The organism is Streptomyces sp. bgisy100, from assembly GCF_057709105.1.
This window is the reverse complement of record NZ_JBYITE010000013.1, coordinates 112,561-162,171: the sequence shown is the minus strand read 5'-3', so window position 1 is coordinate 162,171 and position 49,611 is coordinate 112,561. Positions and strand designations below refer to the sequence as shown.

The following is a 49,611-nucleotide window of genomic DNA, read 5'->3' as shown; positions in this document are numbered from 1 at the left end:
CCCCCCCCCCCCCCCCCCCCCCCCCCCCCCCCCCCCCCCCCCACCCCCGAAACCCAAGACCACCCGCACCCACCCAACCGGCACCCGCGCACCCGGCACCGGCCCCGCACCCCGGCCCCCGCCCAGGCCGCCCCGCCCCGCAGCGGAACCCCGCCTATGTCCGCCACGGACAACGACACACGCCCAGCGCTACCGAACGGAGCATGCCCGACCCCGCCCCCCGGCCCTAGCCTGCGTGAGTAGGACCACGTTCCTCCGCAGACGTACACCCCCGACCACGAGCACAGGAGATCACCATGACCGCAACCGCCGGAGGCCCCTCGCTCCCGCAGGAGCGCCGCGTCGTCACCGCGATCCCCGGCCCGAAGTCGCAGGAGTTGCAGGCCCGCCGTACCGCCGCGGTCGCCGGCGGCGTCGGTTCCGTGCTGCCGGTCTTCGCCAAGCGCGCGGGCGGCGGCGTCCTCGAGGACGTGGACGGCAACTCGCTGATCGACTTCGGCTCGGGCATCGCCGTGACGTCGGTCGGCAACAGCGCGGAGGCCGTCGTGCGCCGTGCCTCGGCCCAGCTCGCCGACTTCACGCACACCTGTTTCATGGTGGCGCCGTACGAGGGCTACGTGGAGGTCTGCGAGCAGCTCGCCGAGCTGACCCCCGGCGACCACGCCAAGAAGTCGGCGCTGTTCAACTCCGGCGCCGAGGCGGTGGAGAACGCGGTGAAGATCGCCCGCGCGCACACCCGCCGCCAGGCGGTCGTCGTGTTCGACCACGGCTACCACGGCCGCACGAACCTCACGATGGCGCTGACCTCCAAGAACATGCCGTACAAGCACTCGTTCGGCCCGTTCGCGCCGGAGGTCTACCGGGTCCCGGTGGCCTACCCCTACCGCTGGCTGACCGGCCCGGAGAACTGCGCCGAGGAGGCCGCGGCCCAGGCCATCGACATGATCAACAAGCAGATCGGGGCAGAGAACGTCGCCGCGATCGTGATCGAGCCGGTCCTCGGCGAGGGCGGCTTCATCGAGCCGGCCAAGGGCTTCCTGCCGGCGATCGTGAAGTTCGCCAACGACAACGGGATCGTCTTCGTCGCGGACGAGATCCAGTCCGGCTTCTGCCGCACCGGCCAGTGGTTCGCCTGTGAGGACGAGGGCATCGTCCCGGACCTGATCACCACGGCGAAGGGCATCGCGGGCGGCCTGCCGCTCGCCGCCGTCACCGGCCGCGCCGAGATCATGGACGCCGCGCACAGCGGCGGCCTGGGCGGCACCTACGGCGGCAACCCGGTGGCCTGCGCCGCGGCGCTCGGTGCGATCGAGACCATGCGCGAGCTGGACCTCAACGGCAAGGCGCAGCGCATCGAGCAGATCATGAAGCCGCGGCTCACCGCGATGCAGGAGAAGTTCGACATCATCGGCGACGTCCGGGGCCGGGGCGCGATGATCGCGATCGAGCTGGTGAAGTCCGGCTCGAAGGACCCCAACCCGGAGGCCACGGCCGCGCTCGCCAAGGCGTGCCACGCCGAGGGTCTGCTCGTCCTCACCACCGGCACCTACGGCAACGTGCTGCGCTTCCTGCCGCCGCTGGTGATCGGCGAGGACCTGCTCAACGAGGGTCTGGAGATCATCGAGAACGCGTTCGCCGGGCTCTGATTCCGAGCGGGGCACGGAACAGCCGGGCTCTGATTCCGACCGGTACGCGGGGGCAGGTGAAGAATGTGTGCGGGGGCCATGGCGGACGGGTGATCCGGCTGTCGGGCCCGCTCCGCCTGGCGTACGGTTTCGGCAGATGAGAGAAACACCCCGCTCGCAGGGGACTGCGGGCGATGTCGAGTCGGCGCATCCCCAGCCTCGGCCCGGCCGTGCCCTCGCGCACACCACTGGAGCCTTCGGCTCCGGAACTCCTCACCGATCGGACGGCCGCCCGCCCCATACCCCCCGGGGCGCGCGGCACACCGGTCGCTACGACCGCCCCGGAACTCTCCCCCCTGTTCCGGGGCGGTCGGCGTTTTCCGCACCTCTGCTCCCGGCGGTGTGCGCGGTCCTGTTCGCGCTGGTCACCTGGCAGGTGGCGGCGGGCGGACCGCTGCTCGCGCTGGACGAGCGGCTGGGGCGGGCGGTGTTCCGCCCGCACACCCCGTCCGTGATCGCCGAGGCCGGCGCGGATCTGGGCGCCATGGTGCCCGCGCTGCCCGTCCTGGCTGCCGCGCTCTGCTGGTCCGGGTGGCTGGGCCGGGCGCGGGGGCGCGGCCGGCGGCGGGAGGGCGAGGGGGCCGGCGCCCGTCCGCGGTGGTGGCTGCCGCCGCTCGTGGCGGTGGCGGCCATGACGGCCGTTCCGGCGCTCGTCGTCCCGCTGAAGCTGTGGATCGCCCGACCGGGGCCGCTCGGACCGGCGGAGAACTACGGCTGGTACCCCTCGGGGCACGCGGCCACGGCCACGGTCGCCTATGGCGCGGCGCTCCTCCTGCTGCTCCCCCACCTCCGGCGCGCCCTCGTACGCCGCACCGCCGTCGTGTGCGTCGTGCTGCTGGACCTCTGGGTGGGAGCGGGGCTGGTGCGGCGCGGCTACCACTGGCCGCTAGATGTCGTCGGCAGCTGGTTCCTGTGCGGGCTGCTGCTGTGGGGGGTGGCGTGCGCCGTCCGCTGGAGCACCGCGTCCCGGGGCCGCCGGGGCACCGGAGAAGCCCCGGAGGCCGGAGCGGACCCGGACGCCGGAGCGGACCCGGACGCCGGGACGAACCCGGACGCCGGGGCACACCCTGAGGCCGGGGCACACCCTGAGGCCGGAGCGGGCCCGAACGCCGTCACGAACCCGGACGCCGCGGCGCACCCGGACGCCACAGCGCACCCGGACGCCAAGGAGAGCTGAGAACGGGCACCAGGGGCGTGCCCCCTCCCGCCCCGCACGCGGCTCACCTGCGACGCCCCCGAACGCCGACCACCGGCCATCCGTATCCGGCGGCCGTCGACCCTCAGCCGTCCACCCTCGGCCGTCGGCCCTCGGCCGTCCCCCTTCGGCCGTCCGCCATCGGCCCTCGGCCGGGAGAGCGGCCGCGCCCGGAGCCCCCCGGCTCCGGGCGCCCCGGGACCGGACCCCCGGGACGCGCGGAGCATGGGGATCCGGCCGCCGGCTCAGGAGTCGAAGCCCAGACCCACCCGGTCCATCGCCTTCAGCCAGAGGTTCCGGCGCCCCCCGTTGGCATCGGAACGGGCCAGCGCCCACTGGGTGATCCCGATGCCCGCCCAGCGCACCGGTTCCGGCGGGAACGGCAGCGGCTTCGTCCGGACCATCTCGGACTCGGTGCGCTCGGTGCGCTCCCCGGCCAGCAGGTCGAGCATCACGTCCGCGCCGAAGCGGGTCGCGCCCACCCCGAGGCCGGTGTAGCCGAGGGCGTAGGCGACCCGGCCGCCGTGGGCCGTGCCGAAGAACGGCGAGAAGCGGGAGCAGGTGTCGATGACCCCGCCCCAGGTGTGGCTGAACCGCACCCCCTCCAGCTGCGGGAAGCAGCGGAAGAAGTGCGCGGCGAGCTTGGCGAAGGTCTCCGGGCGCTGGTTGTAGTCCTCGGCGATCCGGCCGCCGTAGTGGTAGATGACGTCGTAGCCGCCCCAGAGGATGCGGTTGTCGTCCGTCAGCCGGAAGTAGTGGAAGTGGTTGGCGCTGTCGCTCAGCCCCTGCCGGTTCCGCCAGCCGATGGCGGCGAGCTGCTCCTCGGTGAGCGGTTCGGTCATCAGGGCGTAGTCGTAGACCGGCACGACGAAGGGGCGGATCCGGCGCACCAGGTTCGGGAAGGCGTTGGTGCCGAGCGCGACCTGCCGGGCGCGGACCCGGCCGTAGGGGGTGCGGACCACGACACCGGCGCCGTGGGGGGCGAGTTCGGTGGCCCGGGTCCGTTCGTGGATCCGTACGCCCAGGTCGAGGCAGGCCTGCTTGAGTCCCCAGGCCAGCCGGGCGGGGTTGAGCATGGCCACGCCGGTGCGGTCCCAGACGCCGGCCAGGAAGGTCGGCGAGTCGACCTCCTTCCGTACCTCATCGCGGTCCAGGAAGGGCAGCTCGATGCCCATCCGGGCGGCCTCCTCGGAGGCCTCCCGCAACTCGGCGACCTGGTGCGGCTCGGTGGCGACGTCGATCTCGCCGGTCCGTTCGAAGGCGCAGTCGATGCCGTAGCGGTCGACGGCGGACTCGATCGCGTCCAGGTTGCGGCTGCCCAGCTCCTCCAGCTTGGCGATCTCCCCGGGCCAGCGGGAGAGTCCGTTGGCGAAGCCGTGGGTGAGGGAGGCGGCGCAGAAGCCTCCGTTGCGCCCGGAGGCGGCCCAGCCGACCTCCTGGCCCTCGATGAGCACCACGTCCCGGCCGGGGTCGCGCTCCTTGGCCAGCAGCGCGGTCCACAGGCCGGAGTACCCGCCGCCGACGACGAGCAGGTCGCAGCGCTCGTCGCCGACGAGGGCGGGGCGGGCCCGGGGCCTGCCGGGGTCGTCGAGCCAGTACGGGGCCGGCTCGGCGTCGGCGAGGGACCGTACGGCCACGGGGTCCGTGGCGGTCGGGGCGGTGCGCGGCATGGCAGCTCGTGCCATGGTTCTCAGCTCCTCTTGCGGCGGTTTCCCAGCAGTTGGCCGGCGAGTACGCACAGGACGGCGACGGCGAACATCGCGGTGCCGATGACATTGATCTGGACGGGCGTGCCGCGCTGCGCCGAGCCCCAGACGAACATGGGGAAGGTGACGGTCGAGCCCGCGTTGAAGTTGGTGATGATGAAGTCGTCGAAGGAGAGCGCGAAGGAGAGCAGCGCGCCGGCGGCGATACCGGGCGCGGCGATCGGCAGGGTCACCCGCAGGAAGGTCTGCACGGGCGAGGCGTAGAGGTCCTGGGCGGCCTGTTCGAGACGGGGGTCCATGCTCATCACCCGGGCCTTGACCGCGGTGACCACGAAGCTCAGGCAGAACATGATGTGGGCGATGAGGATCGTCCAGAAGCCGAACTGGGCGCCCATGTTGAGGAAGAGGGTGCCGAGCGAGGCGCCCATGACCACCTCGGGCATCGCCATCGGCAGGAAGATCAGGGTGTTCACGGCGCCGCGGGCCCGGAACCGGTAGCGGGCGAGCGCGAAGGCGATCATCGTGCCGAGGACGGTGGCGCCGACGGTCGCCCAGAGGGCGATCTGCAGGCTCAGGGAGAGCGATCCGCAGAGGTCGGCGACGCCGCACGGGTCGGTCCAGGCGTCGGTGGAGAACCGCTGCCACTCGTAGTTGAACCGGCCGTTGGGCTTGTTGAAGGAGAAGATCATGACGATGACGTTCGGCACGATCAGATAGGCGAGCGTCAGGATGCCCGCGAGCACCACGAGGTTGCGTCGAAGCCACCGCATCAGACGAGGTCCTCCGTCCCGGACTTGCGGATGTAGACGGTGACCATGGCCAGGATCGCGGCCATGAGGATGAAGGACAGCGCGGCGGCCGTCGGGTAGTCGAGCACCCGGAGGAACTGCGACTGGATGACGTTGCCGACCATCTTCTGGTCGGTGGAGCCGAGCAGTTCCGCGTTGATGTAGTCACCGGTCGCGGGGATGAAGGTGAGCAGGGTTCCGGCGACCACGCCCGGCATGGACAGCGGGAAGGTGACCTTCCGGAAGGCCGTGAAGGGCCGGGCGTAGAGGTCGCCCGCCGCCTCGTGCAGCCGGACGTCGATCCGCTCCAGCGAGGAGTAGAGCGGCAGGATCATGAACGGCAGGAAGTTGTAGGTGAGTCCGCAGATCACCGCGAGCGGGGTGGCCAGCACCCGCTGCCCGTCGGTGACGCCGAGCCACGAGGTCACGTCCAGGACGTGCAGGGTGTTGAGCGCGCCGACCACCGGGCCGCCGTCGGCGAGGATCGTCTTCCAGGCCAGGGTGCGGATGAGGAAGCTGGTGAAGAACGGCGCGATGACCAGCACCAGGACCAGGTTCCGCCAGCGGCCGGCCCGGAAGGCGATGGTGTACGCCAGCGGGTAGCCGACCAGCAGGCAGAGCGCGGTGGCGGTGCCGGAGTAGAGCACCGAGCGCAGGAACTGCGGGTAGTACTCGCTCAGCGCGTCCCAGTAGGTGACGAAGTGCCAGGTGACCTTGAAGCCCTCTTCGAGGGAGCCGGTCTGCACCGAGGTGGAGGCCTGGTAGACCATCGGGGCGGCGAAGAACACCACCAGCCACACCAGGCCCGGCAGCAGCAGCCAGTACGGGACGAGGCGCTTGCGCCGGCCGGCCTTGCCCGTCGCGAGGGGCGGCGCCTCGGGGACGTCGGCCGCGGGCGCGGTGGAGACCTTCATGCGGCCTCCTCGTCGGTGCCGCCGACCGTTCCGTCGAGCACGGACTGGGAGGCGTCGAGGCCGAAGGTGTGGGCCGGGTTCCAGTGCAGGACGACCTCGGCGCCGGGCACCAGCCGGGAGTCGCGTTCGATGTTCTGCTCGTAGACCGAGAGCCGGCCGCCGGCCGGGCTGTCGATCAGGTACTGGGTGGAGACCCCGATGAAGCTGGCGTCCACGATGCGGCCGGTCAGCCGGTTGCGCCCGTCGTCGATGGACCCGGCCTCGTCGGCGTGGACCAGGGACACCTTCTCGGGGCGGACGCCGGCCAGCAGCTTCCCGCCGGTGCGGGTGGGGGCGGAACATCGGGCCGCGGGCAGCCGGAGCTTGCTGTCGGCGGCCTTCAGCAGCAGGTCGTCGCCGGAGGACTCGGCTATCTCGGCCTCGATGAGGTTGGAGGTGCCGAGGAAGTTGGCGACGAAGGTGGTGCGCGGGTTCTCGTAGAGGTCGGCGGGGGCGCCGAGCTGCTCGACCCGGCCGCCGTTCATCACCGCGACCGTGTCGGCCATGGTCATGGCCTCCTCCTGGTCGTGGGTGACGTGCACGAACGTGATCCCGACCTCGGTCTGGATGCGCTTGAGCTCCAGCTGCATCTGGCGGCGCAGCTTGAGGTCGAGGGCGCCCAGCGGCTCGTCGAGGAGCAGCACCTGGGGGTGGTTGATCAGCGCGCGGGCGACGGCGACGCGCTGCTGCTGGCCGCCGGAGAGCTGCTGCGGCTTGCGGCGGGCGAAGTCGCCGAGCTGGACCAGGTCGAGCATCTCGCCGACCTGCTTCTTCACCGACTTGATGCCGCGGCGGCGGAGGCCGAAGGCGACGTTCTCGTAGATGTCGAGGTGCGGGAAGAGCGCGTAGTTCTGGAAGACGGTGTTCACCGGGCGCTTGTACGGCGGGAGGCCGGTGACGTCGGTGCCGTCCAGCAGGACGCTGCCGGAGGTCGGCTCCTCCAGCCCCGCGATCATGCGCAGGGTGGTGGTCTTGCCGCAGCCGGAGGCGCCGAGCAGGGCGAAGAAGGAGCCCGCGGGCACGGAGAGGTCGAGCGGGTGCACGGCGGTGAAGGAGCCGTAGGTCTTGCTGATCCCGGTGAGGCGGACGTCTCCGCCGCTGCCGGCGGTCGAGGGGGTCTCAGTCATGGGTGCGGATCCCAGGTGTGTTCGTACGGGCGGGGGGGCCGGGGCGGTCAGGCGCCGATGAGCTTGGCGAACTTCTCCTCGAAATCCGTCTCTTCCTTGCCGGACAGCAGCCGGAAGGTGTGCGCCTTCTCGGTGAACTCGTCGTCCGGGATGATGAGCGGGTTCGCGGCGAGCTTCTTGTCGATCTTCGCCAGTTCCTCGCGCACACCGTCGACCGGGCACACGTAGTTGATGTAGGCGGCGATCTTCGCGGCGGTCTTCGGCTCGTAGACGTAGTCGATGAACCGCTCGGCGTTCCGCTTGTGCCGGGCCTTGTTGGGGATCAGCAGGTTGTCGGAGGACATCATGAAGCCGGCGTCCGGGAGGGCGAACTTGACGGCCGGGTTGTCGGCCTGGAGCTGCACCAGGTCGCCCGCCCAGGCGACGCAGGCGGCGAGGTCGCCCTTGTTGAGGTCGTCGATGTAGTCGTTGCCGGTGAAGCGGCGGATCTGCTTGCGGTCGACGCCCTTCTGGAGGCGGGCGACGGCGGCGTCGTAGTCGTCGGCGGTGAAGTCCTCGGGCTTCTTGCCCATGTCGAGGAGGGTCAGCCCGACGGTGTCGCGCATCTCGGTCAGCATGCCGACCCGGCCCTTGAGGCGGCTGTCCTCCAGCAGCTGGGAGATGGAGGTGACCTTGCGGCCGCCGGTGGCCTTCTCGTTGTACGCGATGACGGCGGGGATGCCGGTCCAGGCGTAGGAGTGGGCGCGCACCGGGTCCCAGTCGGGGGTGCGGAAGCCCTCGGCCAGGTTGGCGTAGGCGTGGGGCAGATTCGTCTGGTCGAGCTTCTGCATCCAGCCGAGCCGGATCATGCGGCCGGCGAGCCAGTCGGTGACACAGATCAGGTCGCGCCCGGTGTCCTGGCCGCCTGCCAGCTGCGGTTTGATCTTGCCGAAGAACTCGACGTTGTCGTTGATGTCCTCGGTGTACTTGACCGTGATGCCGGTCCGGCGCTTGAACGCGTCCAGGCTGGGGCGGCGCTTGTTGTCGTCGCTGACGTCGATGTACTCGGTCCAGTTGGAGAAGGTGAGCCGCTTCTCCTCGTCCGAGTGGTCGTCGGCCGAGCCGGTCTCCGCGGTCCGCCCGGCGGGCGGGATGCCGCACCCCGTGAGGGCGCCGAGCCCACCGAGGGCGAGGGCGCCGCCGCCGGTCGCGCGCAGCAGCGACCGGCGGCTCATGGCCATGCGGCCCTCGGTCATGCTGCGCCGCACGGCGGCCAACTGCGCCGCCGACAGGGTCTCTGGCTCGTACTGCTCCATGCGCTGTGCCCCTTCACGGGTGTCAGCCGGTGTGTCAGCCGGTCTCTCGGTATCAGCGGTCCCCGAAGACGGTGCGGTGCCAGTCCTTCCGGACCACCGCGGTGTTGTCGAACATCACATGCTTGACCTGCGTGTACTCCTCGAAGGAGTACGCCGACATGTCCTTGCCGAAACCGGAGGCCTTGTAGCCTCCGTGCGGCATCTCGCTGAGGATCGGGATGTGGTCGTTGACCCAGACGCAGCCGGCCTTGATCTCGCGGGTCGCCCGGCCGGTGCGGTAGACGTCGCGGCTCCAGGCGGAGGCGGCGAGGCCGTAGGGGGTGTCGTTGGCGAGGGCGATGCCCTCGTCGTCGCTGTCGAAGGGCAGCACCACGAGGACCGGGCCGAAGATCTCCGACTGGACGATCTCGCTGTCCTGCGTGGCGCCGGTGACCAGCGTGGGCCGGTAGTAGGCGCCCTTCGCCAGGTCGCCCTGCGGCGCCTCGCCGCCGGTGACCACGGTGGCGTAGGACCGGGCGCGCTCCACGAACCCGGCGACGCGGTCGCGCTGGGTGTGCGAGATGAGCGGGCCGAGGTCGGTGGCCGGGTCGAACGGGTCGCCGAGCCGGACGGTCGCCATCAGATCGGCGACCCCGGCCACGAAGGCGTCGTAGAGCGGGCGCTGGACGTAGGCGCGGGTGGCGGCGGTGCAGTCCTGGCCGGTGTTGATGAGGGCACCGGCGACCGCGCCGTGCACGGCGGCCTCCAGGTCGGCGTCGTCGAAGACCACGAACGGGGCCTTGCCGCCCAGTTCCAGGTGGAGGCGCTTGACGGTGCCGGTGGCGATCTCGGCGACCCGCTTGCCGACGCCGGTGGAACCGGTGAAGGAGGTCATGGCGACGTCCGGGTGGCCCACGAGGTGCTCGCCCGCGTCCCGGCCCGCGCCGCTGACGATGTTGACGACACCGTCGGGAATCCCCGCCTCGGTGGCCGCCTGGGCGAACATCAGCGAGGTGAACGGGGTGAGTTCGGCGGGCTTGAGGACGATGGTGTTGCCTGCCGCGATGGCCGGCAGCACCTTCCAGGCAGCCATCTGGAGCGGGTAGTTCCAGGGCGCGATCGAGCCGACGACACCGATGGGTTCACGCCGGATGTAGGAGGTGTGGTCGCCGCTGTACTCCCCCGCCGACTTCCCCTCCAAGTGGCGTGCGGCACCGGCGAAGAAGGACGCGTTGTCGACCGTGCCGGGCACGTCGAACTCGGCGGAGAGCTTGATGGGCTTGCCGCACTGGAGCGACTCGGCGTCCGCGAACGCATCGGCCTGCTCGGCGAGTACGGAGGCGAAGCGGTGCATCGCGTCGGAGCGCTCGCCCGGGGTGGCGCCGGCCCAGCCGGGGAAGGCCTGCGCGGCGGCCTCGACGGCGGCGTCCACATCGGCGGTTCCGGCCAGTTCGTAGGTGAACACCGGGTCTCCGGTGGCCGGGTCGACCACCGCGTGCTCCCGGCCCGAGGTTCCGGGCCGGAGCTGTCCGGCGATGTACTGCGCCCCGTCCGCGAAGCGGTTCTCTGCTTGGAAGGGATGGCTCATATCGCTCTCCTCCGCGTCCCCCGTGATGGCGGTCGGCGTAGCTCCAGCTCGATGTGAAGGCCGATCCTGACAGAGCACCCCCGCTTCAACAAGGGATTCCGTTGTTGCCTTTTGGTTACGCGACGGATTCGGTCATTGCGTCGGGTCGGGCGGGGGCTGGGCGGACGGACTGTCCAGTGCCTGGGGGTGTACGTGCCGGGCGGGGGAGCGGCTCGGGACCGCTCGGGTCGGCTCGGGGCCGGGCGTCGTGAGCGGGGGCGATGCGAGCGGGGACGCCGGCGCAGCGCGGACCCGGCGGGCCGGCCGCGTTGACGATCACGTCCTCGTCGCCGAACCGGGCAGGAACTCCCGGACCCACGAATCCGGCCGGGACCCGCGGCCACGCCCCCGCGGGGCCGCACGACGGATCAGTGGCCGGATCGACGGCCGACCGATCAACGGTCCGCGGTGACCGTCCGGACCACCGGTGCCGCCCGCGCGGTTCCCTCCTCCAAGGCACCGCGGCGCTCCGCGTCGTTCGCGGCGTCGGCTATCAGCAGGATCATGATCAGGGCGCTGCCGGCCAGCGCGACGACGCCCAGGACGACGCCGGCGAGCGCCTGCCCGCCGTTGGTGGCCTCGCCGCGCGCGGCCTTGCCCCGGCCCAGCGCCCCGAAGACGATCGCGAGGATGCCGAGCACGATCCCGACGAAGAAACCGGCGATGGAGGCGGTGAGGACCGTGCCGACGATGCCGATGACCAGCCCGGCGACTCCGAAGCCGTTGCTCGCCCCGTACCCGGCGGGCTGCCACCCCTGGCCGTAGGGTCCGCCCGGGCCGTAGCCGGACCCGCCGTAGGGACCGACGCCCGGCTGCCCCGGGAAACCACCGGGGCCGTAACCGGTGCCGTACGAGCCCGCACCGTTGGGAGCGGTGCCGTACGGTCCCGCTCCGTGGTCCGTCGCGTAGGGATCGGCGCCGTACGGGCCGTGGCCGAGGGGCGCGCCGGGGCCGGTGGGAGCGATCGGCGGCGGCGGGACGGGCGAGACCGGCGGCGGGCCACCCGACGCCCGGGGCGGCCCCGGGGCCTCGGCCGGAGGTGGGGCCGGCGGCGGGGGCGGCCCGCCCTGCCAGGACCCGGGCGGGGGTCCCTGCGGCCCCGCAGGCTCCGGCGGAGCCCAGGGATCACGCGGCTGCGGGCGCTCGGGCCCTTCGGCGCTCTCGGTCATGTCCCTCCCCCTTCATGTCCCTCCCCTTCGGACTTCCGCCATGCTACGGGCGGGGACCGACACGACCGGGACGGAAGCGGCTGTTCCCCCGGAAACCGGTCCCGCACAGAACCGAACCGGCCCCGCACAGAACGGGTATCGGTACGTCCGGGAGCACCCGGCCGACGCCCCGGCCGCCCGGGCGGCCCGGCGGGTGCAGGCACCCCGGCGCATGCGGTGCACCCCCTGATCAGGGCTCCCGCCGGATCAGGCGCCCCGCACCGTGCCGGACCGGCCGGGTCCGTGCCTACGATGATCCCTGCCCGGCACCCGAGCTGTCCTCAGGAGGACCGATGCCCGATCTGCACACCTTCATCGCCGGGCTGCCCAAGGCGGAGCTCCATGTGCACCACGTCGGCTCCGCCTCCCCGCGCATCGTCGCCGAGCTGGCCGCGCGCCACCCCGACTCCAAGGTCCCCACGGACCCGGAGGCGCTGGCCGACTACTTCACCTTCCGGGACTTCGCCCACTTCATCGAGGTCTATCTGTCGGTCGTGGACCTGATCCGCGACGCCGAGGACGTCCGGCTGCTGACCTACGAGGTCGCCCGCGACATGGCCCGGCAGAGCATCCGCTACGCGGAACTCACGGTCACCCCGTTCTCCTCGGTCAGCCGCGGCATTCCGGATGTGGCGTTCGTCGAGGCCATCGAGGACGCCCGCCGGGCCGCGGAGGCGGACCTGGGCGTGGTGCTGCGCTGGTGCTTCGACATCCCCGGCGAGGCGGGGCTGCAGTCCGCCGAGGAGACCGCGCGCATCGCGGTGGACCTGAAGCCGGAGGGCCTGGTCTCGTTCGGACTGGGCGGCCCCGAAGTCGGCGTCCCCCGGCCGCAGTTCAAACCGTACTTCGACCGCGCGATCGCGGCCGGGCTGCACAGCGTGCCGCACGCGGGCGAGACGACCGGCCCGGAGACGATCTGGGACGCGCTGCACCACCTGCGCGCGGAGCGCATCGGCCACGGGACCAGCGCGGTCAAGGACCCGCGGCTGCTGGAGCACCTCGCCGAGCACCGCATTCCGCTGGAGGTCTGCCCCACGTCCAACATCGCCACCCGCGCCGTGGAGGACCTGGAGCGGCACCCGGTCAAGGAGATGTCCCGGGCCGGCGTGCTGGTCACCATCAACAGCGACGACCCGCCGATGTTCGGCACCGACCTCAACACCGAGTACGAGGTGGCGGCCCGGCTGCTGGAGCTCGACGAGCGGGGTCTGGCCGGGCTGGCGAAGAACGCCGTCGAGGCGTCCTTCCTCGACGAGCCGGCCAAGGCCAAGCTCGCCGCCGAGATCGACGGGTACGCGGACGCATGGCTGCGGTAGCCGTCGCCCACCGCGGCGACCCGTACCGGGTCCGGGAGAACACCCTGCCCTCGCTGCGCTCCGCGGTGCACCGGGGCGCGGACGCGGTGGAGATGGACGTACGGCTCACCCGGGACGGCCGGCCCGTGCTGCTGCACGACGCGACGCTGGAGCGGCTGTGGGGTGACGAGCGCCCGCTGGCGGAGTTCACCGAGCGGGAGGTGCGGGAGCTGACCGGCGGCGGTGTCACCGGGCTGGGCGAGGGCCTGGCGGCGGTGCACGCCACCCCCGGTGTCCGGGCGCTGATCGACCTCCCGGACGCCTCGGCCGCACCGGCGGCCGTCGCCGAGGTCCGCGACCGCGGGGCCGGTGACCGGGTCTACTACTGCGGCGGTGCCACGGCGATGCGGGCGGTGCGCGACCGGGACCCCGACGCGGAGATCGCCCTCACCTGGACGACCCTCGCCCCGCCGCGGCCGACGCTGCTGGCTGAGCTGCGTCCGCGCTGGCTCAACTACCGGTTCGGGCTGCTCGACGCCGCGTCGGTGGACCGGCTCCACGCCGACGGGTTCCTCGTCTCGGCCTGGACCGCCGACACGCGGCGGACGATGCGGCGGCTGCTGCGGCTCGGCGTCGACTCGATCACCACCAACCGCATCGACTGCCTGCGGCGGGCGATCGACGCACCTCCGCGACGGGGCAGCCGGGAGAGGTGACCGCCGGGGCCCGGCGCCGGGCCCGTAAGCGGGCCCGGACGCGGGCCCGGACGCGGGCCCGGACGCGGAGGGCCCGGTTCAGTCGCGGGGGAAGTCCTCGGTGGAGAGCACCAGCCCGAGCGAGGTGCCGGTGAGGTCGACCGGCTCACCGAAGCTGACCGTCAGCTCGCTCCGGTACTCGCCGCCCTTGGGGTGCGTGAACAGGTGGCACTTGCGCTGGTAGGGGTCGGCGATCAGATAGACGGGCACCTCGGACTCTGCGTAGATCGCCTTCTTGCTGCCGTAGTCGCTGGCGCCGGTGCCCTTGGAGATGACCTCCAGCACGAATTCGAGGTCTCGCGGGGCGAACCGCCCCTTGTCGTCCGGCGTCGCGCCTTCGACGGCCTTGGCAAGGTCGGGGGCGAAGCCGTTGAGGCGTCCCGGAAAATCGATCCGCACATCGGAGTCGATCTCCGCATCGCCGCCGAAGTGGTCCTCCAGCTGCCGGAGGACCCTACGGATGATCTTCCAGTGCGTACGGCGTTGCGGCGACATGTGGACGGTCCCCTCGACAATCTCGACCTTGTAGCCCTCGGGGACAGGCATGTGCTCCAGCCGCTCGAACAGTTCGTCCAAGGTCAGCTCTTCACTGTCGGCCATCTCGATCCTGTCGGTCAGCTCGGCGGTCACCGTGCCGCTCCTCCCCGCTGCCCGCGTCGACACGTGCAGCCGCGTGGTTCAACGATACGCACCGCACTCGGTCACGTGTGCTGAAGCGGGGCCGCGGAGAGCCGGGCTCCCGGCCCTGCTCCCCCGCCGGGCTCACAGCCCGACGATCGCGTTCCACTCCCGGGCGAACTCCGGCCGCTCCTTCGAGGTGATGTCCCGGGCGATCGCCAGCCGCTTGCGCATGGCGGCGTCGGGGAAGATCAGCGGGTCCTCGGCCAGCCGGGCCGTCTCCTCGTCCTTCGCGTCGGCCAGCACCTCGCGGGCGGCCGGGACCGGGCAGACGTAGTTGACCCAGGCGGCCAGCTCGGCCGCCACCTCCGGCTCGTAGTAGTAGTCGATCAGCGCCTCGGCGTTCCGCTTGTGACCGGCGAGGTTGGGGATCATCAGGCTCTCCGACCAGAGCTCGGCGCCCTCCTCCGGCACCACGAACTCGATGTCCGGGTTGTCGTTGCGGAGTTGGACTACGTCGCCGGAGTACGCCTGGGCGGCGAGCACATCGCCGGAGGACAGGTCCTTGATGTAGTCGTTGCCGGTGAAGCGGCGGATGTGCCGGTCCGCGACGAGCCGCCGCACCCGGTCGGTCATGGCGTGGAAGTCGTCCGCCGTCCAGCGGGTGACGTCGACGCCGTCGCCCTGCATGAGCAGGGCGAACGCCTCGTCGAGGCCGGAGAGCAGGGTGACCCGGCCGCGCAGGTCGTCGTGCCACAGGTCGGCGGTGCGGCGCAGCTCCCGGCCCAGCATGCGCCGGTTGTACGCGATGCCGGTGATCCCGGACTGCCAGGGCACGGTGTGCCGGCGGCCCCGGTCGAAGGCGGGGCTGCGCAGCAGCGGATCGAGGTGCCGGGCGACGTTCGGCTGCCGCGAGCGGTCCATCTCCTGCACCCAGCCGAGCCGGACGAACCGGCCGCACATCCAGTCGCTGATGACGATCAGGTCCCGCCCGGTGTCCTGATGGTTCATCAGGGCCGGGCCGATCTTCCCGAAGAACTCGTCGTTGTCGTTGATCTCCTCGGTGTACGCGACGGAGATCCCGGTCCGCTTCTCGAAGGCGGCGAGCGTGGGCCGCCGTTGCTCGTCGCGCTCGTCGGTGTCGATGTAGAGCGGCCAGTTGGCGAAGGCGAGGCGCCGGTCGCGGGCGGAGCGGTCGCGCGCGGCGCGGTCCCCGGGGGCGACGTACGCGGCCGGCACCCCGCAGCCGGCGAGTGCGGCGGTTCCCCCGGCGGCCGTGAGGAGGCGCAGCAGGGAGCGGCGGTGGAGCGGGCGTTCCGCGGTGTTCTCCGGCACCCCGGAAGGATGCCGGTGCCTCCGCCCGCGGGGCAATGGACGCCGCGTCACGGCGCCGGCGGCGCACCCCGACAGGGTGTCGGGGTGCGCCGCCGGTGACGTGGCCGGTGCGGCCGTCCGTCGGACGGGGGATCAGCCGTCCAGGGACGTCATCACGTGCTTGATGCGCGTGTAGTCCTCGAAGCCGTATCCCGACAGGTCCTTGCCGTAGCCGGACTTCTTGAAGCCGCCGTGCGGCATCTCGGCGACGAGCGGGATGTGGGTGTTGATCCAGACGCAGCCGAAGTCGAGGTTCTTCGACATCCGCATGGCGCGCGCGTGGTTCTTGGTCCACACCGACGAGGCGAGGGCGTACTCGACGCCGTTCGCCCACTGCGTGGCCTGCTCCTCGTCGGTGAACTTCTGGACGGTGATGACCGGCCCGAAGACCTCCTTCTGGATGATCTCGTCGTCCTGCTTGAGGCCGGAGACGACGGTGGGGGCGAAGAAGTAGCCCTTCTCGCCCACCCGGTGGCCGCCCGCCTCGACCTTGGCGTGCGAGGGGAGCCGGTCGATGAAGCCGACGACCTGGGCCAGCTGGTTGGCGTTGTTCAGCGGGCCGTAGAGGACGTCCTCGTCGTCCGGCTGCCCGGTCCTGGTGTCCTCGGCGGCCTTGGTGAGGGCCGCGACGAACTCGTCGTGGATGGACTCGTGGACGAGCACCCGGGTCGCGGCCGTGCAGTCCTGGCCGGCGTTGAAGAAGCCCGCCACCGAGATGTCCTCGACGGCCTTGGGGATGTCGGTGTCCTCGAAGACGACGACCGGGGCCTTGCCGCCGAGCTCCAGGTGGACCCGCTTGAGGTCCTTGGAGGCGCTCTCGGCGACCTGCATGCCGGCCCGGACGGAGCCGGTGATGGAGGCCATGGCCGGGGTCCGGTGCTCGACCATCAGGCGGCCGGTGTCCCGGTCGCCGCAGACGACGTTGAAGACGCCCTTGGGGACGATGCCGCCGATGATCTCGGCGAGCAGGACCGTCGACGCCGGGGTGGTGTCGGACGGCTTGAGCACGACCGTGTTGCCCGCGGCGAGCGCCGGGGCGAACTTCCACACGGCCATCATCATCGGGTAGTTCCACGGCGCGACCTGGGCGCAGACGCCCACCGGCTCGCGCCGGACGATGGAGGTCAGGCCCTCCATGTACTCACCGGCCGAGCGGCCCTCCAGCAGCCGTGCCGCACCCGCGAAGAAGCGGATCTGGTCGACCATGGGCGGGATCTCCTCGGACCGGGTCAGTCCGATGGGCTTGCCGGTGTTCTCCGACTCGGCGGCGATCAGCTCCTCGGCCCGCCGCTCGATCTCGTCGGCGATCTTCAGCAGGGCCTTCTGCCGCTCCCCCGGTACGAGGTCCCGCCAGGCCGGGAAGGCGGCCTCGGCGGCGGCCATGGCGGCGTCGATGTCGGCGGCCGCGGAGAGCGGTGCCGTTGCGTATGCGTCGCCGGTGGCCGGATTGACCACCTCGGTGGTCCGCCCGTCGGCGGCATCCCGGAACTCCCCGTCGATGTAGTTGCGCAGACGACGCAGTTCGGTGGTCACGTGCCACCCCTCCTGTCAGAGATTGTCCAATGGGTGAGACAACCCCCACCCTAGTCACTGAGGCGACGCTTTCGACATACCCGCCACCCAGCATCTACGAAATCAGTGCCTTTCTGACTGGGCAACAACGAATTTCATCGGTCGAGGGTTGCCAGACAGTCGAGTCCTCATGCACAGTGTTGCCGTGGCCACTCGTACTCGCGACACCAAGGGCAGCAACGGCGGCACGCCGGTCGACGCCGTCTCCCTGGCGATCATCGAACAGCTCCAGGAGGACGGACGGCGGCCGTACGCGGCGATCGGCAAGGCCGTGGGCCTCTCCGAGGCCGCCGTGCGGCAGCGCGTACAGAAGCTGCTCGACCAGGGCGTGATGCAGATCGTCGCCGTCACCGACCCCCTCACCGTGGGTTTCCGGCGGCAGGCGATGGTGGGCATCAACGTCGAGGGAGACCTCGACCCCGTCGCCGACGCCCTGACCGAGATGGACGAGGTCGAGTACGTGGTGGTGACCGCGGGCTCGTTCGACCTCATCGTGGAAGTCGTCTGCGAGGACGACGACCACCTTCTGGAAATGATCAACAAGCGCATCCGCACCCTGCCCGGCGTGCGCTCCACCGAGAGCTTCGTCTACCTCAAGCTCAAGAAGCAGACCTACACCTGGGGAACCCGATAGCCATGAGCGCCGACCTCTCCAAGACGGCGTACGACCACCTGTGGATGCATTTCACCCGCATGTCGTCGTACGAGAACGCCCCCGTGCCGACCATCGTGCGCGGCGAGGGCACCTACATCTACGACGACAAGGGCAAGAGGTACCTCGACGGGCTCGCGGGCCTGTTCGTGGTGCAGGCCGGCCACGGCCGTCAGGAGCTGGCCGAGGTCGCCGCCAAGCAGGCCGCGGAGCTCGCCTTCTTCCCGGTGTGGTCCTACGCCCACCCGAAGGCCGTCGAGCTGGCCGAGCGGCTGGCGAACTACGCCCCGGGCGACCTCAACAAGGTCTTCTTCACCACCGGCGGCGGCGAGGCCGTCGAGACCGCGTGGAAGCTGGCGAAGCAGTACCACAAGCTCACCGGGAACCACACCAAGTACAAGGTGATATCCCGGGCGGTGGCCTACCACGGCACCCCGCAGGGCGCCCTGTCCATCACCGGTCTGCCGGCTCTGAAGGCCCCCTTCGAGCCGCTGGTGCCCGGCGCGCACAAGGTGCCGAACACCAACATCTACCGGGCGCCGATCCACGGCGACGACCCGGAGGCGTTCGGCCGCTGGGCCGCCGACCAGATCGAGCAGGAGATCCTCTTCGAGGGCCCGGAGACCGTCGCCGCGGTCTTCCTGGAGCCGGTGCAGAACGCCGGCGGCTGCTTCCCGCCGCCGCCCGGGTACTTCCAGCGGGTCCGCGAGATCTGCGACCGGTACGACGTGCTGCTCGTGTCCGACGAGGTCATCTGCGCCTTCGGCCGGCTCGGCACGATCTTCGCCTGTGACAAGTTCGGCTACGTACCGGACATCATCACCTGCGCCAAGGGCATGACCTCCGGCTACTCCCCGATCGGCGCCGCGATCGTCTCCGACCGGATCGCGGAGCCGTTCTACAAGGGCGACAACACCTTCCTGCACGGCTACACCTTCGGCGGCCACCCGGTGTCCTCCGCGGTGGCGCTGGCCAACCTCGACCTGTTCGAGCGCGAGGGCCTGCCGCAGCACGTGCTGGCCAACGAGTCGGCCTTCCTGTCGACCCTGCAGAAGCTGCACGACCTGCCGATCGTCGGCGACGTCCGCGGCAACGGCTTCTTCTACGGCATCGAGCTGGTGAAGGACAAGGCCACCAAGGAGTCCTTCACCGCCGAGGAGTCCGAGCGCGTCCTGTACGGCTTCGTGTCGAAGAAGCTCTTCGAGTACGGGCTGTACTGCCGGGCCGACGACCGCGGCGACCCGGTCATCCAGCTCTCGCCGCCGCTGATCGCGGACCAGTCGACCTTCGACGAGATCGAGCAGATCATCCGCCAGGTGCTCACGGAGGCCTGGACCAAGATCTGAGGCCGGGGCCCCCTTCGCGGACCCGCCCACGATCCGACGCGCCGCCCTGCGCGTCCCGCTCCGCCCCTTCTCCCGTGGCCCCATCCCTCCACGGGGGAAGGGGCGGAGCCCTGTGCGGGGCCGCACGCTCAGCCGCTGTCGCGCTCTCGGCCTGCGCCGGGCGGAGGCCGGTGATCATGCGGAGGCCGGTGATCACCTGCCCGTCCCGCCCGCTCCACCACTACGGGCGTTCCGTCACGGCCCGCCCCCCGGCGCCCGGTCTTCGTACCGGGCCCCGAACTCCCCACCGCACAGCGGTCCCGCACGGCACCATGAACGGCGAGACCGCTGCCGGACGGGCGGCGCCCCACAGGAAGGCTCACCCGATGGGCAGCGCGCAGCCGCGCCACGGCGGCGACCTCGTCGTCGAATCCCTCACCGCGCTCGGCGCGACCACCGTCTTCGGCCTCCCCGGGCAGCACGCCCTGGGGACCTTCGACGCCCTGCGCCGCTCCTCGCTCGACTACGTCGGGCTGCGGGTGGAGAACAACGCGGGATTCGCCGCCGACGCCTTCGCCCGGGTCACCTCCGGGGTGGCGCCGCTGCTGGTCTCGACCGGGCCGGGGGCGTTGATGACGCTCGCCGCCCTCCAGGAGTCGGCCGCGGCGTCCGCCCCGGTGCTGGGGATCAGCAGCCAGGTGCCGGTCGCGGGGCTGGGCGGCGGGCGCCGGGGCTTCCTCCACGAACTCGTCGACCAGAAGGCCTCGTTCCGCGATGTGGTGAAGTCCGTGCACACCGTGCGCACCGCCTCGCAGATCCCGTCGGCGCTCGCCGCCGCCTGGGAGTCCGCGCTGGCCGCGCCGTGCGGCCCGGTGTGGGTGGAGATCCCGCAGGACGTCCTGCTGGCGCCGGTCGAAGTGCCCCCGGTGGTCTCGCTGCGGGCCGTTCCGGCGCCGCTGGAGCCCCGGCCGGAGCTCGTCGCCGAGGCGGCGCGGCTGCTGGACGGGGCGGCCCGCCCGGTGATCCTGGCGGGCGGCGGAGTGGTGCGCGCCGGGGCGCAGGACGAACTCCGCGCCCTGGCGGAAGCACTGGACGCGCCGGTGGCCACCACCTTCGGCGGCAAGGGCGCCTTCCCCTGGGAGCATCCGCTGTCCCTGCAGTCCTGGCTGGAGGACCGGCACACCACCGAGCTCCTGGAGGACGCCGATGTCCTCCTCGTCGTCGGCTCGGGGCTCGGTGAACTCTCCTCGAACTACCACACGTTCCGGCCGCGCGGCCGGGTCGTGCAGATCGAGGCCGACCTCGGCAAGCTCGAGGCCAACCTCCCCGCCCTCGGTGTGCACGCCGACGCCCGGCTCGCGCTGGACGCCCTGGTGGCGCGGGTCGCCCCGCGGCCCGCGGGCGACGGGGCGCGGACCGCCGCCGCCCTGCTGGCCCGCGTCCGGGACCGGATCGACGCCCAGGAACTCGGCCTGGAACAGCGGGTGCTGGCCGCCGTCCGGGAGGCACTGCCGGAGGACTCCCCGTCGTTCTGGGACATGACCATCCTGGCGTACTGGGCCTGGTCCGCCTTCGACCCGCGCGCGGGCGCCCTGCACTCCGCCCAGGGGGCGGGCGGCCTCGGCTACGGCTTCCCGGCCGCGCTCGGCGCCGCCGCGGCCGACCGCGGGCGACCGGTCCTCGCCGTCTCCGGCGACGGCGGCGCGATGTACTCGATCGCCGAACTGGCCACCGCCCGGCAGTACGGGCTGCCGGTGACCTGGCTGATCGTCGACGACGGCGGCTACGGCATCCTCCGCGAGTACATGACCGGCGCCTTCGGCGAGACCACCGGCACCGAGCTGGCCCGGCCCGACTTCGTGGCGCTGGCCGAGTCCTTCGGCGTCCCGGCCGTCCGCACCGCGCCGGACCGGCTCGCCGAGGACCTGGCGGCCGCCCTGCGGGAGCCGGGCCCGTCGGTCGTGGTGCTCCCCGCGGTGCTGCGGATGTTCGCCCCGACGCACCTCGCCCCCGAGGAGCACGGGGAGCGGGAGGAGCACGGGGAGCCCTGACGAGGCACCCCGAAAGGACCGGGACGGCCCCGTCGGAGCAGCCCTGACAGGCCCGTCGGAGGAGCCTGACCGGCCCGTCGGAGGAGCCCCGGGGCCCGCCGGAGAAAAGCCCGGACGACCCGTCGAACACCCCCTTGCCGGCGGCGCCGGCACCCCGCCGGTCATATGAGCCGTTCGGAGGAACCTGGCACACGCCCGGACCCCACGAGTCGCCGCCCCCACACCGGACTCCTTACGGTGCGAGTGACCGTATGGGCTCAGGTTCGTTCACCCGGCCAGGGGAACGGACTGTCATAGGTAAGCCGAGGTGTTCGCCATGGAGGCCCCGCCGGACAACGACGTGCTCTGGGCACGCTCCCTGCACTACGCGCACCGCGGCTCCCCCGCGCTCGCCGGTGTCTCCGTCGAGGTCCGCGCGGGAGAGATCCTGGCCGTCACCGGCCCACGCGGCAGCGGCAAGACGACCCTGCTGCGCTGTCTGGCCGGTCAGCTCGCCCCGCAGAGCGGCGAGGTGTGGTTCAACAGCGCCCCGGTGCACACCCTGGGCCGCATGGGCCGGGAGCGGCTGCGCCGGGACCGCTTCGGCTGGATCGACACCGAACCCCGCCTGGTGCCCGAACTGACCGGCTGGGAGAACGCGGCCCTGCCACTGCTGCTGCGCGGCACCGGGCACCGCGCCGCCAAGCGGGCCGCCCTGGAGTGGCTGGAGCGGCTCGACGTCGGCGACTGCGCCCGCAGGCGGCCCGCCAAACTGCTCCAGGCGCAGCGGCAGCGGATCGCGATCGCCCGGGCCCTCGCCTCCGAGCCGTCGGTGCTGTTCGCCGACGAGCCGTCCGCCCCGCTGCACCGGGCCGACCGGTCCCATGTGCTGCGCACCCTCACCACCGCGGCGCGCTCCCACGAGATCACCGTCGTGCTGGCCACCCACGACCCGGAGGTGGCCTCGCTCGCCGACCGCACGGTCGCGCTGCTGGACGGCCGGCGGGCCGGCGGCATTCCGGCCCCCGACGCGGAGGGCAGGGCGGCCGCGTGCTCGCTCTCCGTCTAGCCCGGGGCACCCACCCGCTGGTCCTGCTGCGCCGGCTGCTGGTCGCGGTGGCGTCCGCGGGCGTCGGGTTCCTGCTGCTGGCCACCCTCGGTTACGCCCTGGGGCACCCGGACCGGGGCGCCGACGCCGCGGTCCGGCTGCTCTGGTGCGCGGTCCCGCTGGGCGCGGCGGTGCAGTTCGCCGTCGCGGTGGCCCGGACGGATCCCGGGGCGCGACCGCTGCCGGGGCTGTCCTCGGCCGGGCTCGGCCCGGTCCGGCTGGCGCTGCTCGCCGCCGTCTCCACCGCCGTGTCCTGCACGCTCGGCAGTGTCGTCGCGCTGCTGGCGTTCCTGCTGCTCCGCGGCGACCTCGGGCCCGTCCCGTTCCCGGGCGGGCCGGCCGAGCTGCTCGGCGCGGGGAAGCCCGCGCCGTTCGCCGCCGTCCTGACCCTGCTGTTCGTGGTGCCGGTGCTGTCGGCCGCGGCCGGTGCCCTCTCGCTGCGTCCCCGGAAGCGGCGGCCCGGAGCGGCGCCCGACCCGCAGGAGCCGGCCGCCGCCAGTGAGCACGCGAACGCCCGGGCCACCCTGTTCAGCGGACTGCCCTGGGGGATCGCGCTCACCGCGGCGGGCCTGGCCCTGGTGTCGTACGCCGCCGGCGCCCCGCCGGCCGCCGGCGAACTCCTCCCGCTCCCGGGCCGGCTGGACGCCATTCCGCCGGGCGCCGTCGGCGGCTGGGTCCTCATCGCGACCGGCCTGGTGCTCGCCTGCCCCGGCATCACCCATCTGTGCGGACGGCTGCTGGCGGCGGGCCGGCCGGGCGCGCTGCGGCTGCTCTCCGGACGCGTCCTCCAGGAGGAGGCCCAGCGCATCGGGCGTCCCCTCGGGGTGCTCTGCGCGGTCGTCGCGGCCGCGCTCACCGCGACCCGGCTGTACGGCACGGCGCCGGACGGCCCCGGCGGGCGGCCGTTCGGCCCGCTCACCGGGATGGGCGCGGCGCTCGTGCTGGCCTGTGTCACGGCGACCGTGCTGACCGCGGCCCTGGAGACCAAGGGCGCCCGTACCGACACCACCGGGGCGCTGCGGCGGCTCGGTGTCCCGGCGGGCACGCTGCGCCGGGCGGCGGCGCTCCGCGGCGCGGTGACGGTGGCCGTGCTGGCCCCGCTCACCTGGCTCGTCGCCGAGCTCGCCGCACTGCCCCTCACGCGCTGAACCCGCTCCCCTACGATGACCGGCGTGCATCCGATATCAGCCGCCGCAGGCCGCGCCGACGACCGTGAGATCGAATCCCTGGCCGAGTTCGACGAGGTGGTGGCGGCCGGTTCGCTGCGCGGCCACCGCATCCAGTCCGTCGACCTGACGGGCCGTACGGAACGGCTCCTCGCCACCCGGAGCGCCGGGGCGGTGTTCCTCGGCTGCGCGATGGCGGAGGAGGCCGCGGCCAAGGTCCGGGCGGAGGGCGCGATGGTCTTCCCGCCGGTGCCGGAGCTGCCGTTCGACCCGTACCGGGGCACGCTCTACACCCCCGACGAGCTGTTCCGGGGCCTGGACGGCGCGGGGTACGCGGCCACCCCGGACGCCCGCGCGTACGCCTGGTTCGGGCAGACCCGGGCCGACGGCGACATCATGGGCTCGATGCTGCGCGCCGTCCACGACGACGCGGTCTCCGACGCGCTCGACGAGCTCCTCGCCGGGCGACGGGTGGTGGGGGTCATGGGCGGCCACGCCATGGCGCGCGGCACGGAGGCCTTCGCGGGCGCCGCCCGGCTGGGCCGCGCACTCGCCGATGCCGGTTTCACCGTCGCCACCGGGGGCGGCCCGGGCGCGATGGAGGCGGCGAACCTCGGCGCGTACGCCGTCCGCTTCACCGACGCCATGCTGGACGAGGCGCTCGAACTGCTCGGCAAGACCCCCTCGTTCGACCCCTCGGTGGGGGACTGGGCGCAGGCGGCATTCGAAGTGCGCGGCCGGTGGCCGGGCGGCGGGCCGTCGGTGGGGGTGCCGACCTGGTTCTACGGTCACGAGCCGCCGAACGCGTTCGCCTCGGACATCGCCAAGTACTTCTCCAACGCGACCCGGGAGGACGGTCTGCTGGCCCGGTGCACCGCGGGCGTCGTCTTCCTGCCGGGCGCGGCCGGCACCGTGCAGGAGATCTTCGACAACGCGACACCCAACTACTACGAGTCGCGGGGCGAGCCGACACCGATGGTGCTGGTCGACCGGGACCACTGGACGCGCCGCTTCCCCACCTGGCCGCTGCTCCAAGCGCTGGCGGAGGAGCGTTCCATGGCCTCCCGGATCGCCCTGGTGGACTCGGTGGAGGAGGCCCCTCAGGCGCTGCGGCGGCTCGGCGCGGCGGCCTCTGAGGGCTGAACACGGCCTGCGCGACGGCCGGCCCCGGGCAGCCGGGCCCCCGCCCCGCGACGTTCCGTCAGCCGCCGGGCAGGAGCACCACCTCGGAGGCGGTGAAGGCGACGCCCACCTCCGTGCCCGGCTCCGGCGCGTCCCGCAGGGCGCAGGCCGCTTCCAGACGCGGGCCGCGCGCGGGCTCCAGCAGGAGCGTCACATGGGTGCCCCGGAAGGTCCGGGCCGCCACCGTGCAGGGCAGGCCGTCCGCCGCCGGGGTGAGCCGCACCCCGGCGGGGCGGACCAGCAGCCGGCAGTCGCCGGGCGCGCTGCCGGCCGGCACCGGCACCGTGCCCCAGGGGGTGTCGGCCGTCCCGCCGTCCACGGTCGCGGTGACCACGTTCTCGAAGCCCAGGAACCGGGCCACGAACTCCGAGGCGGGCCGCTGCCAGACCTCCAGCGGCGTCCCGGTCTGCGCGATCCGCCCGTCCCGCATCACCACCACCCGGTCGGCCAGCGCGAACGCCTCCGCCTGGTCATGGGTGACCGCGAGCACCGTGGTGCCCAGCCGGCGGAACAGCTCGCGCAGCTCCACGACCAGCCGTTCCCGCAGGCTGCGGTCGAGCTGGCCCAGCGGCTCGTCGAGCATCAGCAGATCCGGCCGCGGGGCGAGGGCCCGGGCGAGGGCGACGCGCTGCTGCTCGCCGCCGGACAGCGCGGTGACGGCCCGTCGCTGGGCGCCGGGGAGGCCCACCAGGTCGAGCAGTTCGGCGACGGTGCGCTCCTGTTCGGCCCGGTCCGCCCCGCGCATCCGGAGGCCGAAGGTGACGTTGCCGCCCACGTCGCGCTGCGGGAAGAGCTGGTGGTCCTGGAACATCAGGCCCACCCCGCGCCGGTGCGCCGGCGCCGCGGTGCGGTCGCGCCCGGCGAGGAACACCGTGCCGGCGTCGGCCGGCTGGAGCCCGGCCACCACCCGCAGCAGGGTGGACTTGCCGCTGCCGCTCGGCCCCAGCACGCACACCGACTCGTGCTCGGCGACCTCCAGGTCCACCCCGTCCAGCGCGGTGCGGTCGCCGAAGCGGACACTCACCCCGTCCAGGCGCAGCATCGGGTGCGGCGACACCATCTAGAACTCTCCCGAACGGTCGATGCGGATACGTTCCAGCGCCAGCAGCGCGGTCGCGCACACCACCATGAGGACGGTGCTGAGCGCCATCGCCTGCCCGTAGTTGAGCTCCCCCGCGCGGCCGAGAAAGCGGGCGACCGCCACCGGCAGGGTGGGGTTGTCGGGGCGGGCGATGAAGACCGTCGCGCCGAACTCCCCGAGGGACACGGCGAAGGCGAAGCCCGCCGCCACCAGCAGCGCGCGCCGCACCATCGGCAGGTCCACCTCACGCCAGGCCCGCAGCGGGGAGGCACCGAGCACGGCCGCGGCCTCCCGCAGCCGGACGTCGACCGCCCGCAGGACCGGCAGCATGGTGCGGACCACGAACGGCACCCCGACCAGCGCCTGGGCGAGCGGCACCAGCAGCCACGAGGTCCGCAGGTCCAGCGGCGGCTCGTCCAGGGCGATCAGGAAGCCGAAGCCGACGGTCACCGCCGAGGTGCCCAGCGGCAGCATCAGCAGCGCGTCGAACCCGCGGATCAGCCGGCCGCCGCTCCGCGGTCGGGCCGGCCGCCGCCGGAACGGGCGGCCGGCGGTGCCCGGAGCCCCCGCGCGGGTGAGCGCGGCGGCCGCGAGCCCGCCCACCACCAGGGCGATCCCGGTCGCCGCCAGGGCGTACTGCAAGGAGTTCAGGACCGCCTGGAGCGGGGCGACGGCGAAGGTCCCGCCACTGGCGGCCGACGACTGCAGCGCGCGGTAGAAGGTCAGCCCGTACCCGTCGGGCCCGGCGAGGGACCGCTCCACCAGGACGCCCAGCGGCAGCACGAGGAGCAGCCCGATGACCGCGACCACCGCCCAGAGCAGCGCCCACTGCCCCGTCCCGCGGGGGCGCCGGGCCGTGGTCGCAGCGTCGACCAGCCGCAGCGCGGACTCCCGGCGCCGCACCGTCCAGGCGTGCACCGCGAGGATCCCGCCCACGGCGGCGAACTGCACCAGGGTCAGCACGGCGGCGGTCGGCAGGTCCAGCAGCTGCGCGGTCTGCCGGTAGATCTCCACTTCGAGGGTGGCGTAGCGCGGGCCGCCCAGGATCTGGACCGCGCCGAAGGAGGTGAAGGTGAAGAGGAAGACCATCAGCGCCGCGGCGGCCACCGACGGGGCCAGCGCGGGCAGGGTGACCCGGCGCCAGGCCGCGAACCGGCTCGCGCCGAGGACCCGGGCCGCCTCCTCCTGGCGGGGGTCGAGCTGGGCCCAGAGACCGCCCACGGTGCGGACGACCACGGCGTAGTTGAAGAAGACATGGGCCAGCAGGATCGCCCAGACCGTGGTGTCCAGCCGGACGCCCCACAGCGCTTCCAGCATGCCGCCGCGGCCCAGCAGGGCGAGGAAGGCCGATCCGGCCACGACGGTCGGCAGCACGAACGGCACGGCCACGACCGCCCGCAGCAGCTGCTTGCCGGGGAAGTCGAACCGGGCGAAGACGTACGCGCCGGGCAGCGCGACCGCCAGGGTCAGCGCGGTCGAGGCCGCCGCCTGCCACCCGGTGAACCAGAGCACGTCCAGCACGTCCGGGTCGGTCAGGACCTCCCCGATCCGTCCGGTCCGCCACTGACCGCCCTCCCGGAGCCCGCGGCCGACGATGGCCACCACCGGGTAGGCGAAGAAGAGCGCGAAGAACGCGAGCGGGACGGCCATCAGGCCGAACCGCACCGCGCCCCCGGGGGCCGGCCGCCGCGCGCCGCGCCGGCCGGCTCCCCGGGGTCCGGCTACTTCAGAACGAGCGAGGACCACTGCTCGACCCACTGCTCACGGTGCCGGGCGATCTTCTGCGGGGCCAGGGTGGCCGGGTCGTCGATCTTCGCGCCGTACCGGGTGAAGATCCCGGGCACCTTCGCGTCCCGCAGCGCCGGGCTGACGAACATCCGCAGCGGCACGTCCTCCTGGAAACGCTTGCTCAGCAGGAAGTCGAGCAGGGCCTTGCCGCCCTTCTCGTTCTTCGCGCCGTTCAGCAGCCCGGCGAACTCGATCTGCCGGAAGCAGGTGCCGGTCGCGACGCCGGTGGGGGCCTGCTTCGGCTGCGGCTTCACGCCCACGGTCTCGGCGGGCGGGCTGGAGGCGTAGGAGACGACGAGCGGCTTGTCGCCCTTCCGGCCGGCGGCCGAGCCGGAGAACCGGTCGTTGTAGGCCTGCTCCCAGCCGTCGACCACCTCGACGCCGTTGGCCTTGAGCTTCTTCCAGTAGCCCTGCCAGCCGGAATCCCCGTACTCGGCGGCCGTGCCGAGCAGGAAGCCGAGGCCGGGCGAGGAGGTGGCGGCGTTCTCGGTGACGAGCAGGTTCTTGTACCGCGGCTCGGTCAGGTCCTGAAACGTCTTCGGCGGCGCCAGCTTCTTGTCGGCGAAGTACTTCCGGTCGTAGTTGACGCAGATCTCGCCGGAGTCGACGGGGGTGACCCGGTGCTGCCCGGCGTCGAGCTGCAACTTCCGGTCCACCCCGGACAGGCCCTTGGCCTCGTACGGCGTGAACAGGTCGTGGTCGAGCGCGCGCGACAGCAGGGTGTTGTCCACCCCGAAGAAGACGTCCCCGCGCGGGTTGCCCCGGGAGAGGATCTCCTGGTTGACGGCGGCACCGGCGTCGCCGCCGGGCAGCAGCTTCACCGTGTAGCCGCTCTGCTTCTCGAACTGCTTCAGGACGGCCGGCGAGACGTTGAACGAGTCGTGGGTGACCAGCGTGACCGTCTTCGACCCGCCGCCGTTCCCGGAGTCCCCTCCGCCACAGGCGGCCAGGGCGGGTATGCCGACCGCCGCGGCGAGGACGGCCGCGGCGACCCGTGACGCGGTGGCTCCGCCGGTGGTGACTCTTCCGGTGGTGCTTCTGCTGGTGGTGCTCACTGAGTTCCTCCTGGCTGCGTTCCCCGGAACCGTCGGCTCCGGACTCCCGCCCAGGAAGAGACGCGGCCCCGCCCGGTGCCGCGGAGTGCGGCCGGGCGGGGCGCAACAGCTTGAGTGATGACCGAACTCCCTACGCCGGAATGACCCGGTTCAGGTTCGAGGGTCTGCGGCTCGGTGCCGCACTCTCAGCGCTGTGGCGCTCCCCTGTCGGAATATGCATGTATTCGAACACACCCTAGCAACCGGCCCGGATCCTCCTCGGGCCGGTTGCCGGTCAGCGCTCGGAGGCGGCCAGCTGCCCGCAGGCCCCGTCGATCTCCTGGCCGCGGGTGTCGCGGACGGTCACCGGCACACCGTGGGCCTCCAGCGCGGCGACGAACGCCTTCTCGTCCTCCGGCCGGGACGCGGTCCACTTGGAACCGGGTGTCGGGTTGAGCGGGATGAGGTTGACGTGCACCCGGTTGCCCTTGAGCAGCCGCCCGAGCAGGTCGGCCCGCCAGGCCTGATCGTTGATGTCCCTGATCAGCGCGTACTCGATGGAGATCCGGCGGCCGGACTTCTCCGCGTACTCCCACGCCGCGTCGAGCACCTCGCGCACCTTCCAGCGGGTGTTCACCGGCACCAGGGTGTCGCGCAGCTCGTCGTCCGGCGCGTGCAGGGAGACCGCGAGCCGGCACTTGAAGCCCTCGTCGGCGAACCGCAGCATGGCCGGCACCAGGCCGACCGTGGAGACGGTGATGCCCCGCTGGGAGAGGCCCAGGCCGTCGGGCTCGGGGTCGGTGAGCCGGCGGATGGCGCCGACGACCCGGTTGTAGTTGGCCAGCGGCTCGCCCATGCCCATGAAGACGATGTTCGACAGCCGGGCGGGGCCTCCGGGGATCTCACCGTCCCGCAGCGCCCGCATCCCGTCGACGATCTGGTGCACGATCTCGGCGGTGGACAGATTGCGGTCCAGACCGGCCTGCCCGGTGGCGCAGAACGGGCAGTTCATCCCGCAGCCCGCCTGCGAGGAGATGCACATGGTCACCCGGTCCGGGTAACGCATCAGCACGGACTCCACCAGCGTCCCGTCGAAGAGCTTCCACAGCGTCTTGCGGGTGGTGTCGTTGTCGCAGGAGACGTGCCGCATCACGGACATCAGCTCGGGCAGCAGCTCGGCCGCCAGCTTCTCGCGGGCCGCGGCCGGGATGTCGGTCCAGTCGGCCGGGTCGTGGGCGTACCGCGCGAAGTAGTGGCGCGACACCTGACCGGCGCGGAACGGCTTCTCCCCGATGGCGGCCACGGCCTCGCGGCGCTCGGCGGGGCTGAGGTCGGCGAGGTGCCGCGGGGGCTTCTTGGCTCCGCGCGGCACGGCAAAGGTGAGTTCTCCGGGTGCAGGCATAACGGCTCCAGTGTGGCAGATCAACTACGGCGCCCCGGGCCGGAGCGGTGGAAGGCCGTCACCGGCGGTTGTCCGCCGCCACCGTTCGCCGACCTCGCACAGCCCGGAGACGGCCCAGGGGGCCGGCCGCAGGATCGACCTCACGGCCGGAAGGCCGCGCTCGGCAGGCGACTGAAACGGTTCGTGGTGCAGGCGGCGTCCAGCATTGGGCCACTGGCACGTGTCGCAACCCTGGGCGGACGAAGAGCGGCGTCCGGCGCGGTGCATCCCCTGGCGGCCGAATGCCCTCGCACCGGGCCGCACTGGGCTGTTCGGCCAACGAACCGAGGTGCCGTGCCGGGCGTCGCGCGCATCGGAGGTCTTCGAACTGTGATCATGGAGCAGTCGTTGGCGGTGATCGACGAGGAGCTCCCGGGCGCGAGGGGGCCGATATGTCCCGTCGCAGGACGCTCGTGGGAACGCGCCGGAGGTGATGGAGTGAACTGGTTGACCTCGCTGCCGGCGGCGGCGCTGGTTGTGGGCTGGCTCTTCATCGCCCTACTGCTCGCGGCCGTGGCCCGGGTCAGCGTGCGGGCGCTCGTGCCGGCCGGGGAGCAGGACCGGGTGCCGCAGATCGCCACGCCCCTGATGCCGACACTCGGCGCCGCTTTCGCGATCTTTGCGGCACTCTCGCTGGCCAGCGAGGCCGGCTATCTGCGCGCGGCGGAGGGATTGGTGAGCAGTGAGGCGGCCGCAGCCTCCCGCCTGGCATGGGCGGCGACGAGTCCACGAGTCCGGTCGGAGCCGATCCATGCGGCACTGGAGAACTACCTGCAGACCACGCGTGACAGGGAGTGGGAAGGTGCGGCAGCGGCGTCCAGTGACGACCCGCCCACTGCTCGAACGATCGCCCGGCTGGAGCAGGACGTGCGCGCCGAGGCGGCCCGGCCCGAGCTGGGAACCCCGGCAGGCGCGGAGCTGCTGCTTTCCCTGGACAGCGTCACCAATAGTCGTCGCGCCCGCGTCGCGGCCGCCTCGCGTGATGTTCCCGCGCTCTACGTCGTCACACTGGTGGTCAGCGGACTGGCCTTGATCGTGAACGCCGGCGCACTGGTCTTCCGCAGCGGCCTGCGAACGTCACTGCTCGTCGTGGGCGTTGCGGGTGTGGTCGGGCTGAGCCTGGCGTTGCTCTTCGCACTCAGTGCGCCGTGGACCGGACCGTTCATCGTGAGCGGGCAGCCACTCGACGCCGTCATCGGGGACCTGAAGTCCGGCTTCTTCCACGGCGGGCAGTAGGCGGCGGGCCCGATCGGCACCGCGACGGTGAAACTCGTTCGCGGCCGGCCGGTGGCCGTGCTGACGCAGCCGGCACGCCCCGTGGAGGCGACCGGATACCGCGGTGGCCACGGGCAGCGCCGGGGTGTTCACTGCCCCCGTGCGCCGCTTCGGACCGGCTCGGCCGGGGGCCGGCCGGACGGCCATCCCATGGGCATGAAGCCCAGCGGCTCGATGTCCAGCGATCCTCGCATCTCGTCGGACGCCGCCTGCACCGCCTCGTAGAACGTCGTCTGCGCCGCGCGGTACGGTGCGGAGTCGAGCCCCGCGCCCTCGACCAGCAGATCGCGCATCCTCCGGCCCCGTCTGAGGGCGTGCACCCCGAGCTCGACGACCCGTGGGGGCGCCAGCATGGTGAGCCGGAACCGCTGCTGATAGAGGTCGGAGCCGCTGAACGCCTCCATGATGGCGGCGGTGCGCTCGTCGACACCGTCGTACGTGCGTAACGCGGCCACTCGTATCCCCTCATGGGACTGGGCCAGGGCGGCGAGGTAGTCCACGTAGGACTCCCGCAGTATCTGATTGCCTTCCTGCCCCAGGGCGCGCTTCCAGCGCGTCCGCTCCACAAGCGCGGTGGTGACCAGGCTCACCACCGCACCCACCACGATGCCCGCCAGAGTCTTCAGGTCCATGCCCGGCCCGCCAGAGTCTTCAGGTTCATGCCCGGCACCGTACCGGGGCGCCGGGCATGAGCATGATCGAGCCCGCCCCGGCACGGAAAAGCACGGAGGGCCCGCCGCGAGCGTGCGGCAGGCCCTGTTCCGGCGCGGGTGCGACCGGTGCGCGGTCCGGTCGGCTCAGCCGGCTCCCACGAAGATCACCAGCAGCAGCCACACCACCGGTGCGGTGGGCAGCAGTGAATCCAGCCGGTCCATGATCCCGCCGTGGCCCGGCAGCAGCTTGCCCATGTCCTTGATGCCCAGGTCCCGCTTGATCATGGACTCGCCGAGGTCGCCCAGCGTGGCACTGGCGGCGACCGCGAGGCCGAGCAGCAGCCCCTGCCACCAGCTGCCGCCGTCGATCAGGAACTCCATGAACAGGGCCCCGGCGATCATGGCGAAGGCCACCGCGCCGAACAGTCCCTCACGGGTCTTCCCGGGGCTGATCCGGGGGGCCAGCTTGTGCTTGCCGAAGCGCCAGCCGACGGCGTACGCACCGGTGTCGCTCACCACGGTGAGCGCCAGGAAGGTCAGCACCCGCCACGCGCCGTCGTCCGCGGCCAGCATCAGCGCCACGAACGTGGCCAGGAACGGCACGTAGAAGGCCGCGAAGATCCCGGCCGTGACATCCCGGAGATAGTCCTCGGGGGACTCCGTCATCCGCCAGACCAGCACCGCGAGCGCGGTGAGGGCCATCGCGACCCAGGCGCCCTCCGCGCCCCGGACGTAGCCCGCCACGATCATGGCGACGCCGCCGACCGCGAGCGGCACCAGCGGCGTACGGATGTCCTTCTTCTCGGAGAGCCGCGAGGACAGCTCCCAGAGTCCGACCACGACCGCCACCGCGACCACACCGACGAAGAGCGCCTTCACGATGAAGAGCGAGGCGATGATGACGGCGCCCAGGCCGACGCCGACCCCTATCGCCGCGCGCAGGTCCCGGCCCGCGCGCTTCTTCTGCGGGGTCGGCTGCGGCTCGGCGGATTGCCGCGAATGCCTGTGCACAGGGTCGTCCTCCGGGCGCCGCTGCTCGTCGCGGAACAGGGGGCCGCTCAGCCGAGCGGCCCCCCGGTCACGGTCGTCCTGGTCTCCGCCTGTGTCGGGCACGATGGGCATGGGCCGAGTCTGCGCCGCGTCGGCCGCGGCGTGTGCGGGACCCGCCGAGACGGACACGGGCTCCGACGGCCCCCGTACACCGGTGCCCTGCGGGGCTCCCCAGGATGAGTCGTTCATCAGACCTCGAGCAGCTCGGCTTCCTTGTGCTTGAGCAGCTCGTCCACCTGGGCGACGTACTTCGCGGTGGTGTCGTCGAGCTCCTTCTCCGCGCGGCGGCCCTCGTCCTCGCCGACCTCGCCGTCCTTGATGAGCTTGTCGATGCTCTCCTTGGCCTTGCGGCGGACGCTGCGGATCGAGATCTTCGAGTCCTCGCCCTTGCTCTTCGCGACCTTGATGAACTCGCGGCGGCGCTCCTCGGTGAGCTCGGGGAACGTCACCCGGATGATCCTGCCGTCGTTCGACGGGTTGACTCCGAGGTCGGAGTCCCGGATCGCCTGCTCGATGTTGCGCAGCGCACTCTGGTCGAAGGGCGTCACGACCGCCATGCGCGGCTCCGGCACCGAGAACGACGCCAGCTGGTTGATCGGCGTCAGCGCACCGTAGTAGTCCGCCACGATCTTGTTGAACATCGCCGGGTGCGCACGCCCGGTGCGGATCGCGGCGAAGTCCTCCTTGGCGACCACGACGGCCTTCTCCATCTTCTCCTCGGCCTCGAGGAGGATCTCTTCGATCACCACTTGCTCCTGGTCTTGTGAGTGAGCACAGCCCCGCCCTGCGCTTCTTCTCCTGCACGGTGTCCGACCGGCAGGCCCTTGTCCATCCCCGGGCCGGGCTGTTCGTTACGGCCGGGAACTGCCCCTCCTGCCCGCGGTGCGGGACCGACGGTCAGGCCCGGGTCCCCTGATCGCTGACGAGTGTGCCGATCTTCTCACCCTTCACCGCACGCGCGATGTTGCCTTCGGTCAGAAGCTCGAAGACGAGGATCGGAAGCTTGTTGTCCATGCACAGGGTGATGGCGGTGGCGTCCGCGACCTTGAGGCCCCGGGTGATCACCTCGCTGTACTCCAGCGCATCGAACTTCACCGCGTCCGGGTTCTTCTTGGGGTCGGAGTCGTACACCCCGTCCACGCCATTCTTCCCCATCAGCAGCGCCTCGGCGTCGATCTCCAGGGCGCGCTGGGCGGCGGTGGTGTCGGTGGAGAAGTAGGGCATGCCCATGCCCGCACCGAAGATGACCACGCGGCCCTTCTCCAGGTGCCGCACGGCACGCAGCGGAATGTAGGGCTCCGCGACCTGGCCCATGGTGATGGCGGTCTGGACGCGGGAGTCGATGCCTTCCTTCTCCAGGAAGTCCTGCAGGGCAAGGCAGTTCATGACGGTGCCCAGCATGCCCATGTAGTCCGAGCGGGCCCGGTCCATCCCGCGCTGCTGGAGCTCGGCGCCGCGGAAGAAGTTGCCGCCGCCGATGACGACGGCGATCTCCGCTCCGCCGCGGACCACGGCGGCGATCTCCCGCGCCATGGCGTGCACGACGTCGGGGTCGACACCGAGTGCCCCGCCGCCGGCGAACGCCTCCCCGGAAAGCTTCAGCAGGAAGCGTCGGCGTGTGGTGCCATGGTCGCTGTTGTCGGCCTTGTCGGCGCCCTGATTCATGGAGATCTCCTCATGCACATACGAGGAGGCCATTGCCGGTGGGTCTGTCGAGCCCTCTGCGGCAATGGCCTCCTCGTCACATCTGCGGTCGTCCGGCGCGTAGGCGGCCGACTGCACCCGACCCTAGCGGGTCGGGCGTATTCCGTCGCTGAACGGAGCTGTTCGGGTCAGACGCCGACCCGGAAGCGGGCGAAGCGCTTCAGGGCGACACCGGCCTCGTCCAGAACCTTCTGGACGGACTTCTTGTTGTCCTTGGCGAACGCCTGGTCCAGGAGCACGTTCTCCTTGAAGAAGCCGTTCACCCGGCCCTCGACGATCTTCGGCAGGGCGCCCTCGGGCTTGCCCTCCTCGCGAGCGGTGGCCTCGGCGACGCGGCGCTCGTTCTCGACGGTCTCGGCGGAGATCTCCTCACGGGTGAGGAACTTCGGCGAGAACGCGGCGATGTGCTGCGCGATGTCCTTGGCAACCTCGGCGTTCTCCTGGTCCAGCTCGACCAGGACGCCGACCTGCGGGGGCAGGTCCGGGCTGGTGCGGTGCAGGTAGGAGGCGACGAAGCCGCCGGAGAACTGCGCGAAGCGGTCGAGAACGATCTTCTCGCCGAGGGTGGCGTTGGCCTCGTCCACGAACGCCTGGACGGTCTTGCCGGCCTCGATCTCGGAGGCGAGCAGGGCCTCGAGGCCGGCCGGGGAGGTCGCGGCGACGTGGGCGGCGATGGCGTCGGCGACGGCGACGAACTTGTCACCCTTGGCGACGAAGTCGGTCTCGCACTTCAGCTCGACCAGCACGCCGGACTTCTTGTCCTCGGCGATCCGGGCCACGACGGCACCGTTCTCGGCGCTGCGGCTCTCGCGCTTGGCGACGCCCTTCTGGCCCTTGACGCGCAGGATCTCGACGGCCTTGTCGACGTTGCCCTCGGCCTCGTCCAGCGCCTTCTTGCAGTCCATCATGCCGGCGCCGGTGAGCTCACGGAGCTTCTTGACGTCAGCGGCGGTGAAGTTCGCCATGGTCTGTCAATCTCTTCTCGAAAAGTCGATTGGATCTACGGGTGGACGGCGGGGGCACCCGGCCCCCGCCGTCATCAGCCGTGACGCTGCGGTGTCCCGGGCCGAAGCCCGGGCACCGCAGGCAGCGGTCGTCCGGGGAGCTCTCCCCGGACTTCGCGGTGTCAGGCCTGCTCGGCGTCCGCGGCGGGGGCCTCGGCCGGCTTCTCGGCCTCGGCGGCGGGGGCCTCGGCGGCGGGAGCCTCGGCCGGCTTCTCGGCCTCGGCCTCGGCGGGCTTCTCGGCCGCGGCGGGCTCGTCGGCCTTCTTGTCGCCCTCGAGCAGGTCGCGCTCCCACTCGGCGAGCGGCTCGCCGGCCTTCTCGCCCGGCTTGGAGTCACCGGTGGCGGCGCCGGAGCGGGCGATGAGGCCCTCGGCGACGGCGTCGGCGATCACGCGGGTGAGCAGGGTGACGGAGCGGATCGCGTCGTCGTTGCCCGGGATCTTGTAGTCGACCTCGTCCGGGTCGCAGTTGGTGTCGAGGATCGCGACGACCGGGATGTTGAGCTTGCGCGCCTCACCGACGGCAATGTGCTCCTTCTTGGTGTCCACGATCCAGACGGCGCTGGGCACCTTCTGCATCTCGCGGATACCGCCGAGGGTCTTCTCCAGCTTGGCCTTCTCGCGGGAGAGAACCAGGAGCTCCTTCTTGGTGAGGCCGGAGGCGGCCACGTCCTCGAAGTCGATCTCCTCGAGCTCCTTCAGGCGCTGCAGGCGCTTGTAGACGGTCGAGAAGTTGGTGAGCATGCCGCCCAGCCAGCGCTGGTTGACGTACGGCATCCCGACGCGGGTCGCCTGCTCGGCGATGGCTTCCTGCGCCTGCTTCTTGGTGCCGACGAACATGATGGAGCCGCCGTGCGCGACGGTCTCCTTGACGAACTCGTAGGCGCGGTCGATGTACGACAGCGACTGGAGCAGGTCGATGATGTAGATGCCGTTGCGCTCGGTGAAGATGAAGCGCTTCATCTTCGGGTTCCAGCGGCGGGTCTGGTGCCCGAAGTGGACGCCGCTCTCCAGCAGCTCCCGCATCGTGACGACGGCCATGGCCGTACTCCTTGAGGTACTCGGTTTCACTGCGGCCGGGTGGCCGCTGTGCCTGACGCCCCGACGCGCCGTGCCACGGAAAGATCTTCCGAGGACCGAGGGACGCGGCCGCGGCGCTGTCCTGGAGGACTCGATGCGCCGCCGGCGGGGCGTGCGAAGTCGACCCGGTGACCCGGATCGCCACCAGAAGTGTACGGGACCGCCGAACCGCAGTGCGACACTCATCGGGCTCCCCACCGGGCACGGGAGCCTCCGGGGCGCAGCGGAGGGTGGGGCGGAGGCGGACTCCCCCACACGCGTGACGAGGTTGTCCACAACCGGCCGGTACTCCACAGATCCGCTCCATGATCCCCTCGGCACGGGCCCGCCGGTCCACAGTCGCCCCATGCGATCCGACGACCGTCCTCCGTTCCCGGCCCGCCCGGGGCCCTCCCGTCTCCCGCCGGCCGGGTGCGGCCACCGGCCGGCTGTCTCCCCGAGGAGGCGGTGGGACATACGGATGCGGTGCGCACACCGGATGCCATGGACCCCACGGATGCCACCGACGCCACGCGTGCCCTGGACGCAGCGGTCGCTCTGGACGTCCTGGACGCAGACGCCGTGTACGCCGTGGACGGAACGGCTGCCATGGGCGCAACGGCGGATCCTGCGGACGCCCGGAGTCCCCCGGCTGTGGAGACGGGTTCACTCCCGCCTCCCGTCTCCTGGTTCTGGTCCTGCTCCTGCTCCTGCTCCTGCGGCGACCTTCGCCTCTCATGCCATGAACCCTGGCCGTGCGAGCCGGTGGGCGGCACACGGACCGATCCGGCACAGGCCCGGGGCAACCCGATGCGCAGCCACCGCCCCCTTACTGCTCGCCCTCCTGCTGCTGCCGGCGCTCCTCGGGCTCGTCCTCGTGGCGCTGACACCGTGGCTGCTCGGGCCTGCCCCCGTGCCGTCGGTACCGGGGACGAGGCCCCTCGCTCCCACGGCTCGCGGCGCGGCACCTCTCGGCTGCCCCACCAGCCACGGAGGGGGCGGCGCGGTCACCGTCACGGGTTCCGGAGCCACCGCGCACGCCTCCCGCCCCTCCCGGCCACCGGGAGCAAGCGGTCACGGAAGCGCCGGCGTGCCGCGCTGTGCCTCCGGAGCGCACGCCCGCGCCCGGGACGGGGAAGCTGCTCGGAAGATCCGGACACGGTGGGCCGGGGAGGGCGGGCGGGCCGGGCAGCTCGCGGCACGAACAGCTGAGGCGGCCCCACCGGCCGGGCGGCCCGCCCCGCACGGGACCGCGGTGGCCGCACCGGCCGGGCAACGGGAACGGGAACGGGCGTCCGACGAGCACCGACGGACACCGGACGAACAGCGGGAGGCGGCACCGGACAGTCCCGGTGCGGACGAGCCGTCCGTCGGCCGGGCATGGCCGGTGGGCGGCCCGGACGCCGGCGCGCGCCCCGAGGTCGTACGCGGCTGGGACCCTCCCTCCTCGCCCTACGCCGCAGGTCACCGGGGCGTGGATCTGGCCGCTCGTCCCGGCGGGACCGTACGGGCGGCTGCCGCGGGCCGGGTGACGTTCGCAGGGAGCGTCGCGGGCCGCCCCGTCCTGGTGATCGAACTCGACGGCACCGGCAGCCCACCGCTGCGCATCACCTACGAGCCCGTACGCCCCGAGGTCCGGAAGGGGGACCGCGTCACAGCAGGACAGCCGGTGGGAACGTTGGACGACGGCCGCTCCCATTGCCCTTCCGGCTGCCTCCACTGGGGATTGCGCCGAGGGGACCGCTACCTCGACCCGCTCTCCCTGCTCCCGGCCTGGATGCTGCGCGGCGGACCGTCCCGGCTGCTTCCCGTCTTCGGGGTCCCCGAGCCTCACGGGACGGCCCCGTCCGACCACACCTCCGCCCTTTCACCCGAGGCCGAACGCCCTGCGACACCCCAGGCCGGCCGCGCCCCTTCCGACCCCGACGCCGGGTCCGGCTCCGGCTCCGGCTCCGGCTTCGGCTTCGGCTTCGGCTTCGGCGGAAACGGACCCGGCAGAGCTGCGACAGTCGGAGGCAGCGCGCACCGGTCCGGCGCTCCTACGGATGCCCCGGAAACAGGTGGCGCGGATGCGAGTCGAGCGGACACAGAGCACACGGGAACAGGCCTCGCTGGAGGAGGTTTCGCCGGAGGGGGTCTCGCGGATGCCGTCCTCGCGGGAGGAGGTCTCCCTGATGCCGTTGTCGCTGGCGGAGGTCTCGCTGATGCCGTTCTCGCGAGTGGCGGTCTCGCGCACCCCTGTCTTGCACATGCCGGTCTTGCGCAGGCCGGTCGCACCGGCGCGGGTCGCGCGACGGCGCATGGCACCGCTGACCGGCCACCCGCAGAGTGGGCAGGCCACCGGGCCACAGCGCCTGCCCATCCGGCAGCAAGGCATCGCCGCACTGGCGTGGTGCGGGGTACCGCACCCGCCCTGCGGACACCGCCTGAGCTCGCCGCAACCGGGCCGGATGCGGGCCTTCCCGCAGCGCTCTCCGTAGCCGGAGCACTGATCACCGCGGCATGGTGGGCCCATCACCGTCTCCATGCCGGACCACGCGGTCCGGCACCGTCCGCCCCTCATGAGGCGACAGGCACGCAGGAGGACGAACGAGGGCGGAGGAGGGCGCGCCGTCAGGGCCTGTGATCCACCTTTGGGGCGGCCGTCAGCCCTTGACCCCACGCAGTGCCATCGCCACCGCGGCCTCGGTGATCTGTTCCGGGTCCTCGGCCGCGCCGAGCTCGATCCGCCGGACAGCCGCGTCGACGACGCCTTGCAGCAGCATCGCGGCCAGGCGCGGCTGCCCCTGTCCGAGCTCACCGAGAGCCTCGACGATCATGGCGATCAGCCCGCCGTGAGCGGCGCGGATCTTCTCCCGGGCGCCGGCGTCCAGTTCTCCCGCGGAGATCGCGACGACCGCGCGGTGCCGCCGGTCCCCGACGAGGGCGAGCTGCTGCCGGACGTACGCCTCGATCTTCCCCTCGGCCGTGTCGGCCCGCTCCATGGCGGCCTCGACCTCCGCCGCCCAGACCGGGAAGTCGACCGCGCAGAGCTCTTCGACGACGGCCGCACGGGAGCGGAAGTACTCATAGACGGACGACCGCGCGAGCCCGGTGCGCTCGGCGAGGGCGGGGAAGGTCAACGCCTCCGTACCGCCTTCGGACAGGAGGGATCGGGCGGCGTCCAGCAGGGCGCCGCGCTGCATGGTCCGGTGCTCGGCCACCGAGGCCGCTCGAATCCTGGGCACCCCACCACTCTACGGACGGCACGTCGGGCGCCGCACTCCACACCACGAAGACCGCCCGCACTCAGAAGTAATTCATCGTTCACGAAGAGACGATTCAGCGAGCCACGTCGGCCAGCTTGGCCCTCAGCTGCAGGACCGACTTGGTGTGGATCTGACTGACCCGGCTCTCCGTCACCCCCAGGACCTGCCCGATCTCCGCAAGGGTGAGCCCCTCGTAGTAGTAGAGGGTGACGACGGTCTTCTCCCGGTCCGGGAGGGTGTTGATGGCCCGTGCCAGCAGCCGGCGCAGTTCCCGGTCCTCGGCCACCTCGACGGGGTTGTCCGCCGCGGTGTCCTCCAGGGTGTCCATCAGGCTGAGCCGGTCACCGCCCTCGCCGCCGGAGTGCAGCAGTTCCTCCAGCGCCACCACGTTGGCGAGCGACAACTGACTGAAGACGTTGTGCAGTTCGTCGAGTCCGATGCCCATCTCCGCGGCGACCTCCGCCTCGGACGGCGTGCGGCGCAGCGCCGCCTCCAGAGTCGCGTAGGCGCGCTCCACGGCCCGTGCCTTCTGCCGGACCGAACGGGGGATCCAGTCGAGCGCGCGCAGTTCGTCGATCATCGCGCCACGGATGCGCGTGATCGCGTAGGTCTCGAACTTGATGGACCGGTCCGGATCGAACTTCTCGATCGCGTCGATGAGCCCGAAGACTCCGGACGACACGAAATCGGCCTGCTCGACATTGGGGGGCAGGCCGACGCTGACGCGGCCGGCCACGTACTTCACCAGGGGTGAGTAGTGCAGGATCAGCTGTTCCCGCAGCCTGATGTCGGCCGTGGCCTTGTACGACCGCCACAGTTCGTCGAGCGACGAGGGGGCGGCGGGACGCACGCTGCCGCGGGCCGCGGGTGGCACTGCCGCACGGTCAGACCCGGAGGTGTGCTGGGGCATTCGTCGCCTTGAGCCGTTCTGCCGTCACAGGAGTGAGGACGTATGTCTTGGTCGGAACGCTTGTGAGCGTAGCGTGACTGAAGCGTCGCAGAGTGCGAAGAGAGCTGGTTCATGCTTGCGCAGATACGTTCCCGGGCCGCTCCTGGGAGTTACGCCTGTGCCGGCAGGTGTCGGCCGTGCACAGAACACAAAGTCGGCTGTTGGGGTCATCGGCCCAACCCTGTCACCCGATCGCCGCAGGTCAAGGACCGCCTCGCGGGGTACCGGCGGTGGCCCCGGGAGAGCCGGGCAACTGCCATCGTTCGCCGTGCCGTTCGACGAACCCCAGTGACTGCAGTTCGCACAGCCTTGCCAATGCTTCGTCATATCCGGTACCTGCATCCCGGGCGATCCTCGGCACGTCGGCACTCGCCCGGGCCGGCAGCGCGTCGAGCACTCTGGTGGCCGTGGGATCCAGCAGGTCCCGCGCGACGAGGGGCCCCCGTCGCTCGGGCGCCAGCTCGCCGATGCTCCCGATGAGTTCGACCACCTCGGCGGTGTCGGTGACCAGCTCGGCACCGCCTCTCAGAAGTTCGTGGACCCCTGCCGAGAGGCCCGACGTCACGGCACCCGGCACTCCCATCGCCACCCTGCCCAGCTGCTGCGCGCGCCGCGCCGTCACCAGGGATCCGCTGCGGTACTGCGCCTCGACGACGACCGTGCCCCGGGTCAGGGCGGCGATCACCCGGTTGCGCAGCACGAACCGGCTGCGGGTGGGGTGCGCGCCCGGTGGTAATTCGGCGACCAGCAGGCCCTGTTCCGCGATCCTGCCGAGCAACTCGGTGTGCCCGCGCGGATAGGCGACGTCCACCCCGCAGGCGAGCACCCCGATGGTGGCACCGCCGCCCGCGAGAGCACCCCGGTGGACGGCGCCGTCGACGCCGTACGCGCCGCCGGACACCACGGTCCATCCGGCTTCGGCGAGCCCCGCGCCGAGGGTGGCTGCGACATGGGCGCCGTACTCGGTGCAGGCCCGCGCCCCGACGACGGCGACGGACTTGAGCGCCCAGATCCGCAGGGAGGGCCGGCCCCGTACCCACAGCCCGACCGGACGGGCGTCCCCGAGGTCGTCCAGCTGCTGGGGCCACTCCGGCTCACCGGGGCAGAGGAACCGGGCGCCGGCCGCCTCCGCCGCGGCGAGATCCGCCTGTGGGTCGAGCCGTTCGGCCCGCAGGCGGTAACCGGCCCGGCGCGCCGCACCGACCGACGACGGAGGCTTGCCGGACCCCCTCAGCATCTCCAGCACATCGACCGGTCCGGTGTCCCTCAGCCAGGCCCCGACCAGCTCGTCGCCGGGTTCGACGATCCTGGTGAGCGCCGCACGGGCCAGTCGCTGCTCCGCCGGGCCGTCCCGCCCGGCGGCCGCGCTCACCGCGCCCCGCCGGTGAGGACCGCGCCGCGGCTGACACCGGTCCGCAATTGCAGGGCATGCGCCACGTCCGGAGCGGTGGGGCGGTCCCGCCCGGCCAGATCGGCGACGGTCCACGCGACCCGCAGAACACGGTCGAGACCGCGCGCCGTGAGCAGCCCGCGCTCCATGTCCCGCTCGGCCGCCGCCATGGCCCCTGCCGCGGGCTGCCAGCGGGTCCGCAGTTCGTGCCCGGGCACGTCCCCGTTGATGCGCCAGGGGGTGCCCGACAGCCGCGTGGCGGAGCGTTCCCTTGCCTCGCGCACCCGGCCGGTGACGGCGGCGCTGGACTCGCCGGGCCGGACCCCGCCGGCCAGCTCGGCCCGGCTCACGGGCTCGACGTCCACCTGCAGATCCACCCGGTCCATCAGCGGCCCCGACAGCCGTGACTGATAGCGGCGCACCACCGCGGGAGGACAGTCGCATCCCCGGCCACGCAGGGCATGGCGGCCACAGGGGCAGGGGTTCGCGGCGAGGACGAGGAGGAACCGGGCCGGCAACCGCACCACTCCGGCGCTGCGCGCCACCACCACCTGCCCCGACTCCAGGGGCTGCCGCAGGGCGTCGAGCGCGCGGCCGCTGAACTCCGGGGCCTCGTCGAGGAACAGCACGCCCCGGTGCGACAGCGAGACGGCGCCGGGTCTCGGCACCCCGTTGCCGCCGCCCACCAGCGACGGCATCGTCGCCGAATGGTGCGGGGCACAGTACGGCGGGACGGTCAGCAGCGGCTTCCCCGGCGGCAGCAGGCCCGCCACCGAGTGCACCGCGGTGACCTCCAGCGACTCCTGCCGGGTGAGCGGCGGCAGCAGCGAGGGGAGCCGTTCGGCCAGCATGGTCTTGCCGGCGCCCGGCGGTCCCTTCAGGTAGAGGTGGTGGCCGCCCGCCGCTGCCACCTCCAGGGCCGACCGGGCTCCCTGCTGGCCCGCGACGGCCGCCAGATCCGGCAGCGGGCCGTCGTCGGAGGATCCGGTGAGGAGGCCCGCCCCGGTGCCCGCGCCCGGCACCGTGAGCCCGGCCAGCATCGGGTCCGGCCGTCCCTCCTCCGGAGGGGCTTCTTCCTCCGGGACCGGCTCGTCTGCGAGCACCGCGATGAGCTGGCGCAGACTGCGGACCCCGAGCACCGAGACGCCGGGCACGAGGGACGCCTCCGCGGCCGTCCGCTCGGGAACCACGACCTGGCGGTATCCGGCCTCAGCCGCCGCGAGCACCGAGGGCAGCACGCCTCGCACGGGGCGCACCCGCCCGTCGAGACCGAGTTCCCCGACCATCACCAGGTCCGCGATCTCCCGCGGGTCGATCCGCTCCGAGGCCGCCAGCACGGCACAGGCCACCGCCAGGTCGAAGCCGCTGCCGGCCTTGGGCACCGACGCCGGACTGAGCCCCACGGTGAGCTTCTTCTGCGGCCAGTCCGCGCCCGAGTTCACCACCGCGGCACGCACCCGGTCGCGGCTCTCCACGAGGCTCTTGTCCGGCAGCCCCACGAGGGCGAAGGCCGCGACCCCCGGTTCGAGGTCGGCCTGGACCTCGACGACGACGCCCTCGACTCCGACGAGGGCCACCGAGCACGTACGGGCGAAGACCACTCAGGCCACCCCCCGCACGTGCTCCACGACCGGAGCGCCACGCAGTGGCAGCAGCACACCGACGAGATCGATGCGCACCCCTCCCGGCGGCACCCCGCCGTGCCGCTCCAGCCAGCACTCGGCGAGCCAGCGGGAGGCCAGCCGGCGGAGCCGCTCGGACTTGCGCCGTGTCACCGCCGCCATCGGGTGCTCGTAGTGACCGGCGCGGCGGGTCTTGACCTCGCACACCACCAGCGCGTCACGGTCCGTGGCCACGATGTCGATCTCGCCCTCCCGGCAGCGCCAGTTGCGCTCCAGGACCGTCATGCCGGCCAGGGCCAGCTTCCGCGCCGCCAGGTCCTCCCCGTAGCGGCCGAGCGCTCCTCGTGCGTTCATGAGTACCACCTCCGTCACCGACTGTGACGGAAGGGCGGGATTCTCGGGGATCATGGTCGAGATCTGTGGACAGCACGGTGACTGTGGACAACGCGGCCACTCGATCGAGTGACCGGCCCGCCTGCCCCGACACCGGCGCAGGCCCCGGTGCCACCCTGGTCCACGGAAACACCGCCGCGATCACCCCGCCGCCGAGGCCGCATCACCCGGCGCAACCAAGCAGCCCGCCCGGCGGGCCCACACGGGCCCGCACCAGCCGCTTCTCAGCCGTTGAAGCCCGACTCCCCGGAGGGCAGGTCGAGGTCGGCCTTGTTGAGCTCCTCGATGTTCACGTCCTTGAACGTGAGCACCCGCACCTGCTTGACGAACCGCGCCGGGCGGTACATGTCCCACACCCAGGCATCCGCCATCGACACCTCGAAGAACACCTCGCCCTGCACCGAGTGCACCTGCATCTCGTAGTCATTGGTGAGGTAGAAGCGCCGCTCGGTCTCGATCACGTATTTGAACAGACCGACGACATCGCGGTACTCCCGGTAGAGCTTCAGCTCCATCTCGGTCTCGTACTTCTCGAGGTCCTCGGCGCTCATGGCATGTTCCCCTTCAGCCGTGCGTCCCCCTATTGTGCGTCAGTTCCACGGGCCCTAGACGACTTCTGCGGCCAGGACCTCGGGCGTGCTCGGGGGACCCTCGTCGAGCAGCGTCCGGAGCAGCTCGGCGAGTCTGGTCGGATACACCGTCTCACGCGTCGCGGACAGTTCCTCCGATGTCCACCATCGCAGGCCCCGTACGCTGCGCCTTTCCAGGTCCGTGTGACCACCCGTGTCGGTCCGTGTCCGTACGGTACGGCCGAGGTAGTACCACTCGTTCTGGTCCCAGCGTCGCCCGTCGAACGGGAAGGAGCAGCTGCGCCGCCACAGCAGCGGCCCGAGCCGTACCTCGGAGATCCCGGTCTCCTCGGCCAGCTCCCGGCGTGCCGCCTGCTCCAGGCTCTCGCCCTCCTCGACCCCGCCGCCCGGTGTGAACCACCAGGTGGATGCGGGGTCGGCGGGTTCGAAGCCGTGCAGCAGCAGAATCCGCTCGTCGGGGTCGAGCAGGACGACGCGGGCGACCGTGCGCTCCATGGTGTCGGGCCTCCGTCCCTTGCTGTCGAGTCTCCGCCCGTCAGACGCCCGCCGGAACCTTCTCCCGCCCCAGACGGCGGGCGAGGGGCCCGTAGGCCGCTCCGCCGAGGATCAGTACGGCGCCGGACACCACTGCGGTGACCAGCAGCGTCATGGGCCCCGGCTGCGAGATCCCGCCGGGCAGCTTCGCGAAGCCCTCCGGCCGGGCGAGCATCCCGAAGCCCTCCGACGGCCACACGGTGCCGTCCACCCGGGCGTCCACCGCGCTCCGCGGCACCGATCCGTGCTCCGCGTCGGCCAGGTGCTCGCGCGAGTCCACGGAGGCGTGCCGGTTGTCGCCCAGCAGGAACAGCTTCCCCCGGGGCACGGTGGCCTGGAACTTCTCGTAGGAGGCGTCCTTGCCGGAGAGATAGGCCTCGTCGACCGGCTCGCCGTTCACGGTCAGCCGGCCCTGCGCGTCGCAGCAGCCGACCTTGTCGCCGCCGATTCCGACCACGCGCTTGACCATGGGCATGTCGCCCCACACCGCGTCCCGGAAGACGACCACGTCGCCGCGCCGTACCTCGCCGCCGTCGACGCGCTGGGCGAGCACCCGGGCTCCGGGGGCCACGGTCGGTGCCATGGAGTCGGTCGGCACCGTGTACGGCTTGTAGAGCACCGCGCCCCACACGAACCCGCCGAGGAAGAGCACACAGCCGACGGCCACGGCCAGTCCGGACAGCACACTGCCCAGCCGGCCGCGGCCGTCATCCGTACGTCGTGCCTCGCTCATCCCAGCTCCTCGCCTCGAAGATCTGGGACCGCACCCTACCCGGCGGTATCGGCGCCGTCAGCCGCCCCGCGTCGCCTTCCTCGGTCCCGGCCGTCCCCGTCCGGCCACCACCTCACCGGGCGTGATCAGGGAATTTCCGGAACCGACCGGGATTCCGTCCGGAGTGACCGGAGCGTGCCGGTGCCGCTCGGGAACAGCGCTCGGCGACCCGGCCGGATCGCGGAAGTGGCCCGGAGGGCCGGCCGGGGGCGGAGAGGTCAGAACCGCTCCAGCGGCTTGTCCACCATGCCCTTGGCGATCAGACGCCGACGGCGCCACAGCACCAGCGGCACCGCGCCGGCCAGCCCGAGGACCGCGGGCGCCGCGGCGCCCGCCGCGTTCAGCCCGGGCTGGTCGAAGGTGTCCGGCACCGGCAGCGTGCTCCAGCGGCTGATCGGCCAGGCCACCACGATCGCGCGCCCGACGACGTCGCTGTTCGCGACCGTGCCGTTGCCCGGCAGGTTCTGGTGGTAACGCGAGTCGAGGGAGTTCTGACGGTGGTCCCCCATGACCCAGATACGGCCCTCGGGCACCTTGATCGGACCGAACGGCTTGTCGCCGCAGGGCGTGTTCCCCGGGTAGAGGTACGGCTCGTCGAGCTTCTTGCCGTTGACCTTGACCGGCTGGTTCCCGCCCTTGCACTCGACGGTGTCCCCGCCGACCGCGATCACCCGCTTGATCAGGTCCTTCTCCTCGGCGGACGGCATGAGGCCGATGAAGCTGAAAAAGGCCTGGATGCCCTCGGCGACGGGACCGGAGTCCGTCTGCGGCATCTCGCCGAGCCACTTGCCGCCCGGGTCGTGGAAGACCACGACCTCACCGCGCTCCGGCTCCGAACCGAACCACGGGGTGAGCTTGTCCACCAGCACCCGGTCGCCCCTCTGCAGCGTGTCCTGCATCGAGTCCGAGGGGATCGAGAAGGCCTGCACCAGGAAGGTCTTGATCAGGAGGGCGAGCAGCAGGGCGATCCCGATGAGGATCGGCAGCTCCTTCCAGAAGGAGCGCTGCTTCTGCTGCTGCTTCACGCGGCTGCCGCCCTCCTCCCCCTCCGCTCCGGGCCGCTCGGGGGCCTCCTCAGGCCGCTCCTCCGGGCGTTCTTCGGGCCCTTCGTGACCGGATCGTGCGCCGACCGCCAAATCCCCCACATCCACTCCTCACTCCACGCTGCCGCCTGTCCCGTACGCGGTGCAGGCCCACCACTCCCATAACGAGCGGGAGTTCCGCAGGGGTCGGGAGTTGGATCGTTCCTTGCATTCCGGGGGACTCACCAGGCCTTTCGGCCCCGGTCCCGTAGGACACCCTAGGCGGTGGAGCACCCGCCGCTGTCGTCGCGCCACGCGCTTGGGGCACGGAGGCATACGTCTCCGGTTCCTCGAGACGCCGCATATGGCCGAACGGCCAGGCGATGACCACGGCCCGGCCGACCACGAGGTCCTCGGCGACCGTGCCGCTGCCGGGCTCGTCCAAGTGGAAGCGGGAGTCGGCGGAGTTCGCCCGGTGGTCCCCCATGACGAAGATCCGGCCGGGCGGCACCGTGACCGAGAACTTCATGTCCGAGGGACTGTTCCCGGGGTTGATGTAGGGCTCGTCGAGCGGCTTGCCGTTGACCATGACCTTGCCGTCCCTGCCGCAGCACTTGACGGTGTCCCCGCCCACCGCGACGACGCGCTTGATGAGGTCCTGCTCGTCCTCCGACGGCAGCAGCCCGATGAACGTCAGCAGGTCCTTGCCCTGCTTGATCACCACCGGGTCGTCGCTGATGGGGGTCTTCTCCTTCTCCAGCCAGCCGCCCGGGTCCTTGAACACCACGACGTCCCCGCGCTGCGGCTTCGAGCCGAACCACGGGGTGAGCTTGTCCACCAGGACCCGGTCGCTGATCCGGATCGTCTGCTCCATCGAGCCCGAGGGGATCACGAACGCCTGGACCAGGAAGGTCTTGAGCACCAGCGCGATGGCCAGGGCCACCCCTATGAGGAGCGGCACCTCCTTGGTCGCGGAGAGCCGGCGCCTGCGCTTGACCCGCAGCGCCGCCTTGCGACGCTCGGCCCGGCCGGGTGTCACCCGGCCGGTGGTGGGACGCTCACCCGTCGGCAGACGAGTGTCCATGCGGTGCTGGCCCGTCCGCGGCCGCCCGCGGCTACCCATGGGCGCCGGCCGTCCCGTGCGCGGCGGGGTCCGGTACCCGGTCGAAGGCGTCCGGCCGGTCCAGGGAGGCCCAGTGGCCACGGGGCCAGCCGATCCAGTCCGCTCTGCCGATCACGCGGTCGACCGGAACCACACCGCCGCCGGGTTCGCCGAGGTGGTCGCGGGAGTCGCGGGAGGCGCTGCGGTGGTCCCCCATCATCCACAGCCGCCCTTCCGGCACCACGATGTCGAAGGGCACCTGTGAGGGGGAGTCCCCCGGATACAGGTAGTCCTCGTCCACGGCCTGGCCGTTCACTGTGATCCTCCCCCGCCGGTCGCAGCAGATGACCCGGTCTCCCCCGACCCCGACCACGCGCTTGACGTAGTCGGTCTCGGCCGGCTGAGCCAGGCCCACCGCAGCGGCACCCTTCCGCAGCAGTGCGGTCACCGGATTCCCGGGCGGTCCCCCCTGGACGAACGATCCGGTGCCGTCGAAGACCACAACGTCCCCGCGCTGCGGATCGTCCCCGAAACGGTATGCCAGCTTGTTCACCATCACCCGGTCCCCGACCCGCAGCGTGTTCTCCATCGAGCTGCTCGGGATCAGGAAGGGCTGGACGACATAGGCGCTGAGCAGCATCAGAACGGCAGTGCAGAGGCACCCCGCCAGCGCCGCGCGCCGCACAGGGCTGCGCCGGGAGAGCCCGCTCCACCACTCCTGCCCCGGAATACGCAGGGAGCGCGACCTCCGTTCAGCCCCGTCAGGGGCTGAAGAGCGGTCGCGCTCCGCGAGTTGTGCGTCGGTGTCCATCGGGGCCAGAGCTTATCCGGCCCGGCCCGGACGGCCGAAAGGAGCTCAGCGCTCGCGCTTCTCCTTGATCTTCGCGGCCTTGCCGCGCAGCTCACGCAGGTAGTAGAGCTTGGCGCGACGCACGTCACCGCGGGTGACGACCTCGATCTTCTCGACGATCGGGGTGTGCACCGGGAAGGTGCGCTCGACGCCGACGCTGAAGCTCACCTTGCGGACGGTGAAGGTCTCCCGGACACCGGCGCCCTGGCGACGGATGACCACGCCCTTGAACTGCTGGACACGGGAGCGGTTGCCCTCGATGACGCGCACGTGAACGTTCACGGTGTCGCCGGGGCGGAAGGCCGGGACGTCGGTGCGCAGCGAGGCGGAGTCGACGCTGTCGAGAAGGTGCATGACCGTCTGCTTTCTTCGCTGATGCCACAGGTCATCAGCGGAATACGAGATGAGTTC

At 72.0% G+C, this 49,611-nt stretch carries 44 protein-coding genes and 1 riboswitch; of the genes, 12 read left to right on the top strand and 32 right to left on the bottom strand.

Annotated features, from left to right (window positions below; translation table 11 throughout):
• Nucleotides 1-296 precede the first annotated feature (296 nt).
• Together gabT and AC3EQ1_RS12370 are read left to right on the top strand one after the other, a co-directional pair.
• Nucleotides 297-1,646, top strand: coding sequence for a 4-aminobutyrate--2-oxoglutarate transaminase (gene gabT / locus AC3EQ1_RS12375; RefSeq protein ID WP_432094361.1), 1,350 nt, complete (start codon nucleotides 297-299; stop codon nucleotides 1,644-1,646).
• 379 nt (nucleotides 1,647-2,025) lie between these two features.
• The gene (locus AC3EQ1_RS12370; RefSeq protein ID WP_432094360.1) at nucleotides 2,026-2,862 is read left to right on the top strand and encodes a phosphatase PAP2 family protein; all 837 of its coding nucleotides are present in this window, start codon (nucleotides 2,026-2,028) and stop codon (nucleotides 2,860-2,862) included.
• Nucleotides 2,863-3,125: 263 nt separating this feature from the next.
• Here the strand turns inward: AC3EQ1_RS12370 and AC3EQ1_RS12365 are convergent, their stop codons facing one another.
• The 7 genes from AC3EQ1_RS12365 to AC3EQ1_RS12335 all read right to left on the bottom strand — a co-directional run bounded on the left by AC3EQ1_RS12365 (nucleotide 3,126) and on the right by AC3EQ1_RS12335 (nucleotide 11,524).
• Complete coding sequence (locus AC3EQ1_RS12365) at nucleotides 3,126-4,565, bottom strand: NAD(P)/FAD-dependent oxidoreductase (RefSeq protein ID WP_432094359.1); 1,440 nt, start codon at nucleotides 4,563-4,565, stop codon at nucleotides 3,126-3,128.
• A 5-nt stretch (nucleotides 4,566-4,570) separates the two neighbouring features.
• On the bottom strand, nucleotides 4,571-5,356 hold the full coding sequence (locus AC3EQ1_RS12360) for an ABC transporter permease (RefSeq protein ID WP_432094358.1): 786 nt from the start codon (nucleotides 5,354-5,356) through the stop codon (nucleotides 4,571-4,573).
• Nucleotides 5,356-6,288 (bottom strand): ABC transporter permease, encoded by a 933-nt coding sequence (locus tag AC3EQ1_RS12355; protein WP_432094357.1) that lies wholly within the window; start codon nucleotides 6,286-6,288, stop codon nucleotides 5,356-5,358. The genes AC3EQ1_RS12360 and AC3EQ1_RS12355 overlap by 1 nt, the downstream gene beginning before the upstream one ends.
• Nucleotides 6,285-7,454: an ABC transporter ATP-binding protein gene (locus AC3EQ1_RS12350; protein ID WP_432094356.1), complete on the bottom strand. Its 1,170-nt coding sequence runs from the start codon at nucleotides 7,452-7,454 to the stop codon at nucleotides 6,285-6,287. Before AC3EQ1_RS12350 ends, AC3EQ1_RS12355 begins: the two co-directional genes overlap by 4 nt.
• Nucleotides 7,455-7,501: 47 nt before the next feature.
• Nucleotides 7,502-8,749 carry a polyamine ABC transporter substrate-binding protein gene (locus tag AC3EQ1_RS12345; protein ID WP_432094355.1) on the bottom strand — a complete coding sequence of 416 codons (1,248 nt, stop codon included), beginning with the start codon at nucleotides 8,747-8,749 and terminating at the stop codon, nucleotides 7,502-7,504.
• 52 nt (nucleotides 8,750-8,801) lie between these two features.
• Nucleotides 8,802-10,316 (bottom strand): gamma-aminobutyraldehyde dehydrogenase, encoded by a 1,515-nt coding sequence (locus AC3EQ1_RS12340; protein WP_432094354.1) that lies wholly within the window; start codon nucleotides 10,314-10,316, stop codon nucleotides 8,802-8,804.
• Nucleotides 10,317-10,750: 434 nt separating this feature from the next.
• A complete protein-coding gene (locus tag AC3EQ1_RS12335) occupies nucleotides 10,751-11,524 on the bottom strand; it encodes a DUF4190 domain-containing protein (RefSeq protein WP_432094353.1) in 774 nt (257 codons plus the stop codon).
• Between the two features lie 332 nt (nucleotides 11,525-11,856).
• On the opposite strand from AC3EQ1_RS12335, the gene AC3EQ1_RS12330 reads away from it, so the two are divergent.
• Together AC3EQ1_RS12330 and AC3EQ1_RS12325 are read left to right on the top strand one after the other, a co-directional pair.
• Complete coding sequence (locus AC3EQ1_RS12330) at nucleotides 11,857-12,879, top strand: adenosine deaminase (RefSeq protein ID WP_432094352.1); 1,023 nt, start codon at nucleotides 11,857-11,859, stop codon at nucleotides 12,877-12,879.
• Entirely contained in the window at nucleotides 12,867-13,574 is a 708-nt protein-coding gene (locus AC3EQ1_RS12325) for a glycerophosphodiester phosphodiesterase (RefSeq protein WP_432094351.1), read from the top strand. The genes AC3EQ1_RS12330 and AC3EQ1_RS12325 overlap by 13 nt, the downstream gene beginning before the upstream one ends.
• 78 nt (nucleotides 13,575-13,652) lie before the next feature.
• Here the strand turns inward: AC3EQ1_RS12325 and AC3EQ1_RS12320 are convergent, their stop codons facing one another.
• The 3 genes from AC3EQ1_RS12320 to AC3EQ1_RS12310 all read right to left on the bottom strand — a co-directional run bounded on the left by AC3EQ1_RS12320 (nucleotide 13,653) and on the right by AC3EQ1_RS12310 (nucleotide 17,138).
• Nucleotides 13,653-14,213, bottom strand: coding sequence for a Uma2 family endonuclease (locus AC3EQ1_RS12320; RefSeq protein ID WP_432094372.1), 561 nt, complete (start codon nucleotides 14,211-14,213; stop codon nucleotides 13,653-13,655).
• A 162-nt stretch (nucleotides 14,214-14,375) separates the two neighbouring features.
• Complete coding sequence (locus AC3EQ1_RS12315) at nucleotides 14,376-15,566, bottom strand: polyamine ABC transporter substrate-binding protein (protein ID WP_432094350.1); 1,191 nt, start codon at nucleotides 15,564-15,566, stop codon at nucleotides 14,376-14,378.
• A gap of 132 nt (nucleotides 15,567-15,698) precedes the next feature.
• Nucleotides 15,699-17,138, bottom strand: a complete 1,440-nt coding sequence (locus tag AC3EQ1_RS12310; RefSeq protein ID WP_432094349.1) for a gamma-aminobutyraldehyde dehydrogenase — start codon at nucleotides 17,136-17,138, stop codon at nucleotides 15,699-15,701.
• Nucleotides 17,139-17,307: 169 nt separating this feature from the next.
• On the opposite strand from AC3EQ1_RS12310, the gene AC3EQ1_RS12305 reads away from it, so the two are divergent.
• The 6 genes from AC3EQ1_RS12305 (at nucleotide 17,308) to AC3EQ1_RS12280 (ending at nucleotide 24,601) form a co-directional block, all read left to right on the top strand.
• The gene (locus AC3EQ1_RS12305) at nucleotides 17,308-17,811 is read left to right on the top strand and encodes an Lrp/AsnC family transcriptional regulator (RefSeq protein WP_388851339.1); all 504 of its coding nucleotides are present in this window, start codon (nucleotides 17,308-17,310) and stop codon (nucleotides 17,809-17,811) included.
• Nucleotides 17,812-17,813: 2 nt separating this feature from the next.
• Nucleotides 17,814-19,175 carry an aspartate aminotransferase family protein gene (locus AC3EQ1_RS12300; RefSeq protein ID WP_432094348.1) on the top strand — a complete coding sequence of 454 codons (1,362 nt, stop codon included), beginning with the start codon at nucleotides 17,814-17,816 and terminating at the stop codon, nucleotides 19,173-19,175.
• A 365-nt stretch (nucleotides 19,176-19,540) separates the two neighbouring features.
• Nucleotides 19,541-21,205, top strand: a complete 1,665-nt coding sequence (locus tag AC3EQ1_RS12295) for a thiamine pyrophosphate-binding protein (protein ID WP_432094347.1) — start codon at nucleotides 19,541-19,543, stop codon at nucleotides 21,203-21,205.
• Nucleotides 21,206-21,521: 316 nt separating this feature from the next.
• Nucleotides 21,522-22,253, top strand: coding sequence for an ABC transporter ATP-binding protein (locus AC3EQ1_RS12290; protein WP_432094346.1), 732 nt, complete (start codon nucleotides 21,522-21,524; stop codon nucleotides 22,251-22,253).
• Nucleotides 22,235-23,440: a hypothetical protein gene (locus tag AC3EQ1_RS12285; protein ID WP_432094345.1), complete on the top strand. Its 1,206-nt coding sequence runs from the start codon at nucleotides 22,235-22,237 to the stop codon at nucleotides 23,438-23,440. The genes AC3EQ1_RS12290 and AC3EQ1_RS12285 overlap by 19 nt, the downstream gene beginning before the upstream one ends.
• A gap of 24 nt (nucleotides 23,441-23,464) precedes the next feature.
• Entirely contained in the window at nucleotides 23,465-24,601 is a 1,137-nt protein-coding gene (locus AC3EQ1_RS12280) for an LOG family protein (RefSeq protein WP_432094344.1), read from the top strand.
• A gap of 58 nt (nucleotides 24,602-24,659) precedes the next feature.
• On the opposite strand, the gene AC3EQ1_RS12275 is transcribed toward AC3EQ1_RS12280, so the two are convergent.
• From AC3EQ1_RS12275 to rlmN, 4 genes are all read right to left on the bottom strand, one after another.
• A complete protein-coding gene (locus AC3EQ1_RS12275; RefSeq protein WP_432094343.1) occupies nucleotides 24,660-25,700 on the bottom strand; it encodes an ABC transporter ATP-binding protein in 1,041 nt (346 codons plus the stop codon).
• Nucleotides 25,701-27,467, bottom strand: coding sequence for an ABC transporter permease (locus tag AC3EQ1_RS12270; RefSeq protein WP_432094342.1), 1,767 nt, complete (start codon nucleotides 27,465-27,467; stop codon nucleotides 25,701-25,703).
• Nucleotides 27,443-28,468, bottom strand: a complete 1,026-nt coding sequence (locus AC3EQ1_RS12265; protein ID WP_432094371.1) for a thiamine ABC transporter substrate-binding protein — start codon at nucleotides 28,466-28,468, stop codon at nucleotides 27,443-27,445. The genes AC3EQ1_RS12270 and AC3EQ1_RS12265 overlap by 25 nt, the downstream gene beginning before the upstream one ends.
• A gap of 205 nt (nucleotides 28,469-28,673) precedes the next feature.
• Nucleotides 28,674-28,780, bottom strand: a riboswitch (TPP riboswitch).
• Between the two features lie 58 nt (nucleotides 28,781-28,838).
• Nucleotides 28,839-29,945 (bottom strand): dual-specificity RNA methyltransferase RlmN, encoded by a 1,107-nt coding sequence (gene rlmN, locus AC3EQ1_RS12260; protein ID WP_432094341.1) that lies wholly within the window; start codon nucleotides 29,943-29,945, stop codon nucleotides 28,839-28,841.
• A 477-nt stretch (nucleotides 29,946-30,422) separates the two neighbouring features.
• On the opposite strand from rlmN, the gene AC3EQ1_RS12255 reads away from it, so the two are divergent.
• Entirely contained in the window at nucleotides 30,423-31,220 is a 798-nt protein-coding gene (locus tag AC3EQ1_RS12255) for a bestrophin-like domain (protein ID WP_432094340.1), read from the top strand.
• A gap of 128 nt (nucleotides 31,221-31,348) precedes the next feature.
• Here AC3EQ1_RS12255 and AC3EQ1_RS12250 read toward each other — a convergent pair whose 3' ends face one another.
• The 6 genes from AC3EQ1_RS12250 to rpsB all read right to left on the bottom strand — a co-directional run bounded on the left by AC3EQ1_RS12250 (nucleotide 31,349) and on the right by rpsB (nucleotide 36,710).
• Complete coding sequence (locus AC3EQ1_RS12250) at nucleotides 31,349-31,891, bottom strand: hypothetical protein (protein ID WP_432094339.1); 543 nt, start codon at nucleotides 31,889-31,891, stop codon at nucleotides 31,349-31,351.
• 165 nt (nucleotides 31,892-32,056) lie between these two features.
• On the bottom strand, nucleotides 32,057-33,151 hold the full coding sequence (locus AC3EQ1_RS12245; RefSeq protein ID WP_432094338.1) for a phosphatidate cytidylyltransferase: 1,095 nt from the start codon (nucleotides 33,149-33,151) through the stop codon (nucleotides 32,057-32,059).
• The gene (gene frr, locus AC3EQ1_RS12240; protein WP_432094337.1) at nucleotides 33,151-33,708 is read right to left on the bottom strand and encodes a ribosome recycling factor; all 558 of its coding nucleotides are present in this window, start codon (nucleotides 33,706-33,708) and stop codon (nucleotides 33,151-33,153) included. Before frr ends, AC3EQ1_RS12245 begins: the two co-directional genes overlap by 1 nt.
• Before the next feature lie 151 nt (nucleotides 33,709-33,859).
• A complete protein-coding gene (pyrH, locus tag AC3EQ1_RS12235; RefSeq protein ID WP_432094336.1) occupies nucleotides 33,860-34,627 on the bottom strand; it encodes a UMP kinase in 768 nt (255 codons plus the stop codon).
• Nucleotides 34,628-34,794: 167 nt separating this feature from the next.
• Nucleotides 34,795-35,631: a translation elongation factor Ts gene (gene tsf / locus AC3EQ1_RS12230; protein WP_432094335.1), complete on the bottom strand. Its 837-nt coding sequence runs from the start codon at nucleotides 35,629-35,631 to the stop codon at nucleotides 34,795-34,797.
• A 161-nt stretch (nucleotides 35,632-35,792) separates the two neighbouring features.
• On the bottom strand, nucleotides 35,793-36,710 hold the full coding sequence (rpsB, locus tag AC3EQ1_RS12225) for a 30S ribosomal protein S2 (RefSeq protein ID WP_432094334.1): 918 nt from the start codon (nucleotides 36,708-36,710) through the stop codon (nucleotides 35,793-35,795).
• On the opposite strand from rpsB, the gene AC3EQ1_RS12220 reads away from it, so the two are divergent.
• Nucleotides 36,598-39,354 carry a murein hydrolase activator EnvC family protein gene (locus tag AC3EQ1_RS12220; RefSeq protein WP_432094370.1) on the top strand — a complete coding sequence of 919 codons (2,757 nt, stop codon included), beginning with the start codon at nucleotides 36,598-36,600 and terminating at the stop codon, nucleotides 39,352-39,354. The two genes, rpsB and AC3EQ1_RS12220, sit on opposite strands and share 113 nt — an antisense overlap.
• A 19-nt stretch (nucleotides 39,355-39,373) precedes the next feature.
• Here the strand turns inward: AC3EQ1_RS12220 and AC3EQ1_RS12215 are convergent, their stop codons facing one another.
• From AC3EQ1_RS12215 to rplS, 12 genes are all read right to left on the bottom strand, one after another.
• Nucleotides 39,374-39,931: a TetR/AcrR family transcriptional regulator gene (locus AC3EQ1_RS12215; protein WP_432094369.1), complete on the bottom strand. Its 558-nt coding sequence runs from the start codon at nucleotides 39,929-39,931 to the stop codon at nucleotides 39,374-39,376.
• A gap of 118 nt (nucleotides 39,932-40,049) precedes the next feature.
• Complete coding sequence (gene whiG / locus AC3EQ1_RS12210) at nucleotides 40,050-40,886, bottom strand: RNA polymerase sigma factor WhiG (RefSeq protein WP_351511496.1); 837 nt, start codon at nucleotides 40,884-40,886, stop codon at nucleotides 40,050-40,052.
• 241 nt (nucleotides 40,887-41,127) lie between these two features.
• Nucleotides 41,128-42,297, bottom strand: coding sequence for a DNA-processing protein DprA (dprA, locus tag AC3EQ1_RS12205; protein ID WP_432094333.1), 1,170 nt, complete (start codon nucleotides 42,295-42,297; stop codon nucleotides 41,128-41,130).
• Entirely contained in the window at nucleotides 42,294-43,916 is a 1,623-nt protein-coding gene (locus AC3EQ1_RS12200; protein ID WP_432094332.1) for a YifB family Mg chelatase-like AAA ATPase, read from the bottom strand. The genes dprA and AC3EQ1_RS12200 overlap by 4 nt, the downstream gene beginning before the upstream one ends.
• Nucleotides 43,917-44,291: a YraN family protein gene (locus AC3EQ1_RS12195; protein WP_432094331.1), complete on the bottom strand. Its 375-nt coding sequence runs from the start codon at nucleotides 44,289-44,291 to the stop codon at nucleotides 43,917-43,919. It abuts the gene before it with no gap.
• A gap of 263 nt (nucleotides 44,292-44,554) precedes the next feature.
• A complete protein-coding gene (locus AC3EQ1_RS12190; RefSeq protein ID WP_351511489.1) occupies nucleotides 44,555-44,881 on the bottom strand; it encodes a DUF2469 domain-containing protein in 327 nt (108 codons plus the stop codon).
• Nucleotides 44,882-44,935: 54 nt separating this feature from the next.
• Complete coding sequence (locus AC3EQ1_RS12185) at nucleotides 44,936-45,415, bottom strand: NUDIX hydrolase (protein ID WP_432094330.1); 480 nt, start codon at nucleotides 45,413-45,415, stop codon at nucleotides 44,936-44,938.
• A gap of 40 nt (nucleotides 45,416-45,455) precedes the next feature.
• Nucleotides 45,456-46,187: a signal peptidase I gene (lepB, locus tag AC3EQ1_RS12180; protein WP_432094329.1), complete on the bottom strand. Its 732-nt coding sequence runs from the start codon at nucleotides 46,185-46,187 to the stop codon at nucleotides 45,456-45,458.
• Nucleotides 46,188-46,444: 257 nt separating this feature from the next.
• Nucleotides 46,445-47,362 carry a signal peptidase I gene (gene lepB, locus AC3EQ1_RS12175; RefSeq protein ID WP_432094368.1) on the bottom strand — a complete coding sequence of 306 codons (918 nt, stop codon included), beginning with the start codon at nucleotides 47,360-47,362 and terminating at the stop codon, nucleotides 46,445-46,447.
• A complete protein-coding gene (lepB, locus tag AC3EQ1_RS12170; RefSeq protein ID WP_432094328.1) occupies nucleotides 47,301-48,371 on the bottom strand; it encodes a signal peptidase I in 1,071 nt (356 codons plus the stop codon). The genes lepB (AC3EQ1_RS12175) and lepB (AC3EQ1_RS12170) overlap by 62 nt, the downstream gene beginning before the upstream one ends.
• The gene (gene lepB / locus AC3EQ1_RS12165; RefSeq protein ID WP_432094327.1) at nucleotides 48,364-49,161 is read right to left on the bottom strand and encodes a signal peptidase I; all 798 of its coding nucleotides are present in this window, start codon (nucleotides 49,159-49,161) and stop codon (nucleotides 48,364-48,366) included. The genes lepB (AC3EQ1_RS12170) and lepB (AC3EQ1_RS12165) overlap by 8 nt, the downstream gene beginning before the upstream one ends.
• 45 nt (nucleotides 49,162-49,206) lie before the next feature.
• Nucleotides 49,207-49,554, bottom strand: coding sequence for a 50S ribosomal protein L19 (gene rplS / locus AC3EQ1_RS12160; protein WP_351511479.1), 348 nt, complete (start codon nucleotides 49,552-49,554; stop codon nucleotides 49,207-49,209).
• Nucleotides 49,555-49,611 lie beyond the last annotated feature (57 nt).

Excerpts from the sequence above, each read along its gene's own strand:
- gabT (WP_432094361.1), top strand. The coding sequence starts at position 297 with ATGACCGCAACCGCCGGAGGCCCCTCGCTCCCGCAGGAGCGCCGCGTC.
- AC3EQ1_RS12365 (WP_432094359.1), bottom strand. The coding sequence starts at position 4,565 with ATGGCACGAGCTGCCATGCCGCGCACCGCCCCGACCGCCACGGACCCC.
- AC3EQ1_RS12360 (WP_432094358.1), bottom strand. The coding sequence starts at position 5,356 with ATGCGGTGGCTTCGACGCAACCTCGTGGTGCTCGCGGGCATCCTGACG.
- AC3EQ1_RS12355 (WP_432094357.1), bottom strand. The coding sequence starts at position 6,288 with ATGAAGGTCTCCACCGCGCCCGCGGCCGACGTCCCCGAGGCGCCGCCC.
- AC3EQ1_RS12350 (WP_432094356.1), bottom strand. The coding sequence starts at position 7,454 with ATGACTGAGACCCCCTCGACCGCCGGCAGCGGCGGAGACGTCCGCCTC.
- AC3EQ1_RS12345 (WP_432094355.1), bottom strand. The coding sequence starts at position 8,749 with ATGGAGCAGTACGAGCCAGAGACCCTGTCGGCGGCGCAGTTGGCCGCC.
- AC3EQ1_RS12340 (WP_432094354.1), bottom strand. The coding sequence starts at position 10,316 with ATGAGCCATCCCTTCCAAGCAGAGAACCGCTTCGCGGACGGGGCGCAG.
- AC3EQ1_RS12335 (WP_432094353.1), bottom strand. The coding sequence starts at position 11,524 with ATGACCGAGAGCGCCGAAGGGCCCGAGCGCCCGCAGCCGCGTGATCCC.
- AC3EQ1_RS12330 (WP_432094352.1), top strand. The coding sequence starts at position 11,857 with ATGCCCGATCTGCACACCTTCATCGCCGGGCTGCCCAAGGCGGAGCTC.
- AC3EQ1_RS12325 (WP_432094351.1), top strand. The coding sequence starts at position 12,867 with ATGGCTGCGGTAGCCGTCGCCCACCGCGGCGACCCGTACCGGGTCCGG.
- AC3EQ1_RS12320 (WP_432094372.1), bottom strand. The coding sequence starts at position 14,213 with ATGGCCGACAGTGAAGAGCTGACCTTGGACGAACTGTTCGAGCGGCTG.
- AC3EQ1_RS12305 (WP_388851339.1), top strand. The coding sequence starts at position 17,308 with ATGCACAGTGTTGCCGTGGCCACTCGTACTCGCGACACCAAGGGCAGC.
- AC3EQ1_RS12300 (WP_432094348.1), top strand. The coding sequence starts at position 17,814 with ATGAGCGCCGACCTCTCCAAGACGGCGTACGACCACCTGTGGATGCAT.
- AC3EQ1_RS12295 (WP_432094347.1), top strand. The coding sequence starts at position 19,541 with ATGGGCAGCGCGCAGCCGCGCCACGGCGGCGACCTCGTCGTCGAATCC.
- AC3EQ1_RS12290 (WP_432094346.1), top strand. The coding sequence starts at position 21,522 with ATGGAGGCCCCGCCGGACAACGACGTGCTCTGGGCACGCTCCCTGCAC.
- AC3EQ1_RS12275 (WP_432094343.1), bottom strand. The coding sequence starts at position 25,700 with ATGGTGTCGCCGCACCCGATGCTGCGCCTGGACGGGGTGAGTGTCCGC.
- rlmN (WP_432094341.1), bottom strand. The coding sequence starts at position 29,945 with ATGCCTGCACCCGGAGAACTCACCTTTGCCGTGCCGCGCGGAGCCAAG.
- AC3EQ1_RS12250 (WP_432094339.1), bottom strand. The coding sequence starts at position 31,891 with ATGGACCTGAAGACTCTGGCGGGCATCGTGGTGGGTGCGGTGGTGAGC.
- AC3EQ1_RS12245 (WP_432094338.1), bottom strand. The coding sequence starts at position 33,151 with ATGAACGACTCATCCTGGGGAGCCCCGCAGGGCACCGGTGTACGGGGG.
- pyrH (WP_432094336.1), bottom strand. The coding sequence starts at position 34,627 with ATGAATCAGGGCGCCGACAAGGCCGACAACAGCGACCATGGCACCACA.
- tsf (WP_432094335.1), bottom strand. The coding sequence starts at position 35,631 with ATGGCGAACTTCACCGCCGCTGACGTCAAGAAGCTCCGTGAGCTCACC.
- AC3EQ1_RS12220 (WP_432094370.1), top strand. The coding sequence starts at position 36,598 with ATGCCGTTGCGCTCGGTGAAGATGAAGCGCTTCATCTTCGGGTTCCAG.
- rpsB (WP_432094334.1), bottom strand. The coding sequence starts at position 36,710 with ATGGCCGTCGTCACGATGCGGGAGCTGCTGGAGAGCGGCGTCCACTTC.
- whiG (WP_351511496.1), bottom strand. The coding sequence starts at position 40,886 with ATGCCCCAGCACACCTCCGGGTCTGACCGTGCGGCAGTGCCACCCGCG.
- AC3EQ1_RS12195 (WP_432094331.1), bottom strand. The coding sequence starts at position 44,291 with ATGAACGCACGAGGAGCGCTCGGCCGCTACGGGGAGGACCTGGCGGCG.
- AC3EQ1_RS12190 (WP_351511489.1), bottom strand. The coding sequence starts at position 44,881 with ATGAGCGCCGAGGACCTCGAGAAGTACGAGACCGAGATGGAGCTGAAG.
- AC3EQ1_RS12185 (WP_432094330.1), bottom strand. The coding sequence starts at position 45,415 with ATGGAGCGCACGGTCGCCCGCGTCGTCCTGCTCGACCCCGACGAGCGG.
- lepB (WP_432094329.1), bottom strand. The coding sequence starts at position 46,187 with ATGAGCGAGGCACGACGTACGGATGACGGCCGCGGCCGGCTGGGCAGT.
- lepB (WP_432094328.1), bottom strand. The coding sequence starts at position 48,371 with ATGGGTAGCCGCGGGCGGCCGCGGACGGGCCAGCACCGCATGGACACT.
- lepB (WP_432094327.1), bottom strand. The coding sequence starts at position 49,161 with ATGGACACCGACGCACAACTCGCGGAGCGCGACCGCTCTTCAGCCCCT.
- rplS (WP_351511479.1), bottom strand. The coding sequence starts at position 49,554 with ATGCACCTTCTCGACAGCGTCGACTCCGCCTCGCTGCGCACCGACGTC.